The organism is Bradyrhizobium sp. SZCCHNR1017, assembly GCF_032381375.1.
GTDB lineage: Bacteria > Pseudomonadota > Alphaproteobacteria > Rhizobiales > Xanthobacteraceae > Bradyrhizobium.
In genome coordinates this window covers 850,201-907,545 of the sequence record NZ_JAUHIR010000001.1, presented here as the reverse complement: position 1 = coordinate 907,545, position 57,345 = coordinate 850,201, and the positions used below count along the sequence as shown (strand labels likewise).

The 57,345-nt window shown below is 66.2% G+C and carries 49 protein-coding genes (2 of these 49 cut by a window edge); 36 read left to right on the top strand and 13 right to left on the bottom strand.

Going from position 1 to position 57,345, the window contains the following annotated elements; all coding sequences use genetic code 11:
- The 8 genes from QW863_RS04210 to QW863_RS04175 form a co-directional block, all read left to right on the top strand.
- Nucleotides 1-334, top strand: the 3' portion of a protein-coding gene (locus tag QW863_RS04210; protein ID WP_315711574.1) for a copper chaperone PCu(A)C. It extends 185 nt beyond the left edge of the window; only the last 334 of its 519 coding nucleotides appear in the window; its start codon lies off the left edge, out of view; the stop codon is at nt 332-334.
- Between the two features lie 65 nt (nt 335-399).
- Entirely contained in the window at nt 400-840 is a 441-nt protein-coding gene (locus QW863_RS04205) for a DUF2946 family protein (RefSeq protein ID WP_315729327.1), read from the top strand.
- Nucleotides 841-931: 91 nt separating this feature from the next.
- Entirely contained in the window at nt 932-3,319 is a 2,388-nt protein-coding gene (locus tag QW863_RS04200) for a TonB-dependent receptor (RefSeq protein ID WP_315711577.1), read from the top strand.
- An 8-nt stretch (nt 3,320-3,327) separates the two neighbouring features.
- The gene (locus QW863_RS04195; protein ID WP_409977879.1) at nt 3,328-4,554 is read left to right on the top strand and encodes a sialidase family protein; all 1,227 of its coding nucleotides are present in this window, start codon (nt 3,328-3,330) and stop codon (nt 4,552-4,554) included.
- On the top strand, nt 4,551-5,048 hold the full coding sequence (locus QW863_RS04190) for a TlpA disulfide reductase family protein (RefSeq protein WP_315711578.1): 498 nt from the start codon (nt 4,551-4,553) through the stop codon (nt 5,046-5,048). The genes QW863_RS04195 and QW863_RS04190 overlap by 4 nt, the downstream gene beginning before the upstream one ends.
- 207 nt (nt 5,049-5,255) lie before the next feature.
- Nucleotides 5,256-6,590 (top strand): proline--tRNA ligase, encoded by a 1,335-nt coding sequence (proS, locus tag QW863_RS04185; RefSeq protein WP_315711579.1) that lies wholly within the window; start codon nt 5,256-5,258, stop codon nt 6,588-6,590.
- 94 nt (nt 6,591-6,684) lie between these two features.
- Nucleotides 6,685-7,968 (top strand): lipoprotein-releasing ABC transporter permease subunit, encoded by a 1,284-nt coding sequence (locus QW863_RS04180; RefSeq protein ID WP_315711581.1) that lies wholly within the window; start codon nt 6,685-6,687, stop codon nt 7,966-7,968.
- Nucleotides 7,969-7,975: 7 nt separating this feature from the next.
- Nucleotides 7,976-8,677, top strand: coding sequence for an ABC transporter ATP-binding protein (locus QW863_RS04175; protein ID WP_231324716.1), 702 nt, complete (start codon nt 7,976-7,978; stop codon nt 8,675-8,677).
- 12 nt (nt 8,678-8,689) lie between these two features.
- Here the strand turns inward: QW863_RS04175 and QW863_RS04170 are convergent, their stop codons facing one another.
- Nucleotides 8,690-9,769 (bottom strand): alcohol dehydrogenase catalytic domain-containing protein, encoded by a 1,080-nt coding sequence (locus QW863_RS04170; RefSeq protein ID WP_315711584.1) that lies wholly within the window; start codon nt 9,767-9,769, stop codon nt 8,690-8,692.
- 140 nt (nt 9,770-9,909) lie between these two features.
- On the opposite strand from QW863_RS04170, the gene QW863_RS04165 reads away from it, so the two are divergent.
- Both QW863_RS04165 and QW863_RS04160 read left to right on the top strand, forming a co-directional pair.
- Nucleotides 9,910-10,683 (top strand): helix-turn-helix transcriptional regulator, encoded by a 774-nt coding sequence (locus tag QW863_RS04165; RefSeq protein ID WP_315711585.1) that lies wholly within the window; start codon nt 9,910-9,912, stop codon nt 10,681-10,683.
- 442 nt (nt 10,684-11,125) lie between these two features.
- Entirely contained in the window at nt 11,126-11,899 is a 774-nt protein-coding gene (locus tag QW863_RS04160) for an outer membrane protein (RefSeq protein ID WP_315711586.1), read from the top strand.
- Nucleotides 11,900-12,005: 106 nt separating this feature from the next.
- Here QW863_RS04160 and QW863_RS04155 read toward each other — a convergent pair whose 3' ends face one another.
- The gene (locus tag QW863_RS04155; RefSeq protein WP_315711587.1) at nt 12,006-12,341 is read right to left on the bottom strand and encodes a DUF3551 domain-containing protein; all 336 of its coding nucleotides are present in this window, start codon (nt 12,339-12,341) and stop codon (nt 12,006-12,008) included.
- A 269-nt stretch (nt 12,342-12,610) separates the two neighbouring features.
- On the opposite strand from QW863_RS04155, the gene QW863_RS04150 reads away from it, so the two are divergent.
- The 20 genes from QW863_RS04150 (at nt 12,611) to lpxB (ending at nt 37,906) form a co-directional block, all read left to right on the top strand.
- On the top strand, nt 12,611-13,324 hold the full coding sequence (locus tag QW863_RS04150) for an outer membrane protein (protein WP_315711588.1): 714 nt from the start codon (nt 12,611-12,613) through the stop codon (nt 13,322-13,324).
- A 463-nt stretch (nt 13,325-13,787) separates the two neighbouring features.
- Nucleotides 13,788-17,318 carry a DNA polymerase III subunit alpha gene (dnaE, locus tag QW863_RS04145; protein ID WP_315711589.1) on the top strand — a complete coding sequence of 1,177 codons (3,531 nt, stop codon included), beginning with the start codon at nt 13,788-13,790 and terminating at the stop codon, nt 17,316-17,318.
- Between the two features lie 170 nt (nt 17,319-17,488).
- Nucleotides 17,489-19,792 carry a caspase family protein gene (locus QW863_RS04140; protein WP_315711590.1) on the top strand — a complete coding sequence of 768 codons (2,304 nt, stop codon included), beginning with the start codon at nt 17,489-17,491 and terminating at the stop codon, nt 19,790-19,792.
- A 182-nt stretch (nt 19,793-19,974) separates the two neighbouring features.
- Nucleotides 19,975-21,267 (top strand): serine protease, encoded by a 1,293-nt coding sequence (locus QW863_RS04135; protein WP_315711592.1) that lies wholly within the window; start codon nt 19,975-19,977, stop codon nt 21,265-21,267.
- Nucleotides 21,264-22,226: an FHA domain-containing protein gene (locus tag QW863_RS04130; RefSeq protein WP_315711593.1), complete on the top strand. Its 963-nt coding sequence runs from the start codon at nt 21,264-21,266 to the stop codon at nt 22,224-22,226. The genes QW863_RS04135 and QW863_RS04130 overlap by 4 nt, the downstream gene beginning before the upstream one ends.
- Before the next feature lie 90 nt (nt 22,227-22,316).
- A complete protein-coding gene (locus QW863_RS04125; RefSeq protein ID WP_315711595.1) occupies nt 22,317-22,838 on the top strand; it encodes a hypothetical protein in 522 nt (173 codons plus the stop codon).
- 154 nt (nt 22,839-22,992) lie between these two features.
- Entirely contained in the window at nt 22,993-23,982 is a 990-nt protein-coding gene (locus tag QW863_RS04120; protein ID WP_315711596.1) for a 30S ribosomal protein S2, read from the top strand.
- A gap of 129 nt (nt 23,983-24,111) precedes the next feature.
- Nucleotides 24,112-25,035: a translation elongation factor Ts gene (gene tsf / locus QW863_RS04115; protein WP_315711597.1), complete on the top strand. Its 924-nt coding sequence runs from the start codon at nt 24,112-24,114 to the stop codon at nt 25,033-25,035.
- Nucleotides 25,036-25,109: 74 nt separating this feature from the next.
- Nucleotides 25,110-25,826 (top strand): UMP kinase, encoded by a 717-nt coding sequence (gene pyrH, locus QW863_RS04110; protein ID WP_315711598.1) that lies wholly within the window; start codon nt 25,110-25,112, stop codon nt 25,824-25,826.
- A gap of 162 nt (nt 25,827-25,988) precedes the next feature.
- Nucleotides 25,989-26,552, top strand: a complete 564-nt coding sequence (frr, locus tag QW863_RS04105) for a ribosome recycling factor (RefSeq protein ID WP_315711599.1) — start codon at nt 25,989-25,991, stop codon at nt 26,550-26,552.
- Between the two features lie 12 nt (nt 26,553-26,564).
- Entirely contained in the window at nt 26,565-27,323 is a 759-nt protein-coding gene (locus QW863_RS04100; RefSeq protein WP_315711600.1) for an isoprenyl transferase, read from the top strand.
- Nucleotides 27,320-28,207 carry a phosphatidate cytidylyltransferase gene (locus QW863_RS04095; protein ID WP_315711601.1) on the top strand — a complete coding sequence of 296 codons (888 nt, stop codon included), beginning with the start codon at nt 27,320-27,322 and terminating at the stop codon, nt 28,205-28,207. Before QW863_RS04100 ends, QW863_RS04095 begins: the two co-directional genes overlap by 4 nt.
- Before the next feature lie 41 nt (nt 28,208-28,248).
- Nucleotides 28,249-29,472 (top strand): 1-deoxy-D-xylulose-5-phosphate reductoisomerase, encoded by a 1,224-nt coding sequence (gene dxr / locus QW863_RS04090; protein ID WP_315711602.1) that lies wholly within the window; start codon nt 28,249-28,251, stop codon nt 29,470-29,472.
- 39 nt (nt 29,473-29,511) lie between these two features.
- The gene (rseP, locus tag QW863_RS04085; RefSeq protein ID WP_315711603.1) at nt 29,512-30,663 is read left to right on the top strand and encodes an RIP metalloprotease RseP; all 1,152 of its coding nucleotides are present in this window, start codon (nt 29,512-29,514) and stop codon (nt 30,661-30,663) included.
- Nucleotides 30,664-30,837: 174 nt separating this feature from the next.
- Nucleotides 30,838-33,378 carry an outer membrane protein assembly factor BamA gene (gene bamA, locus QW863_RS04080; RefSeq protein WP_315711604.1) on the top strand — a complete coding sequence of 847 codons (2,541 nt, stop codon included), beginning with the start codon at nt 30,838-30,840 and terminating at the stop codon, nt 33,376-33,378.
- 117 nt (nt 33,379-33,495) lie between these two features.
- The gene (gene lpxD / locus QW863_RS04075; protein WP_315711605.1) at nt 33,496-34,563 is read left to right on the top strand and encodes a UDP-3-O-(3-hydroxymyristoyl)glucosamine N-acyltransferase; all 1,068 of its coding nucleotides are present in this window, start codon (nt 33,496-33,498) and stop codon (nt 34,561-34,563) included.
- Nucleotides 34,563-35,021, top strand: coding sequence for a 3-hydroxyacyl-ACP dehydratase FabZ (gene fabZ, locus QW863_RS04070; RefSeq protein WP_284418776.1), 459 nt, complete (start codon nt 34,563-34,565; stop codon nt 35,019-35,021). The genes lpxD and fabZ overlap by 1 nt, the downstream gene beginning before the upstream one ends.
- 29 nt (nt 35,022-35,050) lie before the next feature.
- Nucleotides 35,051-35,860: an acyl-ACP--UDP-N-acetylglucosamine O-acyltransferase gene (lpxA, locus tag QW863_RS04065; protein ID WP_315711606.1), complete on the top strand. Its 810-nt coding sequence runs from the start codon at nt 35,051-35,053 to the stop codon at nt 35,858-35,860.
- A 4-nt stretch (nt 35,861-35,864) separates the two neighbouring features.
- Nucleotides 35,865-36,722, top strand: coding sequence for an LpxI family protein (locus QW863_RS04060; RefSeq protein WP_315711607.1), 858 nt, complete (start codon nt 35,865-35,867; stop codon nt 36,720-36,722).
- Between the two features lie 26 nt (nt 36,723-36,748).
- Nucleotides 36,749-37,906, top strand: a complete 1,158-nt coding sequence (gene lpxB / locus QW863_RS04055) for a lipid-A-disaccharide synthase (protein ID WP_315711608.1) — start codon at nt 36,749-36,751, stop codon at nt 37,904-37,906.
- Here the strand turns inward: lpxB and QW863_RS04050 are convergent, their stop codons facing one another.
- Nucleotides 37,907-39,145 (bottom strand): GAF domain-containing sensor histidine kinase, encoded by a 1,239-nt coding sequence (locus QW863_RS04050; RefSeq protein WP_315711609.1) that lies wholly within the window; start codon nt 39,143-39,145, stop codon nt 37,907-37,909.
- A gap of 136 nt (nt 39,146-39,281) precedes the next feature.
- Here QW863_RS04050 and QW863_RS04045 point away from each other — a divergent pair, with 136 nt between their 5' ends.
- On the top strand, nt 39,282-39,647 hold the full coding sequence (locus QW863_RS04045; RefSeq protein WP_315711610.1) for a response regulator: 366 nt from the start codon (nt 39,282-39,284) through the stop codon (nt 39,645-39,647).
- Nucleotides 39,648-39,749: 102 nt separating this feature from the next.
- Here QW863_RS04045 and gltA read toward each other — a convergent pair whose 3' ends face one another.
- On the bottom strand, nt 39,750-41,054 hold the full coding sequence (gltA, locus tag QW863_RS04040; protein ID WP_315711611.1) for a citrate synthase: 1,305 nt from the start codon (nt 41,052-41,054) through the stop codon (nt 39,750-39,752).
- Between the two features lie 271 nt (nt 41,055-41,325).
- Nucleotides 41,326-42,750 (bottom strand): glutamate--tRNA ligase, encoded by a 1,425-nt coding sequence (gene gltX, locus QW863_RS04035; protein WP_315711612.1) that lies wholly within the window; start codon nt 42,748-42,750, stop codon nt 41,326-41,328.
- A gap of 136 nt (nt 42,751-42,886) precedes the next feature.
- On the opposite strand from gltX, the gene QW863_RS04030 reads away from it, so the two are divergent.
- Nucleotides 42,887-44,575, top strand: coding sequence for a glutamine--tRNA ligase/YqeY domain fusion protein (locus QW863_RS04030; RefSeq protein WP_315711613.1), 1,689 nt, complete (start codon nt 42,887-42,889; stop codon nt 44,573-44,575).
- A gap of 30 nt (nt 44,576-44,605) precedes the next feature.
- Here the strand turns inward: QW863_RS04030 and QW863_RS04025 are convergent, their stop codons facing one another.
- Nucleotides 44,606-44,818, bottom strand: a complete 213-nt coding sequence (locus tag QW863_RS04025) for a hypothetical protein (protein ID WP_315711615.1) — start codon at nt 44,816-44,818, stop codon at nt 44,606-44,608.
- Nucleotides 44,819-44,960: 142 nt separating this feature from the next.
- Here QW863_RS04025 and QW863_RS04020 point away from each other — a divergent pair, with 142 nt between their 5' ends.
- Nucleotides 44,961-47,252: a ComEC/Rec2 family competence protein gene (locus QW863_RS04020; protein ID WP_315711617.1), complete on the top strand. Its 2,292-nt coding sequence runs from the start codon at nt 44,961-44,963 to the stop codon at nt 47,250-47,252.
- A 393-nt stretch (nt 47,253-47,645) separates the two neighbouring features.
- On the opposite strand, the gene QW863_RS04015 is transcribed toward QW863_RS04020, so the two are convergent.
- From QW863_RS04015 to QW863_RS03995, 5 genes are all read right to left on the bottom strand, one after another.
- Nucleotides 47,646-48,086 carry a hypothetical protein gene (locus tag QW863_RS04015; RefSeq protein ID WP_315711618.1) on the bottom strand — a complete coding sequence of 147 codons (441 nt, stop codon included), beginning with the start codon at nt 48,084-48,086 and terminating at the stop codon, nt 47,646-47,648.
- Between the two features lie 274 nt (nt 48,087-48,360).
- Nucleotides 48,361-49,059, bottom strand: a complete 699-nt coding sequence (gene lexA / locus QW863_RS04010; protein WP_172109545.1) for a transcriptional repressor LexA — start codon at nt 49,057-49,059, stop codon at nt 48,361-48,363.
- Between the two features lie 205 nt (nt 49,060-49,264).
- Nucleotides 49,265-50,476: a gephyrin-like molybdotransferase Glp gene (glp, locus tag QW863_RS04005; protein ID WP_315711619.1), complete on the bottom strand. Its 1,212-nt coding sequence runs from the start codon at nt 50,474-50,476 to the stop codon at nt 49,265-49,267.
- A 131-nt stretch (nt 50,477-50,607) separates the two neighbouring features.
- On the bottom strand, nt 50,608-51,417 hold the full coding sequence (locus QW863_RS04000; protein ID WP_315711621.1) for an alpha/beta hydrolase: 810 nt from the start codon (nt 51,415-51,417) through the stop codon (nt 50,608-50,610).
- An 8-nt stretch (nt 51,418-51,425) separates the two neighbouring features.
- Nucleotides 51,426-52,379, bottom strand: a complete 954-nt coding sequence (locus QW863_RS03995; RefSeq protein ID WP_315711622.1) for a LysR family transcriptional regulator — start codon at nt 52,377-52,379, stop codon at nt 51,426-51,428.
- Nucleotides 52,380-52,463: 84 nt separating this feature from the next.
- Between QW863_RS03995 and QW863_RS03990 the strand changes: the two genes are divergently transcribed.
- Together QW863_RS03990 and QW863_RS03985 are read left to right on the top strand one after the other, a co-directional pair.
- Nucleotides 52,464-53,396: an MBL fold metallo-hydrolase gene (locus QW863_RS03990; protein WP_315711623.1), complete on the top strand. Its 933-nt coding sequence runs from the start codon at nt 52,464-52,466 to the stop codon at nt 53,394-53,396.
- Nucleotides 53,397-53,408: 12 nt separating this feature from the next.
- Entirely contained in the window at nt 53,409-54,398 is a 990-nt protein-coding gene (locus QW863_RS03985; protein ID WP_315711625.1) for an alpha/beta hydrolase, read from the top strand.
- 584 nt (nt 54,399-54,982) lie between these two features.
- On the opposite strand, the gene QW863_RS03980 is transcribed toward QW863_RS03985, so the two are convergent.
- Nucleotides 54,983-55,612 carry an HAD family phosphatase gene (locus QW863_RS03980; protein ID WP_315711626.1) on the bottom strand — a complete coding sequence of 210 codons (630 nt, stop codon included), beginning with the start codon at nt 55,610-55,612 and terminating at the stop codon, nt 54,983-54,985.
- Nucleotides 55,613-55,657: 45 nt separating this feature from the next.
- Nucleotides 55,658-56,794: an alpha-hydroxy acid oxidase gene (locus QW863_RS03975; protein ID WP_315711627.1), complete on the bottom strand. Its 1,137-nt coding sequence runs from the start codon at nt 56,792-56,794 to the stop codon at nt 55,658-55,660.
- Nucleotides 56,795-57,214: 420 nt separating this feature from the next.
- Between QW863_RS03975 and QW863_RS03970 the strand changes: the two genes are divergently transcribed.
- On the top strand, nt 57,215-57,345 hold the beginning of the coding sequence (locus QW863_RS03970; protein ID WP_315711628.1) for a S41 family peptidase. Its footprint extends 1,204 nt past the window's final position; only the first 131 of its 1,335 coding nucleotides appear in the window; it begins with the start codon at nt 57,215-57,217; its stop codon lies beyond the right edge, outside the window.

Here is a 57,345-nt window from a genome sequence, read left to right as displayed (position 1 = left end):
CCGCCTCGTCGCGGTGACCGGCGCTGTCGCCGGGCGAGTCGAGATTCACGAGATGGCCGTCACCAACGGTGTGATGACCATGCGTCCGCTCGACAAGGGAGTCACGATTGAGCCGGGCAAGACCGTCGCGCTGGCGCCGGGCGGCTATCACCTGATGCTGATGGATCTGAAGAGCCCGCTGAAGCAGGGCGACAAGCTGCCGGTCACGCTGGAGTTCGAGAAGGCCGGCAAGGTGTCCGTGACGCTTGAGGTGCAGGCGGTCGGCGCCAAGGGGCCGGGGGGCGAGGGCGGCAGCATGATGAAGCAGCACGATCATTCCGGCATGAAGATGTAGGCCGGGCGCCTCGCGACTCCGACGGAGGGCCGGCCTCGATGAACCAACGGGTGTTAAACGCCGCCATGACAGCCGGTTCGCGCGCGAGCCGGCTGGTGGCGGCTGACCGCGCCCGACGTCCTGCCAATGTCCGTCAGAAGCTCGGCCGATATCTGCCGGTCGCGCTGCTAGCAATGCTGTTGCAGGTGCTGGCGCCAGTGGCGGCGTCCGCCCTGAGCGCCGCGACGATCGCGACGGCCGATCCGTTCGGCGGGATGGCGATCTGTCATGCCGAGACGGATGCGGCGCCCCCTGGTGGCGATACCGACCGCACCGCCTGCGGCCTTGACTGCGTCATGTGCTGCGTGCTGCACGCCGCCGCGGCGCTCGATGCGCCGCCCGCGCCGTTCGATGCGGCTCCGCTGCGTCTGACGGCGTCCATCGTCTGGACGGCGCGCGAGCTCCGCCTCGTTCATCTGCTTGCCCGGGCACAGGCGCAACCAAGAGGACCTCCCTCCCTCTCCTGAGGACAGAAATCGTCATCGGCCGCAGCCGCGCGCCGATCCGTTTTGAATCAGGAAGACCGGCCGTGCAGAGCCGGCATCGGGGAAGTCAAACATGTTCCGTCGTCATGCCCTGGGTGGTGTGAGCGTGCTCACCCTGCAGCTCTTGCTGCTGCAATCGGCCACGATCGCGCGCGCCGAGACCGAGAAGGAATTGCCGTCCGTCACCGTCGACGCGCCGCGTGCCGCACCACAACGGGCCGTGCGCAAGCCGGTCACGCAGGCAACGTCCGTCCGCACGCGCGCGCCAAAGCCGGCTGCCGCATCCGTGGCCAGCAACTCCGGACAGGGAGGAGCGGTGTCCGACCCAGCCTCGGGTGCCGGCGCCGCCCGCAACCAGCTCAGCCAGTCGCCGACCGGCCAGACCGCGACCACGATCGACCGCAGCCGCTACGATGACCGGCCTGCGTTTTCCGTCGGCGACATCCTGCGCGAAAGCCCCGGCGTCTCGCTCAAACAGGGCAACGGACCGCGCGACCTTGGCATCTCGATCCGCGGCTCCAATGCCCGCAACGGCTTCGGCATCCGCAACATCGTGCTGTTCGAGGACGGATTTCCAGTCACCCAGCCGGACGGGCTGTCGCGCAGCGACCTGATCGATCCCCACGCCTATGGCGCGGTCGACGTGATCCGCGGACCCTCCTCGGCGCTCTACGGCAACTATGCGACCGGAGGCGCGATCAATTTCCGCACCCGCCCGGGCGGCAGCATCGACGGTGCCGAGATCGGCAGCGAAGGCGGCAGCTTCGGCTATCTCAGCAACTACATGACGTTCGGCAAGAAGGTCGGCAACTTCGAGGGCTCGTTGTTCACCAGCGACGTCCGCGGCGACGGCTATCTCGGCAACAGCTGGTTCAACACCCAGACCGTCAACTTCCTCGGCACCTACAAGGCGACGCCCGACGACCGCTTCACCGTCAAGATCATCAACAACGACCTGTTCACGCGGCTGCCGATCCGGTCGTCGCTGAATCAGTACTATCAGAATCCCTATCAGCAGGGCTGCGCGACATGGACGACAGCTGCCGCGGGCTGCGGCAGCGTCACGTTGTTCAACAACGGGTTCAACAACTCGGCTGGAACGGACAAAGAGACGGCGCTGCAGGCCGGGCTCGGCCGCAACGACCGCCGCACCATCGTCGGCGGGCGCTGGGAGCACGATTTCGACAACGACACGACCTGGCGCAATCAGTTCGTGTTCGATGACCGCAACATCAGCCAGCCGACCGGGTCGACCAGCGCGGTCGGCGACTATCCGTCCTACAACTACATGAGCGACATCACCCGGCGGGGCGAGATCTTCGGCCTGGAATCGACCAGCTTCTTCGGCGCCTTCTACAATACGCTCACCGCGTCCGGAGACACGTTCAACGTCATGCCGGGCGGCAACGGCACGCTCGGCCGCTTGTCGACCAACCTTCTGAGCGAGACGACGAATTTCGGCGTGCGGGCGCGCGAGGAGCTCAAGCTGACGTCGGCCTTGACCGCGGTGGCCGGTCTCGGCTGGGAGCGCACCCACCTTCGCGGCGTGAACACGGCAGGGGGGACCGGGACGACGCTCACGACCGCGGACCGGCAGTTCGACAATCTCGCGCCCGAGTTTGCGCTGCTCTACAAGGTGAACAGCGACTGGCTGGTGCGGGCGCGCGTCGCATCGGGATATGGCACGCCGCAGGTCTCGAACCTGTTTGTGCTCCCGAGCGGCACAGCCGGAAACAACACCAATCTCGCCTCGCAAAGCAATCTCGGCTACGATTTGGGCTTTGACTGGACTCCCAACAAGTCGGTCACCCTGAGCGCAACCGGCTTCTACGAATTCTTCCGCAACGAGATCGTCAACCAGGCAACGCCGGTTGTCGGCGTGACCTATGCGTTCAATGCCCCGCGCTCGGAGCATCGCGGCGTCGAGCTGGCCGCCGACTGGAAATTCCTGCCCGGCTGGCGCTTCACGGCCGCCTACACCTATCTCGACGAGATCTACACCGACTATACGGAGAACCTGACAAACGGCACGGTCTTCCGCTTCAACCGCGCCGGCAACAAGATTCCAGGGATTTCCCCGAACGAGCTGACGGCCCGGCTGGGGTATGATCACGCCAGCGGAAGGCTTGCAGGGCTGGGTGCCTTCGTCGAGGTCCAATGGAAGGATTCCTTCTATATGGACAACGCGAACCTGCTCAGGGCGCCCGGCTACGAGCTGGTCAACCTGAACGTCCATTACAGGACCGAGCTTGCGTCCGAGGCCTTCAAGTCGCTCAACGTCTTCTTCGAGGTCAGGAACGTGTTCGACCGCACCTATATTGCGTCGGCCAACAATATCGCGAACTCGGTCACGTCTGCAGGCGTTCAAAATCCCGCCAGCGTTCTGGCCAATACCACTGGCTCGATCTATGCCGGCTCACCGCGCGCCTTCGTCGCTGGCATGAAGGTGGCATTCCGATGAGGCACAGCATGACAAGGACGCCATCGCTTCGAGGCTGCGTCGTCGGACTCGCCATGGCCCTGATGTGGCCGCTGTCCGTACAGGCCCAGATGGCACATCAGCACGGATCGGACGCGGCATGCGAGGGCACCGAGCTCCGATGCGCCACCAAAGTGACGCCGTTCTTCGCTGAAGACGGCAAGCTCTGGCTCGTCTGGATGGCCGGAGGCCGGGTGTCGGTGGCGAGCTCGACCGACGGCGGGAAAACGTATTACGCCGCCGTACCGGTCACCGAGCAGCAGCTCAATCTCGACTGGGGGCCCGATGCCCGTCCGAAGCTGGTGGTCGACGGCAAAGGCGTCATAGCGGTGGCGTTCTCGATCTTCCGCGACCAGGCGTTCAACGGGCAGGTGCTGTACTCCCGGTCGGAGGATGGCGGCAAAAGCTTCGCGGCACTCCGTCCCATCACGCCGAACAACGAAAGCCAGCGCTTCGAGGCGCTGGCGCTGGACCAGGACGGCACCGTCTTCGTGGCGTGGCTCGACAAGCGCAACCGGGTGCCGGCGAAGGCCGCCGGGCGCGCCTACGAGGGCGCGGGATTGTTCTTCTCATCATCGCGCGATGGCGGCGCCACCTATGCCGAAGCGACGCTGGCCCAGGACAACACCTGCGAATGTTGCCGGCTCGGCGTTGCCTTCGCGGGGCCGGGACGTCCGGTGGTGATGTTCCGCAACATCTTCGAAGGCAGCGTGCGCGACCATGCGGTGGTCACGTTCAGCGACCTCGGCACCCCCGGCGAGGTCCACCGGGTCAGCACCGATGATTGGCAGATCAAGGCCTGCCCGCATCAGGGGCCGAGCCTGACCGTGTCGCCGGCGGGCACGTATCATGTCGCCTGGTTCACAAGCGGCAAGGTTCGCAAAGGGCTGTTCTACGCGCATTCGCGCGACGGTGGCCGGACGTTCTCGGAACCCATGGCGATCGGCCAAGCCGACCGCAATCCGACGCGGCCCTATGTGCTCGCGACCCAGGACAGCACGACGCTGGTGTGGAAGGAGTTCGACGGCGAGCGCACCACGGTGATGGGAATGCAATCGCGGGACGATGGCGAGACGTGGTCGAAGCCGCGCGCCCTTGCCAGCACGGACAATGCGTCGGATCACCCGCTGCTGGTCGCCCATGGCAGGCAGATCTTCCTGTCCTGGATGACCAAGTCGGATGGCTATCGGTTGCAGCCGATCGGAGATGAGTCATGAAACGCCCATTCGCCGCCCTTGCGATCTTTGGCCTCGTCGCCTTGACGGCGTCGAGCACCGCAGCACCGCCATCGCTCAAGCCGTTCGAGCGCGGCACCTGGCGCGAGGTGCTGCGGGCCCATGCGGGTCGTCCGACGCTGATCCATTTCTGGGGCGTCACCTGCGGCCCCTGCAAGATCGAGCTGCCGCAGCTCGGCAAGTTCATGTCCGATCATCCCGAGATCGACGTGGTCACCGTCAGCGCCGATTTGGTGCCGAACCTGAACGCTGCGACCCAGGCCATGCTGGACAAGGCCGGACTCACCACGGCGGAGAACTTCATCTTCAACGACGGATATGTCGAGCGTCTCCGGTTCGAGATCGATCCGTCCTGGCAGGGTGATATCCCGCGCACGATACTCGTGACCCGCGAGGGCGCGGTCTCGACCATCGAAGGCAGCGCCGAGATCGGCGATCTCGACAAATGGTCCTCGGAGCAGGGGCGGGGGCACTAAGACGGCCGGGGCGCGGGGATCTTGCTCGGTCGCCCTGCGCGAGCCTCATCACGGCGACGTGCGCCGTTCATCCTCCACTTCAGCGGAACCGGTAAATTGATTGGGAATCCGGCGGCTTAGCCGCCTTTTTTCAAACCCAGCCTTGTGTTTTGCCGCCTGATCCGGTTTGACTGCGCCAGCCCGAACCGAATCTCGAAGGCCTCGCCCATGCGTCTGTCGCGGTTTTTCCTGCCCATTCTGAAAGAAAATCCGAAGGAAGCCGAGATCGTCTCGCACCGGTTGATGCTGCGCGCCGGCATGCTGCGGCAGGAGGCGGCCGGCATCTATGCCTGGCTGCCGCTGGGCTTCAAGGTGCTGAAGAAGATCGAGCAGATCGTGCGCGAGGAGCAGAACCGCGCCGGTGCGCTGGAGCTGTTGATGCCGACCCTGCAGCTCGCCGACCTCTGGCGCGAGAGCGGCCGCTACGATGCCTATGGCCCGGAGATGCTGCGTATCAGCGACCGCCACAAGCGTGAGTTGCTGTACGGGCCGACCAACGAGGAAATGATCACGGAGATCTTCCGTGCCTATGTGAAGTCCTACCGCAACCTGCCGCTCAATCTCTATCATATCCAATGGAAATTCCGCGACGAGCAGCGTCCCCGCTTCGGCGTGATGCGCGGCCGCGAATTCCTGATGAAGGACGCCTATTCGTTCGATCTCGACGAAGCTGGCGCGCGGCGTGCCTACAACAAGATGTTCGTCGCCTACTTGCGCACCTTCGCGCGCATGGGCCTGAAGGGCATCCCGATGCGCGCCGAGACCGGTCCGATCGGCGGCGATCTCAGCCACGAATTCATCGTGCTCGCGGAGACCGGTGAATCCGGCGTCTACTGCGACCGCGACGTGCTCGATCTGCCGATCCCGCCGGCGTCCGTCGACTATGACGGCGACCTGACCCCGATCATCAAGCAATGGACGTCGCTCTACGCGGCGACCGAGGACGTCCATGACGCGGCCCGGTTCGAGGCCGAGGTGCCGGCCGAGCGGCGGGTCCATACCCGCGGCATCGAGGTCGGCCAGATCTTCTATTTCGGCACCAAATATTCCGAGCCGATGAAGGCGCTGGTCGCCGGCCCCGATGGGGCGGAGGTCACCATCCATGGCGGCTCCTATGGCGTCGGCGTGTCGCGGCTGGCTGGTGCGATCATCGAGGCCTGTCACGACGAGGCCGGCATCAAATGGCCGGAGGAGGTCGCCCCGTTCCGTGCCGTCATCCTCAACCTGAAGCAGGGCGGTTCCGACACCGATGTCGCCTGCGAGCAGCTCTACCGCGATCTCCTCGCCAAGGGGGTCGACGTGCTTTACGACGACACCGAGCAGCGCGCCGGCGGCAAGTTCGCCACGGCGGACCTCATCGGCATCCCCTGGCAGATCATGGTCGGCCCCAAGAGCCTCGCCGAAGGCAAGGTCGAGGTGAAGACCCGCAGCGACGGCGCCCGCCAGATGATGTCCCCCTCGGACGTCGTGGCACGGCTCGGCGGCGGGACATTGGCTGGCTGAGACGCGCGTTCGATCATCGGATTATCCACCGGGGCTGCCCGTCCCTTCAGGCCAATCCGGCCACATTCGGCCCGAATCATGGGATGATCGCACAATGGATGACGCCATGACCGAACCGGTGCAGACCACCACCCCCTTCGCTCCCTTCGAGTGGATGCTGTCGGGGCGCTATTTGCGTGCGCGCCGCCGGGAGGGGTTCATCTCCGTCATCGCGGGGTTCTCCTTCCTCGGCATCATGCTCGGCGTTGCCACCCTGATCATCGTGATGGCGGTGATGAATGGCTTCCGCAAGGAGCTGCTCGACAAGATCCTCGGTCTGAACGGGCATCTGCTGGTGCAGCCGCTGGAGTCGCCGCTCACCGACTGGAAGGACGTCTCGGAGCGGATCGCGCAGGTGCAGGGCATCCGACTTGCCGCGCCGGTGGTTGACGGACAGGGTCTGGGCTCGTCGCCATTCAATGCGTCAGGCGTGTTCATCCGCGGCATTCGCGCGCAGGACCTCACGAACCTGACGTCGATCGCCAAGAACATCAAGCAGGGCTCGCTGGAAGGTTTCGACGAAGGCCAGGGCGTCGCGATCGGCCGCCGGCTCGCGGACCAATTGTCGCTGCATGCCGGCGACAGCATCACCCTGGTCGCCCCGAAGGGCGCCGTGACGCCGATGGGCACCACGCCGCGCATCAAGCCCTACAAGATCGCGGCGGTGTTCGAGATCGGCATGTCGGAATACGACGCCAGCTTCGTCTTCATGCCGCTGGCCGAGGCGCAGGCCTATTTCAACCGCAACAACGACGTCACTGCGATCGAGATCTTCACCAGCAATCCCGACAAGGTGGAGGAGTTTCGCAAGACGGTCACCGAGGCAGCCGGCCGCCCGATCTTTCTCGTCGACTGGCGCCAGCGTAACTCGACCTTCTTCAATGCGCTGCAGGTCGAGCGTAACGTGATGTTCCTGATCCTGACCTTGATCGTGCTGGTCGCCGCGCTCAACATCGTTTCGGGACTGATCATGCTGGTCAAGGACAAGGGCCAGGACATCGCCGTGCTGCGGACCATGGGGGCTTCGCAGGGGGCGATCATGCGGATATTCCTGATCACCGGCGCCTCGATCGGGGTGGTCGGCACGCTCACCGGATTCGTCGTCGGCCTCCTGATCTCGATGAACATCGATTCGATCAGGAAGTTTTTGTCCTGGCTGACGAGCACCGATCTGTTTCCCAATGAACTCTATTTCCTGTCGAAGCTGCCGGCTGAGATCGATGCCGGCGAGACTGCGGCCGTTCTGATCATGGCCTTGACCCTGTCTTTCCTGGCTACGCTGTATCCATCCTGGCGCGCGGCCCGATTAGACCCGGTCGAAGCGCTTCGCTACGAGTGAGGCGCTGATGGACGAGCAGGGGGCCGAGGATGTGCCGGTCGTTTATCTCCACGAGATCAAGCGGCGGTACATGCAGGGTGAGCAGCAGCTGACCATTCTGGACGGCGCCAAGCTGGCGCTGTGGGCCGGTCAGTCGGTGGCGCTGGTGGCGCCGTCGGGCTCGGGCAAGTCGACATTGCTGCACATCGCGGGTCTCCTGGAGAGTCCCGATGAGGGCGAGGTCTATGTCGGGGGCGTGCCGACGTCGCAGTTGACCGACATCGAGCGCACCCAGATGCGCAGGACCGACATCGGTTTCGTCTACCAGTCGCACCGGCTGCTGCCGGAGTTCACGGCGCTGGAGAACGTGATGCTGCCGCAAATGATTCGCGGCTTGAAACGGTCCGAGACGGTGAAGCGGGCGACCGAGATCCTGGCTTATCTCGGGCTCGGCGAGCGCATCAAGCACCGCCCGGCCGAGCTCTCCGGCGGCGAGCAGCAACGCGTCGCGATCGCGCGTGCGGTCGCCAATGCGCCGCGTGCGCTGCTGGCGGACGAGCCGACCGGCAATCTCGATCCTGGCACCGCCGATCACGTCTTTCACGCGCTGATGCAGCTCGTGAAGGCCACGCGGGTCGCGATGCTGATCGCGACCCACAACATGGAGCTGGCCGGCCGCATGGACCGGCGCGTCTCCATCGTCGGCGGCAAGGTCGTCGAGCTCGACTGAGTCCGGCCGCAGTCAGGGCCTGATCACCGTCATCTTGAACGGCTCGCGATGGGCGGCGGCATGGGCGACCGCGTCGTTGGCATGATCGAGGTCGAAACAGGTCGGCTCGAACTGCGCGAGGTCGAGCAGTCCGGCCCTGATCAGTCCCACCATCTTCACTGTCGCTGTCGGCGGGCACATCCAAACGCCGCGGATGGTGATGCAGTCGCGCATGATCCAGGGATAGGGCAGCTCGAGCCCGGGGCCGCCGAGCATGCCGACTCCGCCCATCAACACCACGCGCCCATAGGGACGTACGGTCATCACGGCGGTCCGCACGACATTGGTCGTGACCGAGGGCGGCATGATGTCGAGCACGCAGTCGATCGGGCCGGGCGCGGCGCGCTTCATGCGCTCGGTGTCCTCGCTTTCATGGCCCGACAGCCTGACTGGATGGATGCGTGCGCCGAACCGGCGCTGGAGCTCGGCCAGCATGGCCTCGTTGCGACCGGGCGCCACGACCGCAGCGGCGCCCATGGCGAGCGCCACCGCGACTGCGGCGCTGCCGAACCTGCCGGTGGCGCCGCTGACCAGCACGGTCTCGCCCGCCTGCAGATTGGCGGCAAGAAAGCCGCCATAGGGCACGAGCAGGGTGCCGAGCGCGCACCACCGCGCCGCGTCGCGGGCATCGATGACACCGATGGGCTTGGCGTTCTCCGTTGGCAGCCGCATGCGCTCGGCGAACGAGCCGTGCCGGAAATGCCGTTGTAGCTTGAGCCCGCCCGGTCCGCGCGCGCTCAGGCCTTGCAGGGTTATGTCGGGGGCGAGCGCATTGTCACGTGAGCGCACCGTCGGATCGCAGAACACCCAGTCGCCAATCGCAAGATGCGTGGCATCGGGGCCGAGCGCGCTGACCCTGCCGATGCCGCTCGTTCCCGGGATGACCGGCAGTTCCAGCAGATATTTGCGTTCTCCGCTGAACACTTCATTCGCATAGGACAGCACGCCGGCTGCGGCGATGTCGACGATCACCTCGCCGGTGCCGAGCACGGGGTCTTCGACATGCTCGATCTCGAGCGGCGATCCAAATCGTTTGAGCACTGCGGCCTTCATGATCTTCTCCATTTTCGCGATGGCGAGGCACCAGTCTGCCGGTCTATCCTACGCGCAAGAAGGCCTGGTATTATCCTAGGATTGAAGAAGCCCAGGCTGGGCGCACCGCCATCGGGGGCGAACCATGAGTGATCTCGGAGATGAGTGATCCAAGACATGCCGAACTCGGAAACTTCCTGCGCTCGCGGCGCGAGAAGCTGACGCCGCAAGCGGTCGGCCTCGCGGCCGGGCGGCGGCGACGGACCGCCGGGCTGCGGCGGGAGGAAGTGGCCGAGCTCGCTGGCATCGGCGTCGACTGGTACATCCGAATCGAGCAGGGCCGTGCGGTGAAGCCGTCCTCATCCACCATCGATGCGCTGGCGCGCGCCCTGCGCCTGAGCCGGACCGAGCATGCTCATCTCAAGGCGCTGGTGCGCGATCCTGCGCGCAAGCCGTTCGTGCGCGAGCAGGTGCCGCCCCGACTGCGCGAACTCGTGCAGAGTCTGAACCAGCCGGCCTACATCTCCGGACGGCGATGGGACGTGCTGGCCTGGAATGCCGCGGCGGACGAGATCTTCGGCTTCTCGCAACTCGCCGACGATGAGCGCAACACGTTGGTGCTGATGCTGTGCAAGCCCGGCGTGCGCCGGCTGTTCGGCGCGCAATGGAAGGAGCTGGCGCAACGCATGGTCGCGCAGTTTCGCGCGACCTATGATCTGTGGGCGGGCGATCCCGCCTTCGTCGATCTGATCGCGCGGCTGCGGCGTGGCAGCCGCGAGTTCGATGGCTTGTGGGCGGCGCACGACGTCAATGCGCTTGCTGCGGGCGAGAAGCTGCTCGAGCATCCGAAGAAGGGCCGCGTGAGGCTGCGATACGCGACCTTCCAGTCCAACGACGATCCCGCGCTGAAGTTGGCGATCTACTACACGTCATGACGATGCCGCCCCGGACGAGCGTGCATTCCGCGTCGGCCGGGAAGCACCACACATTCGTCCGCTTTGCGCATGATGATGCTACGCATTCGCAAGACTCGTCGTGCTGCCCTGAAGAATTCACGACTGAGACGTGACAGGGGTCGTTCCGTGACCGAGAGTTTCCCGATCACGATTTTGCCGTCGCTCGCATTGTGGCCATGGATGGACGCCGGCCACGACTCCTCCTTACATCTTATTAGTTGTTTGTTCATGTTGCGGGCAAAGCCTTGAAAAACAGGCCTTTGCGCCCAATCCCATAAAAGCCGGAAAGAATGGTTCTGATCTGCACATCGGTTGATGTCGGCGGAGCGAATGCGGGTGGCATAGTCGCTTCGTCGCGCTGCATGTTTTTCGCACGGAACCAGGGGGCCTGGGGACTTTGGGACAGAAGCTACGGAGTTCGATGATGAAGACGCTTTTCGGCGCAACGGTGGGGCTCGGCGCAATCGCCGCGGCGACGTCTGCATTCGCAGCTGATCTTCCAATGAAGAAGGGGCCGTACACCAAGGCGCCGCCCGCCGTCGTGGCGACGGTGTATGACTGGAGCGGCTTCTATGTCGGCTTCAACGCCGGCGGAGGTTCCAGCCGGGATTGCTGGAATCTGGTTTCGAACGCCGGTGTGGCGGTGAACCCGGCAGCCAACCGCGAAGGCTGCTCGGGCGGCGGCGGCGCGGCCGTCGGCGGCCAGGTCGGCTACCGCTATCAGATGGCCAACTGGGTGTTCGGCGTCGAGGCGCAGGGCGACTGGGCGAACTTCAAAGGCACGAATCGCAACCTGATTCTTCCCAATGTCAGCGACCGTTCACGCACCAACGGCTTCGGCCTGTTCACCGGCCAGGTCGGCTATGCCTTCGACAACATTCTCGGCTATATCAAAGGCGGTGCCGCGGTCGTCGGCGATCGCTACGACACCTTCACCACGGGCACCAACGTGATGCTCGATCGCGCCAACACGACGCGTTGGGGCGGTACGATCGGTGCCGGCCTCGAATATGGCTTTGCGCCGAACTGGTCGGTCGGCGTCGAGTACGACCACATCTTCCTGGGCAACAAGAACCTGAACTTCGTCGCCGCGGCCGGCGCGCCCGCGATGACTCATCGCATCAAGCAGGATGTCGACATCGGGCTCGTGAAGCTGAACTACAAGTTCGGTCCGGGTTTCGGGATGATGCGCTGACGCAACGTCACCCTCGATTGCTCCGGTTCGTCGAAGCCGCGGCTTCGACGAACCTTCGATGGTATGGCCTGAGACGGCAGCTCGCTGCGTCGAAGGCGGGGACGGGTCAGTCCTCTTCGAACACGAACGGGTTGGGGAACGGCGCGTAGGGATTCGGCGCCGGCGGACGCGGCCTGATCCGCTGCCTGTGCGGATACGGATAGGGTGTCGCGCGCGGGTCATTGCTCACACCGGCGAAATAGGGGTTCGCGATGCAGTTCAGCAGGCGTCCCGACGCCGTCGCCTGGCATTGCGCGTAAGTGTCGAAGGTGCAGTGGCTCAAGCCCGGAAACTCATCACCCTGCAGACAGAACGCATGCCTGACACCGACGGCGTGAGCCGGCGCATGGGTTGCGACCACGAGGCCGGCTGCAGCCAGGGCCGCAAATAAAACCTCACGCATCAACGATCTCCCTTCATCCCTTGATGACCAGAACGCGCGCGCTTCATGGCGAAGCACCGGCGCGACGGCCCTCACGCGTGTGTAGTCGGTCGGCCCTCGATTGCAAGCTGGAAAGTTCCATCAACACACTGTGATTAAAGATTAATTTCCTAACATGTCTCTTGGCCTTTCAGCAGCGAGCTGTGACCGAGCGGCTACAGCAATTGTGGCGCAGATCGGTAAGAGGTGCGGCTGGCCTGGGGGCCAAATGAGACGAGACTGGACCTGTGATGAAGAAACTTCTGTTGACGACGACGGCGCTCGTGGTGCTGGCCTCGCCGGCGCTTGCCGCGGATCTCGCTGCGCGTCCCTACACGAAGGCACCGCCGCCTGTGATGGCTGCGATCTATGACTGGAGCGGCTTCTACATCGGCGTGAACGGTGGCGGCGGCTGGAGCGAGAACACCTGGGATCTGGTCGGCGGCGGCCGCGAGGGTTCGCATGATGCATCCGGCGGCACCGTCGGTGGCCAGGTCGGCTATCGCTGGCAGATGGGCCAGATCGTGTTCGGCGTCGAGGCGCAGGGCAACTGGGCCGACCTCACCGGCGACAATCAGAGCGCGCTGTTCGGAACGCGTAACCGCACCAAGACCGATGCGTTCGGCCTGTTCACCGGCCAGGTCGGCTACGCCATCAACAACGTGCTGCTCTACGCCAAGGGCGGCGCGGCCGTGACCAGCAACAAGTACACGATCACCAATGCGGCGACCGGCGCGTTCCTCGCCTCCAACGACGACACGCGCTGGGGCGGCGTGGTCGGTGCCGGCGTCGAATACGGCTTTGCGCCGAACTGGTCGCTGGGCGTCGAGTACGACCATCTGTTCATGGACCGCCAGACCGTCAGCTTCGGCGCGCTCGGCTCCGACAGCATCAAGCAGGACGTCGATCTGTTCACCGCCCGCCTGAACTACCGCTTCGGCGGCCCGGTCGCGACGCGGTACTGAGTCGATCCTCGCTCGATCGGCGGATTGGAAAGCCCCGGCGTTCGCGCCGGGGCTTTTTGTTTGCGGAGGCGGGTTAACCATTTGCTGTGCCGGCGCGGCGATGAGCCGATCAGCGCGCTTGACCTGAGAACAGAAAAGGAACATTGTTCTTCATATGTTCTGACTCAGGGAGGTCCCGATGCTGAAGGTTTTCGTTCAAGAAGCCGCCGCGCTGGCGTCGATCACGCTGTTCGTCGGCATGATCGCGCTCTGGGCGCAAATCATTCCACAGCTTTAGTTTTCCGAGCGCAGCGGCTGGGGACAAGGCAGGCGAGGGCGCCGGACTCGCCGGAGGTCGTCCGATATGATGCGGAGCGAGTCGGTCGGGGTCGGGGGCATGGCGGTTCATGACTTCGAGCCAAGCCCAAGGCTTGGCCCCGCACCGTGATCTCGGAACAAGCCCCAGGGAAGCTGCAAGGCGAGCATGTCCAGCGCCGGATTCGTCCATCTCCACGTCCATTCCGCCTATTCGCTGCTGAAGGGCTCGATCAAGATCGGCAAGCTCGGCGAACTCGCCAAGGCCGACCGCCAGCCGGCGCTGGCGCTGACCGACACCGACAACATGTTCGGTGCGCTCGAATTCTCCGACAAGATGGCGAGCTATGGCATCCAGCCGATTGCCGGCTGCGAGCTCGCCATCGATTTCGGCGACATGGACCCGAATGCCCGCAATGCCGGCGCGGTCGCGCAGCCCTCGCGAATCGTCCTGCTCGCCGCACGCGAGGAGGGCTACCGCCACCTGATGCGGCTGAACTCGCGCGCCTTCCTGGAGACGCCGACGCACCAGGCGCCGCACATCAAGTTCGAGTGGCTGAACGAGGGTGTCGATGGTCTGATCGCGCTCACGGGCGGGCCCGATGGGCCGATCTCGCTCGCGATCCAGCACGACATGGCGGCACTTGCGACGCAGCGCTGCGAGCGGCTGGCAAGCCTGTTCGGCGACCGCCTCTACATCGAGCTGCAGCGCCACGGCGTCGACCGCGAGCGCCGCGTCGAAGGCGGCCTGATCGATATCGCCTATGGCAAGGGCCTGCCGCTGGTCGCGACCAACGAGCCGTATTTCGCGACCGCCGACGACTACGAGGCGCATGATGCGCTGCTGTGCATCGCCGGCGGCCATCTGATCGCCGACACCGAGCGCGTGCAGCTGACGCCGGATCACCGCTTCAAGACCCGTGCCGAGATGGCGGTGCTGTTCGCCGACCTTCCGGAGGCCTTGGCCTCGACGGTCGAGATCGCCGAGCGCTGTTCGTACCGGCCGCGGACGCGCAAGCCGATCCTGCCGTTCTTCACGGTCGGCGCCGGCACCGGCAGCGATGCCGTGGACGCCGCCAGCGCCGAGGCCGCCGAGCTGAAGCGACAGGCGGAGGAGGGTCTGGAGCGGCGCCTCAAGGTGCACGGCATGGCGCCGGGCATGACCGAGGAGGACTATCAGAAGCGGCTCGCCTTTGAGCTCGACGTCATCATGCGCATGAAGTACGCGGGCTACTTCCTGATCGTGTCGGACTTCATCAAATGGGCCAAGGCGCACGGCATCCCGGTGGGACCGGGGCGCGGCTCCGGTGCAGGCTCGCTGGTCGCCTGGGTCTTGACCATCACCGACCTCGACCCGATGCGGTTCGCGCTGCTGTTCGAGCGCTTCCTCAATCCCGAGCGCGTCTCGATGCCGGACTTCGACATCGACTTCTGCCAGGACCGCCGCGGCGAGGTGATCTCCTACGTGCAGCAGCGCTACGGCCGCGACCAGGTGGCGCAGATCATCACCTTCGGCACGCTGCAGGCGCGCGGCGTGCTGCGCGACGTCGGCCGCGTGCTGCAGATGCCCTACGGGCAGGTCGACAAGCTCACCAAGCTGGTGCCGCAGAATCCGGCCGCGCCGGTGACGCTCGCCGCCGCGATCGAGGGCGAGCCGAAGCTGCAGGCCTTCCGCGACGAGGACCCGGTGGTGGCGCGCGCCTTCGACATCGCGATGCGCCTCGAAGGCCTGACGCGGCATGCCTCGACCCACGCCGCCGGCATCGTCATCGGCGACCGGCCGCTGAGCGAGCTGGTGCCGATGTATCGCGATCCAAAATCGGACATGCCGGTCACCCAGTTCAACATGAAGTGGGTCGAGCCCGCCGGCCTCGTCAAGTTCGACTTCCTCGGCCTGAAGACGCTGACCGTGCTCGACGTCGCCGTGAAGCTTCTGAAGCAGCGCGACGTCCACGTCGATCTCGCGACCCTGCCGATCGACGACGCGCCGAGCTATCAGATGCTGGCGCGGGGCGACGTGGTCGGCGTGTTCCAGGTTGAAAGCCAGGGCATGCGGCGGGCGCTGATCGACATGCGCCCGGACCGCTTCGAGGACATCATCGCGCTGGTGGCGCTGTATCGTCCCGGTCCGATGGCCAACATTCCGACCTACTGCGCCCGCAAGCACGGCGAGGAGGAGCCGGAATATCTGCACCCGATCCTGGAGCCGATCCTGAAGGAGACCTTCGGCGTCATCATCTACCAGGAGCAGGTGATGCAGGTCGCGCAGCAGATGTCCGGCTATTCGCTCGGCGAAGCCGATCTCCTGCGGCGCGCCATGGGCAAGAAGATCCGCGCCGAGATGGACAAGCAGCGCGTCCGCTTCGTCGAAGGCGCCGTCAAGAACGGCGTGCCGAAGGACCAGGCCGACACGATCTTCGACCTGCTCGCCAAATTCGCCGACTACGGCTTCAACAAGTCGCACGCGGCCGCCTATGCGCTGGTGTCCTACCACACCGCCTACATGAAGGCGCATTATCCGGTGGAGTTCATCGCGGCGTCGATGACGCTCGATCTCAACAACACCGACAAGCTCTCGGAATTTCGTGCCGAGGCGCAGCGCCTCGGCATCAAGGTCGAGCCGCCGTCGATCAACCGCTCGGGGCCGACCTTCGAGGTCAGCGGCAACACCATCTTCTACGCGCTCGCGGCGTTGAAGGGCGTCGGCCCGCAGGCGATCGAGATGATCGTCGAGGCCCGCAACAAGGGCGGCCCGTTCACCTCGCTCGCCGACTTCGCCTCTCGCGTCAATCCGCGCGCGATCAACAAGCGCATCATCGAGACGTTGGCGGCGGCCGGTGCGTTCGACGTGCTCGACAAGAACCGCGCGCGGGTGTTCGCCGGCGCGGACGCGATCGTCGCCGCCTGCCAGCGCGCGCACGAGGCCGCCACCTCCGGCCAGAACGACATGTTCGGCAACGCCGCCGATGCGCCCGCGATCATCCTGCCGAACATCGAGAACTGGCTGCCGGCCGAGCGTCTGCGGCGCGAATATGATGCGATCGGCTTCTTCCTGTCGGGCCATCCGCTCGACGACTACGCGGCGGCGCTGAAGCGCCTGCGCGTGCAGAGCTGGGCCGAGTTTTCGCGTGCGGTGAAGACCGGCGCGACCGCGGGCAAGGTTGCCGCCACCGTGGTGTCGCGCATGGAGCGGCGCACCAAGACCGGCAACAAGATGGGCATCATGGGTCTGTCGGATCCGACCGGCCATTTCGAGGCCGTGCTGTTCTCTGAGGGCCTCGCACAATATCGCGACGTGCTCGAGCCGGGCGCGGCGGTGCTGCTGCAGCTCGGCGCCGAGCTGCAGGGCGAGGATGTCCGCGCGCGGGTGCTGCATGCCGAGCCGCTCGATGATGCCGCCGCCAAGACGCAGCGCGGATTGCGCATCTTCCTGCGCGACACCAAGCCGCTCGATTCCATCGTCAAGCGCCTGCAGGGGCCGGAAGGTGCCGCGGTCAATGGCAACGGGGCGATCGCCAAGAGCGCCGCGCCGCCGTTGGCGCCCCGCACCGCAGCAGGCGAAGGCGAGGTGTCGCTGGTCATGATGCTGGACCTCGAAACCGAGGTCGAGATGAAACTGCCGGGGCGCTTCAAGGTTTCGCCACAAATCGCAGGTGCCATCAAGGCGGTGACCGGCGTGGTCGACGTGCAGCAGCTGTAATCGAGGCGATCGTTCCGCTGGAGCGGCTGCGTTCGGCGATCTTGCTGGTCGAACGGGGGGACGAGGAACAAAAAAGCTGCGCGTGGGCTGTACGGACATGCCTCCGTTCAACCGCGGTTCAGCCATTCTCCCGCTGAATCCGCGGCGGGTGCCTCGAAGGGGCTTGAACCATGCGCTTGACCAAGATCACCGCGAAGATCGTCCTGAGTGTCTCGCTCTGCCTGCTCGCCTTGGCGGCCTTGCCGCGGCTTGCCGCAGCGCAGCAGCCCGGCGCCGAAAAGCGTATCGCTCTGGTGATCGGCAACGGGGCCTATGCCAAGGGCCCGCTGGCGACGGCGGCCAACGACGCCGGCCTGATCGCGCAGACGCTGCAGGCCGCGGGCTTCGATGTGGTCGGCGCGCGCGATCTCGATGCCGACACGCTGCGCAAGAGCTTTCGCGATTTCATTCACAAGGCCCAGTCAGCCGACACCAACACCGTCGCGATGGTCTATCTGGCCGGCTACGGCATGCAGCTCGCCGGCGAGAACTATTTTCTTCCCGTCGACGCCAACATCGGCAGCGACGTCGACATTCCGACCGAAGGCCTGCGCCTCAGCGACTACATCCGCCAGCTTGCGGCGACGCCGGTGAAGGCCAGCGTCGTGGTGCTCGATGCCGCCCGCCAGCAGCCCTTCATCGCCAGCGGTCCGGCGATCGCCGGCGGCCTGGCGCTGGTTGAGCCCGATGCCAACATGCTGATCGCCTTCAATGCGGCGCCGGGCACGATCGCGCCGAACGAGACCGGCGCCTACGGCGTCTACGCGCGCTCGCTCGCGGAGATGATCCGCACCGGCGGCCTGTCGCTGCCGGAGGTGTTCGACCGGCTGCGGCTGCGCGTCAACGAGGAGACCAAGGGCGCGCAGGTGCCGTGGGATGCGCAGAAGATCCAGGCCGCCTTCACCTTCTTCGAGCGGGCGCCGGACGCGCCCGCCACGCCGGATTCGCCGGAGCAGACCGCGGCGCTGCGCTCGCGCCCGATCCGCGAGCTGCCGGTGCAGGAGGCCTATGCCGCGGCGCTGGAGCGCGACACGCTGCAGGGCTATGAGGATTTCATCGCCGCCTATCCGAGCGACCCGCTGGCGCGGCGCGTGCGCGCCCTCGTCGCCGCTCGCCGCGAGGCGCTGACCTGGCGACGGACGTTTCGCACCGACAGCCCGGAGGCCTATTGGTCCTACCTGAAGCGCTATCCCTATGGCGCGCATGCCGAGGACGCCCGGCGGCGGCTGGCGATGTTGTCGGCACAGCCGGCGCCGCCGCCGACCTTCGCGATGATCGAATATGACGTGCCGCCGCCGCCGCTCGACGAGGTGATCTATGTCGAACGTCCGGTGCTGCTGTTCTCGGATCCCGAATTCGATTTCGTGCCGCCGCCCCCGCCGCCGGTCTACATCCTGCCGCCGCCTCTGCCGGAGTTCGTGGAGCTGCCGCCGCCGTTCGCTCCGGTCGGCCTGTTCATCCTGCCGCGGCCGGTGTTCGTGCCGATCCCGGTCTATGTCCGGCCGCCGGCTTTCGTTGCCCCGCCGCCGAACAACATCATCTACCAGAACATCCACAACCCGACCGTCATCAACACCGTGATCAATCGTCCGGCGCCGCCGGCCGCGCCGATCACTGCCGGCCCCGCGGCCGTGACGACGCCGGCCGTGGCGGTGGCACCGGCCTTGCCGCCGGCCGTCGCGCAGCGCGCCACGCTGATCCAGCAGGGCAAGGTCCCGCCGCCGGGAGGACCGCTCACCAATCCCACGGTCCGGCCCGGTGCAGCACCGGCCATTCAGGCCAACGCTCCGCCGGGCGGACCCTCGCCGGCCATGACGGGACCCGGGCAGGGGCATGCCAATGTCAATCCGCTGCCGGTGCCCGGTCGCGGTGGTCCGCCGGTGCCACCATCGGTTCAGGCTCCTAGTCTGCGCCAGCCGGCACCGGCATCGCCCTCTGCCGCGCTGCCACCGCCCGCGCGCCAGGATCTGCGCGCGAACCGCACGCCGCCGGGCGCAGTCGTGCCGCAGCCCGCAAGGCCATCGGTGACGCCGTCCCGTCCGGTCATGCCGTCAGCCGTTCCGCGCGGGCCTGAGGTGAGCCCGCGCATTCAGCAGGCGACGCCACCGCAGATCCAGCGCCGCCCGCCGCCACCACCGGCGACGGCGCGTCTGAGCCCGCCACCGGCGCCGCCACGACCGCCGGTTGCACCGATGGTTCGGGCGGCTCCGCCACCTCGGCCGGCGCCACCGCCGCCGCAAGTCATGCGTCCGTCCGCTCCGCCACCGATGGCGCGTCCTGCGCCTCCACCGCAGATGGCGCGTCCCAGTCCGCCGCCGATGGCCGCCGTGGCCCGGCCGGCGCCGCCGCCGATGGCGCGGCCCGCGCCGCCGCCGCCACGTCCGGCGGCCCCGCCGCCGGGCAAGAGATGTCCGCCGAACGTCCCGCATTGCTGAGCCGCGGCGCGTTGGCCTGAGGTCGGCGCGGTTGCAACATCGGCCTGTTTTCGATATGGCCGGACCGCCGGACTGATCGATCGTGGGCGCAGGACGTCGACGGCCGACGACGTGTTGCGGGGGCATCAGTGATATCAGCGTTTGTCGGGACCTTGCGCACGCTGTCTTTGCGAAGCTCAATCATGGCCGCGCTTTGCGGCGTCGGTATCGCCGGCCTGCCATCGCCAAGCGATGCGCAAGCGCTGCCGGGCGCCGAAGCCGTCTATGCCTCGGCGCCGCCGCGCCTGCTCCAGATCCGCACGCTCGTGGCCGATGCCGGCCGCCAGACCTCGACCGGATCCGGCTTTCTGGTCTCCGCCGACGGGCTCGCGGTCACGAACTATCACGTTGTGTCGGATGCAGCACTCGAGCCGAAGACGTACCGGCTCGAATATACGGGAGCCGATGGCACGCAGGGCGGCGTCACGTTGCTCGCTGTCGACCTGCCCAACGATCTCGCGCTCGTTCGCGTCGACAAGCAGAACGCGCCGTTCTTTTCGTTCGACAAGGCCGCGCTCGACGGCAGCCTGCCGAAAGGCGAGCGGCTCTATTCGCTCGGCAACCCGCTCGACCTCGGCTTCACCATCATCGAGGGAACGTATAACGGTCTCGTCGAGCACAGCTACAACGATCACATCCATTTCACCGGCGCGCTCAATCCCGGCATGAGCGGCGGGCCCGCGGTCAATGCGCAAGGCCAGGTGGTCGGCATCAACGTCGCCACGCGCCGCGGCGGCCAGCTCATCAGCTTCCTGGTGCCCGCCCGCTTCGCGGCCGCGCTCCTGGCGCGCGGCCAGGACGCCAGGCCGGCCGCGGCCGATCTGCGCAAGGACGTGATCGCGCAGCTTACGAGCTGGCGTGGAGCGCTCTACAAGTCGCTGGGCGAGGAGGGCTTCCGCGATCGGGTGTTCGGGTCCTATCAGGCGCCGGAGACGCGCGCGGGCTGGTTCGAATGCTGGGCGAGCACCAATGTCAGCGCATCGCCGAAGCCGCGCGCCAGCATCAATTCGACCAGTTGCAAGGCCGAGGCCAGCGTCTATGTCGCCTCCGACCTCAACACCGGCGTGGTGGAGGTCAGCCACTCCTACGCGAAATCGATCGACCTCAATCAATTCCAGTTCGCGACCGTGCTGACGCAGCTGGCGCAGCCGCGACTCACCCAGGGCGGTTCTTTTCGCAAATGGTACACGCCGCAGCATTGCCATGCCGATTTCGTCGGCGTGACGCCGGCGGCCGCTCATCCGTCGCTACGCGTGCTGTGGTGTGCGCAGGGCTATCGCGAGTTCGACGGCCTCTATGACGTCGTGCTGGTCGCGGTGACGCAGGACCATGCCGACGAGGCGCTGGTGTCGCGGCTGAACCTGCAGGCGATCGCCTATGACGACGCCTTGCGCCTCGGCAAGAGCTTCCTCGAACGCCTGCAGGTCGCACGATGATCTGGATCGAGATCCTCTCCAAGCATCGCGACGTCGCCGGCCGCTTCCGCGTCGATGCCGCCGAGATCAGCATCGGCCGCGGCTACGACAATCACGTCATCCTCGACGATCCCTATGTCGCCGCGCGCCATGTGCGAATTTTCCGCGACGGCGAGGGGCGCCTGGTCGCCGAGGATCTCGGCAGCGCCAATGGCCTCTTTCTCGATCGCGGCAAGAGCCGGAAGCCGCAGCTCGTCCTCGACGGCGCCAAGCCGATCCGGATCGGCCAGACGCTGCTTCGGATCCGCGACGCCGGCCATGCCGTCGAGCCGGAGCGGCTCGCGGGCTCCGAACGCGGGGCGCTGCCGATCATCGCCGCGATCGCCCTCGGTGTCGTCCTGCTCGCGATCAACGCGGTGATGACCTGGTTTGCGCAGACCTCCGAGGCGCATCTGTCCGATTATCTTGTGCCGACCGTCACGATGATCGGGGTGGTCGTCGCATGGGTTGGCGTCTGGGCGCTGCTGGCGCGGCTGTTTTCCGGCCGCTCGCATTTTCTGCGCCACCTCCTGATCGCGCAGGCGGGTCTGATTGCGTTCTGGGTCTACAGCGAGTTCGCCCAGATTGCCTCGTTCGCCCTGACCTGGAGCGCTGTCTTCACCTACGGCTACGTCGTTTCGTGGATCGTTCTCGCCGCGACCTGCTTGCTGCATCTGCGTGAGGTCGGACGCACCCATATGCTCGCCAAGGGCCTGGTGGTCGGCCTTTTGCTGGTGGTCGCGATCGCGATCCAGACCGTGCAGCGGTCGGAGGCGTTGGCGAATTCCGGCCGTCCCAATGTCAGCCACGTGCTGATGCCGCCGTCCCTGCGCCTGGTCCCGGTGCAGGACGAGCAGACCTTCTTCGAAGACGCCGCGCGGCTGAGGGCGAAGCTCGATGCCGACCGCGCCGCGCTGGCCCCGGCCGGTGTGGAGCGCTGATCACAGTTCCACTGTCTTTGCTCCCGGAGGTTGAAAGTTCCCTGGTTCCCGTCATAGCCTCGAACCCCGGGTTTCTACGGGGAGGGGGCAATGAACAGGCGAGCGCTGCTGGGATTGGGAGCGGCATTTCTGGTATCAGGATGCCTGACAGGCAAGGAAGGCACCGAATACGCTGTGGTGTCACAGAAGATCGGGGCACCGCGTGCCGGGCAGTCCCGCATCATCATCATGAGCTTGAAGGATGCCTGGCTGGACCGGACCACGTGCGACGCCAAGGTCGACGGCGTCGCGCTGAGTCGCCTGATCCCCGGAACCTATGTCTACGTCGACCGTCCGGCCGGTCCGCACCACCTCGTCGCCACCCAGACCCTGTTCCCAGGCGACTCGGTGCTCGATTTCAACACCGAGCCGGGGCGGACCTATTTCTTCTCGATCAGGCCCAGTGATCGGTCCAGGGCCATGCAGGGCGGCGGCATGGCGTTCGGCCTGCTCGGCATGGGCGTCATGGCCGCGGCCTCGTCGGGCGCTGACAACAAGGGCCCGGTCGACTTCGTTCCGCTGCAGGAGGGGCAGGCCCGGACGGCGATGGTCGAGCTTCTGCAGGCCGAATGAGCCCATTTTCCTTGCGTTGCGCCAAAATCCGGCTATATAGCGCGCCATCTCACACGGAAACTTGGCTCTCCTAGAGGGCGTCCGGTGGCAAGCCGGGCCTTGACGGCCCGTTTTTGCTCACGCGTTTCCGGAGGAATCAACCGGAGAATATCCAATGGCGCTGCCTGAATTCACGATGCGTCAGCTGCTCGAAGCTGGCGTGCACTTTGGTCACCAGTCTCACCGCTGGAATCCGAAAATGGCCGATTTCATTTTCGGAGCCCGCAACAACATCCACATCATCGATCTCGCCCAGACCGTGCCGCTGCTGCACACGGCGCTGCAGGCCGTCAGCGACACCGTCGCCAAGGGCGGCCGCATCCTGTTCGTCGGCACCAAGCGCCAGGCGCAGGACAACGTGGCCGATGCAGCCAAGCGCTGCGCGCAGTATTTCGTCAATTCGCGCTGGCTCGGCGGCACGCTGACCAACTGGAAGACGATCTCGGCCTCGATCAAGCGCCTGCGTCATCTCGACGAGGTGCTGTCCTCGGGCGAAGCCAACTCCTACACCAAGAAGGAGCGGCTGACCCTGCAGCGCGAGCGCGACAAGCTCGACCGCTCGCTCGGCGGCATCAAGGACATGGGCGGTCTGCCCGACATGATCTTCGTGATCGACACCAACAAGGAAGACATCGCGATCCAGGAGGCCCAGCGCCTCAAGATCCCGGTGGCCGCGATTGTCGACACCAATTGCGATCCGAAGGGCATCACCTATGTCGTGCCCGGCAATGACGACGCCGGCCGCGCCATTTCGCTGTACTGCGACCTGATCGCGCGGGCCGCCATCGACGGCATCTCGCGCGCGCAGGGCGAGCTCGGGATCGACGTCGGCGCCTCGGCGGCTCCGCTCGAGGAAGATCTTCCGGCTGCGTCCACTTCGACGTTCCAGGGTCTGCCTGGTCCGCGCGGCACCGCCGATGATCTCAAGAAGCTCACCGGCGTGTCCGGTGCGATCGAGAAGAAGCTCAACGACCTCGGCATCTTCCACTACTGGCAGCTCGCCGAGCTCAACCACGACACCGCGCACCAGATCGGCGAAGAAGTCGGTCTCCCGAGCCGGGCCGATGCCTGGGTCGCGCAGGCCAAGTCGCTCGCCGACGCGTAAGACGACACAACACCATTCTGGCCGGCGTCTCACGCCGGCCATCGCGACTGAGATAGGTTTTTCCTGGCAGCGGGCGGCGACGAGCCATCCGCTGCGTCGCGCTTTGGACAGGCAAAAGGACGTTCAACGATGGCTAATATCACCGCAGCGATGGTGAAGGACCTGCGCGAGTCGACCGGCGCGGGCATGATGGACTGCAAGGCCGCGCTCACCGAGAACGGCGGCGACATGCAGGCCGCGCAGGATTGGCTGCGCAAGAAGGGCCTGTCGAAGGCCGCCAAGAAGGCCGGTCGCGTTGCGGCCGAGGGCCTGATCGGCGCGCTGACCTCCGGCAAGAAGGGCGTGGTCGTCGAGGTCAATTCCGAGACCGACTTCGTCGCCCGCAACGAGCACTTCCAGGGTTTGGTCAAGATGATTGCCCAGGTCGCGCTCGACGTCGGGGCCGACGTGGAGAAGATCAAGGCCGCCAAGGTGGGCAGCATCACGGTCGAGGCCGCGATTGCCGATTCGATCGCCACCATCGGTGAGAACCAGACGCTGCGGCGTGCGGCTTCGCTCGAAGTGAGCCAAGGCGTCGTGTCGAGCTACGTCCATGGCGCCGTCATCGAGGGTGCCGGCAAGCTCGGCGTGATCGTGGCGCTGGAGTCGCCCGGTAAGACCGACGAGCTCGCCGTGCTCGGCCGTCAGCTCGCGATGCACGTCGCCGCGGCCAATCCGCAGGCGATCGATGCGGCGGGTCTCGATCCGGAGCTCGTCAAGCGCGAGAAGGACGTGCTCGCCGACAAGTATCGTCAGCAGGGCAAGCCGGAAAACGTGATCGAGAAGATCGTCGAGTCCGGTCTGAAGACCTACTACAAGGAAGTCACCCTGCTCGAGCAGGCCTTCATCCACGACAGCGGCAAGTCGGTCGCGCAGGCGCTGAAGGAAGCCGAAGGCAAGGTCGGCGGTCCGATCAAGGTTGCCGGTTTCGTCCGCTATGCCCTCGGTGAGGGTATCGAGAAGGAAGAGACCGACTTCGCTGCCGAAGTCGCCGCCGCCAGCGGCAAGAAGTAACGACTGAGCACAGTCACGATCCGGCGCGGCGTTCGCGCCGGATCTCAACGCGCGGGATAGGAGAGCATTGGCACATGGCTGAGCCGGTCTATCGTCGCGTCGTGGTCAAGCTGTCCGGCGAATATCTCGCGGGCCCTCATTCCTTCGGCATCGACCAGCCGACCGTCGACCGCATCGCCGATGACCTCATCGCGGCCCAGAAGCTCGGCGTCGAGATCGCCGTCGTGGTCGGCGGCGGCAACATGGTGCGCGGCGTCGAGGTGTCGTCGCAGGGCGTGTCGCGTCCGACCGGCGACACCATGGGCATGCTCGCCACCGTCATGAACTGCCTGGCGCTGGAAGCCGCCATCCAGCGCAAGGGCACCCCGGCGCAGGCGCTCTCCGCTTTCGTCATGCCGGAGGTGTGCGAGCTGTTCACCCGCGCTGCGGCGCACAAGTCGCTGGCCGAAGGACGCATCGTCGTGCTCGGGGGCGGCACCGGCAATCCCTATTTCACGACCGATACCACAGCGGTCTTGCGGGCGGCCGAGATCGGTGCCCAGGCCGTGCTCAAGGCCACCAATGTCGATGGCGTCTATAGCGCCGATCCCAAGAAGGATCCGGCCGCCAAGCGCTTCGACCGGCTGACCCATTCACAGGCCATCGAGGGCGGCTACAAGGTCATGGACGCGACCGCATTCGCCCTTGCCCGGGAAACGTCGCTGCCTATCATTGTGTTCTCCATTGCCGAACCGGGCTCGATCGGCGCGATGCTGCAGGGCGAAGGGCGCGGCACCATCGTCGCGGGGTGAGCCGCGGCACCGTCGGCCGCCGGTGTTGGACCGATCCCGAGCCTGCGGTAGAAGCGTAAGCGAGACAGGAATTCATCCGGGAGTCGCCCGAGTCCGGCCGCAGGCATTTCAAGGCCTGGCAGAGCCGGCCGCAACGCCCCGGATTGCAGAAAGGAAAGCGTGATGAGCACGGGCAATTTCGACCTCAACGAACTGAAGCGCCGCATGCAGGGCGCGACCCAGGCGCTGAAGCACGAGCTCGGCGGCCTGCGCACCGGCCGCGCCTCGGCATCGATGGTGGAGCCGGTCCAGGTCGAGGCCTATGGCTCGCACATGCCGCTCAACCAGCTCGCGACCGTCTCCGTGCCCGAGCCGCGCCTGCTCTCGGTGCAGGTCTGGGACCGCTCCATGGTCAAGGCCGTCGAGAAGGCGATCGTCGATTCCAACCTCGGCCTGTCGCCGGCGACCGAAGGCCAGGTGATCCGTCTGCGCATTCCCGAGCTCAACCAGGAGCGGCGCAAGGAGCTGGTCAAGGTCGCGCATAAATATGCGGAAGCTGCCCGTGTCGCCGTCCGCCATGTCCGCCGCGACGGTCTCGATACCCTCAAGAAGCTCGAGAAGAATCACGAGATGTCCGAGGACGATCAGGAGCGTCTCGCTGCCGACGTGCAGAAGGCGACCGACAGCGTGATCTCGGAGATCGACCAGCTGCTGGCGGCGAAGGAAAAGGAAATCCTCACCGTCTGAAGGATGCGCTTGATGTCCAATGCCGCGGCCCCGATGACGGAGGCGCCGGACCGGTCCGACGGACCGGCCCATGTTGCCATCATCATGGATGGCAACGGCCGCTGGGCTGCGGCCCGCGGGCTGCCGCGCGCGGAAGGGCATCGCCGTGGCGTCGAGGCGTTGCGCCGCGTGGTGCGCGCCTCGCATGAGCTCGGCATTCGCTATCTCACCATCTTCTCGTTCTCGTCCGAGAACTGGTCGCGTCCGGCAAGCGAGATCGGCGACCTGTTTGGGCTGCTGCGCCGCTTCATCCGCAACGATCTCGCAACGCTGCATCGCGACGGCGTGCGTGTCAGGGTGATCGGCGAGCGCGACGGGCTCGAGCCCGACATCTGCGCGCTCCTCAGCGAGGCCGAGGATCTGACCCGGGGCAACACCAAGCTCACGCTCGTGGTCGCCTTCAACTACGGCTCGCGCCAGGAGATCGCGCGCGCGGCGCAGCATCTGGCCCGCGAGGTCGCCGAGGGCCGGCGCGATCCGGCTTCGATCGATGCCGATGCGATCGGCGCTCATCTCGATGCGCCCGATATTCCCGATCCCGATCTCATCATCCGCACCAGCGGCGAGCAGCGGCTGTCCAACTTCCTGATGTGGCAGGCGGCCTATAGCGAGCTGGTGTTCGTGCCCATCCATTGGCCCGACTTCGACAAGGCCGCGCTGGAGGGCGCGATCGCCGAGTTCGGCCGGCGTGAACGCCGCTTCGGCGGTCTCGTGGCGAAAACCGCCTCGTGACCAAACCGGATACCGCAGCCGTGAGAGACGCCGCCAACGCCGCGCAGCGCAATGATCCCGCGCCGCCGAAAAAGGCTGCAACCAGCAATCTGGTGATGCGGGTTGCGGCGGCGCTGGTGCTGGTGCCGCTGGCGCTCGGCGCCGCCTATGCCGGCGGCGTATTCTGGACCGCACTGGTCACGGTGGTCGCGGTCGGCCTGTATCTCGAATGGCTGATGGTGGTGGGCGAGGTTCGCACGGCCAGCGTCGGCACGGCCGGCGCACTGGCCGTCGGCGTTGCCGGCCTTTGCTGCGCTTATGGCCTGATCGACTTCGCCGTCGTCGTGCTTGGGCTCGGCCTCGTCGCGGTCACTGCGCTCGCTGCGGGACGTCGCGCCTGGGTGGCCGCCGGCTTCGTCTATGCTTCGGCCGCCGAGCTCGGCTCGGTGCTGGTGCGCCTTGATGCCGCCGAGGGATGGCATGCGCTGGTGCTGGTGTTTCTGGTCGTATGGGCCAGCGACATCGGCGGCTACGTGGCGGGCCGCAGCATCGGCGGGCCGAAGCTCGCGCCGCGGATCAGCCCGAACAAGACCTGGGCCGGCGCCGTCGGCGGCTTCGCCGCCAGCCTCGTCGCCGCGGCCGCCTGGTCGATGGCCGGCGCCGGCGGCCTGATGGCGATGCTCATGCTCGCCGCGGCGCTGTCGGTGGTCTCGCAGCTCGGCGACCTGCTCGAATCTGCGGTGAAGCGGCAGTTCGGGGTCAAGGACTCCAGTCACATCATTCCCGGCCATGGCGGCCTGTTGGATCGCCTGGACGGCTATGTCGCGGCGATCGTCGTCGCTGCGTTGCTCGGTTTGCTGCGCGGCGGCCTCGATGGCGTCGGCCGCGGTCTTCTGGTTTGGTGACCGGCAGCGCGGCTGGCCGGTCGAGATTGTTTGGTGAGAACATGAGCGCAGTGCCATTGCGGAACAACAAGGCCGGTCTCGCGGAGGTGCGCAGCGTCACCGTGCTCGGCGCCACCGGCTCGATCGGCGATTCGACCATGGACCTCGTGCGCGGCGCGCCGGAGCGCTACCGCGTCGAGGCGCTGACCGGCAACAGCAACGTCCAGGGCCTGGTGAAGCTGGCCCGGGAGTTCAACCCGCGCTTCGTGGCGGTGGCCGATCCGGCCGGCCTCGACGAGCTGCGCGACGCGCTGGCGGGCACCGGGATCGAATGCGGAGCAGGGGAGAGCGCCATCATCGAGGCGGCAGCCCGTCCCGCCGACTGGGTCATGGCCGCCGTCTCCGGTGCCGCCGGCCTCAAGCCGGCGCTCGCCGCGGTGGACCGCGGCGCGACCGTGGCGCTCGCCAACAAGGAATGCCTGGTCTGTGCCGGCGATTTCTTCATGGAGCGGGCCGCGCGGGCTGGCGCCTGCATCCTGCCGGCCGATTCGGAGCACAACGCGCTGTTCCAGGCGCTGTCCTCGGGCAATCGCGAGGAACTGGTGCGGGTGATCATCACCGCCTCCGGTGGCCCGTTCCGCACCTGGGCGCCGGCCGATATCGAGCAGGCGACCTTGGCCCAGGCGCTGAAACATCCGAACTGGAGCATGGGCCAGAAGATCACGATCGATTCGGCGTCGATGATGAACAAGGGCCTCGAGGTGATCGAGGCGTCCTACCTGTTCGCGCTGTCGCCCGACGAGATCGACGTCCTGGTGCACCCGCAGTCCATCGTCCACGGCATGGTCGAGTTCTCCGACCGTTCGGTGGTGGCGCAGCTCGGCGCGCCGGACATGCGGATTCCGATCGCCCACTGCCTCGGCTGGCCGGAGCGCATCAAGGGTCCGTCGGCCCGACTCGATCTCGCCAAGATCGGCACGCTGACCTTCGAGGCCCCGGACTTCGAGCGGTTCCCCGGTCTGCGGCTGGCGTACGATTCGCTGCGCACCGGGCGCGGCGCGACGACGGTGTTCAACGCGGCCAACGAGGTCGCCGTCGCGGCCTTCATCGCTGGTCACATCCGGTTCGGTGCGATCGCCCGGCTGGTCGAGGCGACCCTCGAGGACTGGACGCGTTCGGGTAATCTGGCACCGTTGACCTCGGCGGACGACGCCATCGCCATTGACCATGACGCGCGAAAAAGGGCCTCCGGCCTCTTGCCTCAAATCGCCGCAAAAGCATCTTAAAGGGTTGGACGGGCCACTGGCCCATCGGGAAGGTCATCGATGTCGGAATTTTTCCACCATATCTTCAATACGTTGAGTCACGGCCTTCTCGGCTACATCGTCCCGTTCCTGTTCGTGCTGACGATCGTGGTGTTCTTCCACGAACTCGGCCATTTCCTGATCGCGCGCTGGGCCGGCGTGAAGGTGTTGACGTTTTCGCTCGGATTTGGCCCAGAACTGATCGGTTTCAACGACCGCCACGACACCCGCTGGAAGATCTCGGCGATCCCGCTCGGCGGCTACGTGAAGTTCTTCGGCGACGAATCCGAGGCATCGACGCCGTCGGCCGAGGCGCTCGCCAAGATGACGGCCGAGGAGCGGGCCGACAGCTTCCACCACAAGACCGTCGGTCAGCGCGCTGCGATCGTCGCGGCCGGCCCGATCGCCAATTTCATCCTCGCGGTCATCATCTTCGCCGGCATGGCGCTGTATTTCGGCAAGCCGAACACGACCCCGCGGGTCGATGCCGTCCAGCCGGACAGCGTCGCGGCCCAGGCCGGCTTCAAGGACGGTGACGTCGTCGCCGCCATCGACGGCCGGGCGATCGAGACCTTCGCCGACATGCAGCGCGTCGTCTCGGTCAGCGCCGGCACCGAATTGTCCTTCCTGATCAAGCGGGACGGGGCGGAACTCACCCTGAAGGCGACGCCGGCGCTCAAGGAGGTCAAGGACCTGTTCGGCAACAGCCACCGGATCGGCGTGCTCGGCATCCAGTACAACGCCAAGCCGGACGAATCGCGGTCGATCCCGGTCGGGTTCCTCGAGTCGATCAAGATCGGTTTCGAGCAGGTCTGGTTCATCATCTCCACGACCTTCAAGTTCATCGCCTCGCTGTTCGCGGGCGCCGGGAGCGCCGGCGACGTCGGCGGTCCGATCCGAATCGCACAACTCTCGGGACAGGCAGCCAGCCTCGGCTTCCAGTTCGTTGTGCAACTGTGCGCGACGCTGTCGGTCTCGATCGGGCTCCTGAACCTGTTCCCGGTTCCGCTGCTCGATGGCGGACACCTGTTGTTCTATGGGGTCGAGGCCGTCCGCGGCCGGCCGCTGTCGGAGCGGGCGCAGGAGATGGGGTTCCGAATCGGCCTCGGGCTGGTCCTCATGCTCATGGTCTTTGCAACCTATAACGATATCCTTCACCTCGCCGGGTCCTGAGCGCGGCTTTTTTACGACGTGGCCGTTGGGCAACGTTTTGAAACGAATTTGAAAATTCAGAGAGATCCGGCGTTTGCCGCCGGGTCCAAATTGGCTACAAGCGAACGACAAATGGGAATCTGTCGGGTTCGTAGGGGTACGGAACCGGCAACGGAATATAAGGGCGCGTAGCGCATGAAGTTCGGATTGCGGGTGCGGGGGGGCTTGGCGGCCGCCTTTATCATGTTCGCCGGCCCGGTGGCTTTGCCGCTGGCGAGCGTGGTTCTTTCGTCGCCAGCTGCGGCTCAGACGGTCAACTCGATCGAAGTGGTCGGTAACCGCCGCGTCGAGCTGGAGACCATCCGATCGTACTTCAAGCCGGGCCCCGGCGGGACGCTCGACGCCGGCCGGGTCGATGACGGCCTCAAGGCGCTGATCGAGACCGGCCTGTTCTCCGACGTGAAGATCAACCGCCAGGGCGGGCGCCTGATCGTCACGGTCGTCGAGAACCCGGTGATCGGCCGCGTCGCGTTCGAGGGCAACAAGAAGGTCAAGGACGAGCAGCTCCAGGCGGAAGTGCAGTCGAAGCCGCGCGGCACGCTGTCGCGCCCGATGGTGCAGTCCGACGCCCAGCGCATCGCGGAGATCTATCGCCGCTCGGGCCGTTACGACGTGCGCGTCACGCCGGAAATGATCGAGCAGCCGAACAACCGCGTCGACCTGATCTTCACGATCGAGGAAGGCGCGAAGACCGGCGTGAAGTCGATCGAGTTCGTCGGCAACAACGCCTTCTCGTCCTATCGCCTCAAGGACGTCATCAAGACCCGCGAGACCAACCTCCTGAGCTTCCTCGGCTCGGGCGACGTCTACGATCCGGACCGTGTCGAGGCCGACCGCGACCTGATTCGCCGCTTCTACCTGAAGAACGGCTATGCCGACGTGCAGGTCGTGGCTGCGCTCAGCGAGTACGATCCGGAGCGCAAGGGCTTCCTCGTGACCTTCAAGATCGAGGAAGGCCAGCAGTACCGGGTCGGTTCGGTCGACTTCCAGTCGTCGATCGCGACGCTCGACGCCACCACGCTGCGCGGATATTCGCGCGTCAGCGTCGGCTCGCTCTACAACGTCGAGAACATCGAGAAGTCGGTCGAGGAGATGCAGATCGAGGCCTCGCGGCGCGGCTACGCGTTCGCGGTGGTCCGTCCGCGCGGCGATCGCAACTTCGAGGCTCATACGGTGTCGGTCGTGTTCGCCATCGACGAGGGCCCGCGCACCTATATCGAGCGCATCAACATCCGCGGCAACACCCGCACCCGTGACTACGTCATTCGCCGCGAGTTCGACATCTCCGAGGGCGACGCCTACAACCGCGCCCTGGTGGACCGTGCCGAGCGCCGCCTGAAGAACCTCGACTTCTTCAAGGACGTGAAGATCGTCACCGAGCCGGGCTCTTCGAGCGACCGCGTGGTCCTGAACGTCAACCTGGAAGAGAAGTCGACCGGTGACTTCTCGATCTCCGGCGGTTATTCGACCACGGACGGTGCGCTCGCCGAGGTCTCGATCTCCGAGCGCAACTTCCTCGGCCGCGGCCTGTTCGCCAAGGCGTCGGTGACCTACGGACAGTTCGCCCGCGGCTACTCGCTGTCGTTCGTCGAGCCCTATCTGCTCGACTACCGGGTCGCGCTGGGCCTCGACCTGTACCAGCGCCAGCAGCTCGCCAACAACTTCATCTCCTACGGCACCAAGACGCTCGGCTTCAGCCCGCGCCTCGGCTTCCAGTTGCGGGAAGACCTGTCGCTGCAGCTGCGCTACTCGATCTATCGCCAGGAGATCTCGCTGCCGGCGACGCTGTCGGACTGTAACAACGTCGCGGCCGGCACCCTGATCGGCAACCGCTTCGTGCCGTTCAATCCGACGCCGGCGTTCATCAATGCGAATGGTCTCGCCGATCCGAACGGCGGTCTCGGCTGCTTTGCCAATGGCGAGGCCTCGCTGCCGGTCCGCCAGGAGCTGGCGAACGGCGCGACGCTGACCTCGGCACTCGGCTACACGCTGAACTACAACACGCTCGACAACAACAAGAACCCGACCGACGGCCTGCTGGTCGACTTCAAGCAGGACTTCGCGGGTGTCGGCGGCGATGTGTCGTACCTGAAGACCGCGTTCGATGCGAAGTACTTCACCCCGCTGGTGTCGGACATCGTCAGCATCGTCCACCTCCAGGGCGGCATCCTGAACAAGATCGGCAATACGCAGCTGCGCATGCTCGATCACTTCCAGATGGGTCCGAACCTGGTTCGCGGCTTCGCTCCGAACGGCATTGGTCCGCGCGATATCAATCCATTCGGCACGCAGGACGCGCTGGGCGGCACCAAGTACTGGGGCGCTTCGCTCGAACTGCAGATGCCGTTCTGGTTCCTGCCCAAGGAGACGGGCCTGAAGGGTGCCGTTTACGCCGACGCTGGCGGCCTGTGGGGCTATCAGGGTCCGACGTCCTGGGCTGCGACGGGCGAGGTTAATACCCCCGGCTGTATCAAGCCGACGCGCAACCCGAACAACGCCGGCACCTGCCTTGGTCTGCAGTTCGATGACCAGAACAAGGTCCGGACCTCGGTCGGCGTGGGTCTGGTGTGGGCGTCGCCGTTCGGTCCGCTGCGCTTCGACTACGCGATCCCGCTCACCAAGGGTCAGTTCGACCGGACGCAGGAATTCCGGTTCGGCGGCGGTACATCGTTCTGAGCCTGGGCCGATCGAATCCGGGTTGGCATCGACCAACCTCGCCGGTGTAAGAAATGGGAGCTCGGTTCCGGGACACCGGAGCCGGGCTCTGACTTTTTGTCTTGAGAGTACGACGGAATGGCCCAGCCGACCTTCTTCCAATCGCCGCCGCCCACGACCCTGGCAGCGATCGCCGCCGCCGCCAAGGCCACCCTGGTCGACCCATCCCGCGGCGAGCAGGTCGTCAAGGGACTGGCGTCGCTCGACGAGGCCGGCCCGATGCATCTGGCGTTCTTCGACAACCTCAGATACGCAGGCCAGCTCGCCGGGACCAAAGCGGGCGCCTGCCTGGTCAGTCCGCGATTCGAGGCGCGCGTGCCGTCCCACGTCGCAGTGCTTCGCGCCAATCAGCCGTTCCGCGCCTTCGTGCAGCTCGCGCGCGAGTTCCATGCCGACGCACTGCGGCCGCAGCCCTGGTTCGGCGACGATGGAATCTCGCCTCAAGCCATCATCGATCCCACCGCGCGGCTGGAGGACGGCGTCATCGTCGAGCCGCTGGCGGTGATCGGCGCCCATGTCGAGATCGGCTCGGGGACGATCGTTGGTGCGGGTGCCGTGATCGGTCCCCACGTCAAGATCGGTCGCGACTGCAATGTCGGCGCCCGCACCGTCATCCAGTGCGCGCTGATCGGCAACGACGTCCTGATCCATCCTGGCTGCAGCATCGGCCAGGATGGCTACGGCTTCATCTTCTTCGGCGCGGATGGGCACACCAAGGTGCCGCAGACCGGGCGGGTGCTGATCCAGAACCATGTCGAGGTCGGCGCCGGCACGACGATCGACCGTGGCAGCCTGCGCGACACGGTGATCGGCGAGGGCACCAAGATCGACAACCAGGTGCAGATTGGCCACAATGTCACAATCGGGCGGCATTGCCTGCTGGCGGCCCAGATCGGGCTGGCAGGAAGTCTCACGATCGGCGACAACGTCGCGCTCGGGGCGAAGGTTGGTATCAACAATCACCTGACGATCGGTGATGGTGCGCAGGTGACGGCGATGAGCGGCGTCAAGGACGACATTCCGCCGAACGGCCGGTGGGGCGGTTTCTTCGCCAAGCCGACCAAGCAGTGGTTCCGCGAGATCGTTGCGGTGGAACGGCTGGTGCGAGATTCGACCGCGACGAACAGGGACGAGGGACGGGAGTGATGGAGGAGTCACCCATCAGGTTTGCGGACGTCGACATCAACGAGATTCTCAAGACGCTGCCGCACCGTTATCCATTTCTCCTGATCGACCGCGTGAAGAACATCCGGGCCGACTACAGCGGCATCGGCGTCAAGAACGTCTCGATCGGCGAGCCCTGCTTCCAGGGGCACTTTCCGGAGCGGCCGGTCTATCCGGGCGTGCTGATGATCGAGGGCATGGCCCAGACCGCCGGCGTGATCGGCATCAAGTCGGTCGAGGGCACGGAAAAGCCGCGCGCGGTGTATTTCCTCACCATCGACAAGTGCAAGTTCCGCAAGCCGGTGCTGCCCGGCCAGACCATCGAGTATCACATGCGCTCGATCGGCCGGCGCAAGACGATGTGGTGGTTCCACGGCGATGCCAAGGTCGACGGCGTCGTCGTCGCCGAGGCCGATGTCGGCGCGATGCTGACCGACTGACGGGCTGGTAGAAAGTTGATTGCGTCGAAATGAGCAAGATTGATCCCACCGCACGCGTCGAGGATGGCGCCGTCATCGGTGAGGGGACCGTGATCGGTCCTTACTGCATCGTCGGCCCCAACGTCGTGATCGGGGCCAACTGCAAGCTGATCAGCCACGTCCAGATCATGGGCCACACCACGCTCGGCGATGACAACGTGATCTCGCCCTTCGTCGTGCTCGGCGGCGCGCCGCAGGATCTCAGCTATCGCGGCGAGCCGCATCGGCTCGAGATCGGCTCCGGCTGCACCTTCCGCGAAGGCGTGACGATGAACATCGGCACCACGAAAGGCGGCGGCCTGACCAAGGTCGGCAATGCCGGGTTCTTCATGAACAATGCCCATGTCGCCCACGATTGCGTTGTCGGCGACAACGTGATCTTCGCGACCTCGGCGACACTTGGCGGCCATGTCGAGGTCGGTGATTCCGTCTACATCGGCGGCCTGTCCGCGGTGCATCAGTTCACCCGCATCGGCCATGGCGTGATGGTCGGCGGCGTCTGCGGCGTACGCGGCGATATCATTCCGTATGGCCTCGCCAACGGCCAGTATGCCGCGCTCGAAGGTCTCAACGTCATTGGCATGAAGCGCCGCAAGTTCACACGCGAGCGCCTCGCCACGGTGCGTGCCTTCTATCAAAAGCTTTTCCACGGCCCCGGCGTGTTCGCCGATCGCCTCGCGGCGGTGCGACCGCTGGCCGGCGAGGATCCCGCCATTGCCGAGATCCTCGCCTTCATCGATGGCGGCCGACATCGCGCCTTGTGCCTGCCCGAGATCGGCAGGCCGGCCATCGAGCCGTAGCGCCATGGCGACGCCGGCCGTCGAGACCTCTCCGCCGATCGGCATGATCGCCGCGGGCGGGGTGCTGCCTTTCGCGGTCGCCGATGCCATCGTCGCGCGCGGCCAGACGCCGGTGCTGTTCGCCCTGAAGGGCATCTGCGATCCAAAGCCGCTGGCGCGCTTTCGTCATCACTGGATCGGCCTCGGCCAACTCGGCAATGCCCTGAAGCTATTGAAGGCCGAGGGCGTTCGCGATCTCATGTTCATCGGCAATCTCGTTCGTCCGGCCGTGTCGGAGATCCGCTTCGACTGGGGCACGCTGCGCGAGCTGCCCTACATCTGGTCGGCCTTTCGCGGCGGTGACGATCATCTGCTGTCCGGCGTCGGCCGCATCTTCGAGCGTCACGGCTTTCACATGATCGGCGTCAAGGACGTCGCCCCCAATCTGCTCGTGCCCGAAGGGCGGCTGACGCGGAGCGGGCCCAACGATCTGGTGACCGGCGACATCGCCAAAGGAATGTCCGTGCTCCGCGCCATGGCGCCGTTCGATGTCGGGCAGGCCGTGGTCGTGATCGACGGCCACGTCGTTGCGCTCGAGGACATCGAGGGCACCGACGGGCTGCTGGCCCGCGTGGCGCGGCTGCGCGCCGATCGCCGCATTCGTGCTGCTGCCGGGCGCGGCGTGCTGGTGAAGGCGCCCAAGGCCGGCCAGGACCTCCGCTACGACCTGCCGACCATCGGTCCGCGCACCGTCGAGGGGCTTTCGGCCGCGGGTCTCGCCGGAGTCGCCGTCGCTGCCGCCTATACTCTGCTCGCCGATCCCCAGGAGACAGTGGCTGCCGCCGATCGGGCAGGCGTGTTCATCACGGGTGTCACGGCGTGACGCCCCGGCCTCCGGCAGGCCCGGCCATGCGCAGGATCTGCCTGGTCGCGACCGAAGAGTCCGGTGATCGCCTCGGCGCCAGCCTGATGAAGGTGCTGCGCCAGCGGCTCGGCGACGGCGTCGAATTCTCCGGCGTCGGTGGCCGCGGCATGACACGCGAGGGACTCGCCTCGCTGTTTCCGATCGAGGAGCTCTCGATCGTCGGCTTCGCGGCGGTGCTGAAGCAGTTGCCCAAGATCCTCCGTCTGATCCGCGGCACCGTCGATGCGATCGTTGCGGACCAGCCCGACGTGCTCGTCATCATCGACAGTCCCGATTTCACCCAGCGCGTGGCGAAGCGGGTTCACGCGCGCGATCCCGAGATTCCGATCGTGAACTACGTGGCACCGACCGTATGGGCGTGGCGCCCGGGCCGGGCGCGCGCGATGCGCGGCTACGTCGATCACGTGCTGGGCTTGCTGCCGTTCGAGCCGGAGGCGTTCCGAAGGCTCAATGGTCCGCCCTGCACCTATGTCGGCCATCCCCTGATCGAACAGCTCGCCAACCTGCGCCCCAATGCGGCAGAGCAGGCGCGCCGAGATGCCGACCCTCCCGTTCTGCTGGTGCTTCCTGGCAGCCGGCGCAGCGAGGTCGCTCGCCACATCGCCGTGTTCGGCGAGACATTGGCGCGGCTGCGCGCCCAAAACCTGGCCTTCGAAGCCGTGCTGCCCACCACGCCGCATCTCGAAGCCGCGGTGCGGGCTGGAGTCGCAAACTGGCCGCTCGTTCCGGAGATCATCACGGGCGAGGCCGAGAAGCGGGCAGCCTTCAGGCGCGCGCGCGCCGCGCTCGCCAAGTCCGGCACGGTGACCTTGGAGCTCGCGCTGTCCGGCGTGCCGATGGTGACGGCGTATCGCGTCGGCGAGATCGAGGCGTTCATTCTCCGGCGAGTCGTCAACGTGCAATCGGTCATTCTCGCCAATCTCGTGATCGGCGAGAACGTCATTCCGGAATTCCTTCAGGAAGCCTGCACCGCCGACAATCTCGCGCCCGTTCTCGCCGATCTCCTGGGCGACGGTCCGATACGTTCGCGCCAGGTCGAGGCATTCCATCGCCTCGACGCGATCATGTCCACGGGCGCGGCCTCGCCGAGCGTGCGCGCGGCCGACATCGTGCTGGCGACGATGCGCAGCGGGCGGCGCTGATCAGGCCTGAAGCGGCATCTTGAATTCGAAGGTCGCTCTGTCGCCGGTCGACGTGGCCTGGAGCGTGCCGCCATGCGCTCGCGCAATCTCGGAGGCGATGTAGAGTCCGAGCCCGAGACCATGCTGGCTCGGACGCTCGCCACGCATGTAGGGCTTGAACAGATTCTGCATCGCCTTGTCCGAGATCGGCGGTCCCTGATTGGTGACGGCGAGCACGAAACAGCCTTCGCTCGTTGTTGCGGAGACCTGGATCGGCTTGTCCTTGTCGCCGTAGGAGATGGCGTTGCCGAGCAGGTTCGAGAACAATTGTCCGATCTTGCTGCGGTCGCATTTGACCGGCTCCGCGATGTTGATCCGGGACTCGATCTCGTGATCGGGCCAGGCCAGACGGATCTCGGAGATGACCTGCTCGATCACCGGCGCCAGCGGTTGCCGCGCGTCGGGCTTGATCGTCAGGCCGCCGCCGAGGCGCCCCCGGGCGAAATCCATGATGTTGTCGACCAGTCCGGCCATGCGCATGACTGATTTCTGAATCATGGAAATGATCTCAGGCGCTCTGGCGCCGTCCTGGTTGCGCAGCAGCACGCGCATTCCGGCGTCGATCGAGGCCAGCGGATTGCGGAGGTCATGGCCGAGAACGCCGATGAATTGCTCTCTCAGCTCGGCGGTCCGGCGCTCGTCGAGCAGGTCAGCCTGGGTGATCTTCAGCCGTTCCTCGGTCGAAAACCTGCGCTTCTCGCTGAGGCCGAGGCTGGCCTGGCTGAGCGCGAAGCGCTGATGAAGCTCCAGCTGGGCCGCGATCAACTCCCCGAACAGCTGAAAGGTGCTGACGATCTCGGGCCGGTCCAGCTCGCGCGGCGCTGGATCGATCGCACACAGGGTGCCCCAGATGGTCCCGTCGGACAGGGTGATCGGAGCGGAGATATAGCTGCGAAAGCCGTAGAGCTTTGGCGTCGGGTGATCGCGAAACATGCGATCCGTCTCGACGTCACAGATGACGACAGCTTTGCCTCGCTCCCGGACCTCGCTGCAGATCGTCGTCTTGACGCGCAGCTCGCCGCCCTCTTTCAGGCCGAAATTGATGTCGTCGCGAACCGCACAACAGACCCATCGATCCGAGGTCACGCGCGCGACCGCAACGAATCCCATCCCGGTGATCCTGCTCACCGAGTCCAGAATTTTGGGAACGGCGTCGAGCTGCTGGACAGCGTCGACGTCCGGGTTGGGATTGGTCGTCATCGTATGCTCGAGCTGGTCCCCGATCCAGGATGCAAGTCGTGTCTTCGATTTGCACCGTTCAACGCATTCAGCCCCGGAACGTTCGCCGGAACAAAATGATCGTCGTGCGATTGAATGAGATTGGACAGGAGACAGAGTGTCCCGCGTTCGGCTCACAAGAAAAACAGTTCTGGTCGTTGAGGACGAGGGGCTGATCCGCGCCAACGCTGTCGACATGATCAGAGACCTCGGTTTCGAAGTCATCGAGGCAGCTGACGCCGATCAGGCCATTTCGCTTCTCGAACGATGTGACCGCATATCGGTGGTCTTCACGGACGTCCAAATGCCGGGGTCGATGGATGGCCTGCGGCTGGTCGCCGTCATCAGGGACCGCTGGCCTCCGGTCGCGCTCCTGGTGACGTCAGGTCAGGTGACCCCTTCGGAATTGCCGTCCGGCGCGCGCTTCCTTGCCAAGCCATACGGGGCCGAGCAGCTCAGGTCTCATCTCGAGGCGCTGGCCTGATGCACTCCCGGCCGATGCCGCGAGTCAGAAAGGTGCGACCTCACAAACGAAACGGCGCCGTCGGGATCGACGGCGCCGTTCGAAAGCGGAGTTGCGCTGCGCTCAGCCGCGCTTGTCCATCTCGACATAGTCGCGCGTCGCGACGCCGGTGTAGAGCTGGCGCGGACGGCCGATCTTCTGTTGCGGATCCTCGATCATCTCGCTCCACTGGCTGATCCAGCCGACGGTGCGGGCGACGGCGAACAGCACGGTGAACATCGACACCGGGAAGCCCATCGCCTTCAGGGTGATGCCCGAGTAGAAGTCGACGTTCGGATAGAGCTTGCGCTCGATGAAGTACTGATCGCTGAGCGCGATCTTCTCGAGCTCCATCGCGACCTTGAGCATCTGATCGTCGGCGTGGCCCGTCTCCTTGAGCACCGCGTGACACATCTTCTGCATGATCTTGGCGCGCGGGTCGTAGTTCTTGTAGACGCGATGGCCGAAGCCCATCAGGCGCACGTCGCTGTTCTTGTCCTTCACCTTGGCGATGAAGTCCGGAATCTTGTCGACGGTGCCGATCTCGGCCAGCATGTTCAGTGCCGCCTCGTTGGCGCCGCCATGCGCCGGACCCCACAGGCAGGCGATGCCGGCGGCGATGCACGCGAACGGGTTGGCGCCCGAGGAGCCGGCGATGCGCACCGTCGAGGTCGAGGCGTTCTGCTCGTGATCGGCGTGCAGGATGAAGATCTTGTCGAGCGCGTCGGCGAGAACCGGGTTCGGCTTGTACTCCTCGCACGGCACCGCGAAGCACATGTGCAGGAAGTTCTCGGCGAACGAGAGCGAGTTCTTCGGATAAACGAAAGGCTGGCCGATGGTGTATTTGTAGGCCATCGCCGCCAGGGTCGGAATCTTCGCGATCATCCGCATCGACGCGATCATGCGCTGCTTCGGATCGTTGATGTCGGTGGAGTCGTGGTAGAACGCGGCGAGCGCGCCGACCGAAGCGACCATGACCGCCATCGGATGCGCGTCGCGGCGGAAGCCGTGGAAGAAGCGCGACATCTGCTCGTGCACCATCGTGTGGTGGGTCACGCGATAGTCGAAATCCTGCTTCTGGGCCTTGGTGGGAAGCTCCCCGTACAGCAGCAGATAGCAGGTCTCCAGGAAGTCGCCCTTCTCGGCGAGCTGCTCGATCGGATATCCGCGGTATTCCAGGACGCCGGCATCGCCGTCGATATAGGTGATCTTGGACTGGCAGCTGCCGGTCGAGGTGAAGCCGGGGTCATAGGTGAACATCCCGGTCTGGGCGTAGAGCTTGCCGATGTCGATGACGTCGGGACCCACGGTGCCGCTCAGGATCGGAAGATCGAAATTCTTGTTGCCGACGGTGAGGGTCGCGGTCTTGCTTGCGGATTTTGCGTCCATCGTTTGTCCCCGATGAGATCGTTAGGCTTGGCCCTTGTTCTTTTTGAGAGATGGCAGGGCGGGTGGACTTTATCTAGTGCGGTGGCTTTGACATTCGGTCAAATCCGAAACCGTACTGGAATCTTATACTTACTAGTGTCCTTCGGCCCTAACATCCGTCAACGAGCCCGCCGCAACGTGTGAAGGATGTTCGAGCCGGGAAAACCAGTGGGTGCCGCGCAAATGCGTATCGTATTGCCCTGTGCGCTGCAAGATGGGGGGCCATGAGACCTTATGAGGTGGTCTGGTCCTCCAGACGGCCCAAGGATTCATCACGCCCCAGGATCGCCAGAACGTCGAAAATACCGGGTGAGGTGGTTCGGCCGGTGAGCGCCGCGCGGAGCGGCTGCGCCACCGCGCCCAGCTTGAGATTGTTGGCTTCAGCAAACGCACGCAGCGCGGCTTCTGTGGCCGGTCCGCTCCAGGACGCGACAGCGGCCAGCGCGTCACGCAGCCGGCCGATCAGGGCGCGGCTGTCCGGCGTCAGCAGGGCCGCGGCCTTGGCGTCGATCGGAAGCGGCCGGTCGGCAAAGATGAAGGCGGCGCCGTCGATCAGCTCCAAAAGCGTCTTGGCGCGCTCCTTCAGGCTCGGCATCGCCAGAGTGAGCTGCGCGCGCGTGGCGTCGTTGAGCTTGGCCTTGAGAGCCGCGCCGTTCGGCACGTAATTCAGCACGTCCTCGAACTGGCGCACCAGCGCCGCATCGTCGCTGTGGCGGATGTAGTGGCCGTTGAGATTTTCCAGCTTGGCAAAGTCGAACCGCGCCGCCGAGCGGCCGATCGCCGGCAGGTCGAACGCCTTGATCATCTCCTCGGTCGAGAAGATCTCCTGGTCGCCATGGCTCCAGCCGAGCCGCACCAGATAATTGCGCAGTGCCGACGGCAGATATCCCATCGCACGGTAGGCGTCGACGCCGAGCGCGCCGTGGCGCTTCGACAGCTTCGAGCCGTCGGGCCCGTGAATCAGCGGGATGTGCGACATCGACGGCACCGTCCAGCCGAGCGCATCGTAGATCTGCTTCTGGCGCGCGGCGTTGATCAGATGGTCGTCGCCGCGGATGACGTGGGTGACGCCCATGTCGTGGTCGTCGACGACGACCGCCAGCATGTAGGTCGGATTGCCATCGCCTCGCAGCAGCACGAGGTCGTCGAGGTTCTCGTTCTGCCAGACCACGCGGCCCTGGACCTGATCCTCGATCACGGTCTCGCCGGTCAGCGGCGCGCGCAGCCGGATCGTCGGCTTGACGCCTTCGGGCGCCTCCTTGGGATCGCGGTCGCGCCACATGCCGTCGTAGAGCCGGGTGCGGCCTTCCGCGCGCGCCTTCTCGCGCATCGCGGCCAGCTCCTCGGCGGTGGCATAGCAGCGATACGCCATGCCGCTGGCGAGCATTTGCTCGGCGACCTCGCGATGGCGCGCGGCGCGGCTATATTGGTAGATGACCTCGCCGTCCCAATCGAGCTCGAGCCATTTCAGGCCGTCGAGGATGGCATCGATCGCCGCACTGGTCGAGCGCTCGCGGTCGGTGTCCTCGATCCTGAGCAGCATCTTGCCGCCGCGGCCGCGCGCATACAGCCAGTTGAACAGGGCCGTCCGGGCGCCTCCGATGTGGAGAAAGCCGGTCGGGGAGGGGGCAAAGCGCGTGACGATCGGGGTGGTCATGGGCGGCAGCACGAAATCCAGGCAGGGGCTCAAGAGGGCGGGGGGTGTATAGCAGGCCTATCGCATAACTAAAGCCTTCCTTGGGGGAAGCGGATTTGGCAGATAGGCTGCCAAATTCCGGAGCAGGATATTCTTGATGACCACGACGACAGACACGGCGGCGACGGCAGAGGCAGGGCGCGACTTCATCCGCGACATCGTCCAGGCCGATCTCGACAGCGGCAGGCACAAGACGGTCGTCACCCGGTTCCCGCCGGAGCCGAACGGCTACCTGCATATCGGCCATGCCAAGTCGATCGGCCTCAACTTCGGCATTGCCCAGGAATTCGGCGGTCGCTGCAATCTGCGCTTCGACGACACCAATCCGACCAAGGAAGAGCAGGAATATATCGATTCCATCCAGGCCGACGTGCGCTGGCTCGGCTATGACTGGGGCGACAACCTGTTCTTCGCCTCGGATTACTTCGAACGCCTCTACGACTGGGCCGAGGGCCTGATCAAGGCCGGCTTGGCCTATGTCGACGACCAGTCTCAGGAAGACATTCGGCTGTCGCGCGGCACGCTCACCGAGCCCGGCAGGAACAGCCCGTTCCGCGACCGTTCGGTCGAGGAGAATCTCGACCTGTTCCGGCGCATGAAGGCCGGCGAATTCCCGAACGGCGCGCGCGTGCTGCGCGCCAAGATCGACATGGCCGCCGGCAACATCAACCTGCGCGACCCCGTGCTGTACCGGATCCTGCACGCCCACCACCCGCGCACCGGCGACGCCTGGAAGATCTATCCGAGCTATGACTACGCGCACGGGCAGTCCGACGCGATCGAGGGCGTGACGCACTCGATCTGCACGCTCGAGTTCGAGGATCACCGTCCCCTCTACGACTGGTTCCTGGACAAGCTGCCGGTGCCGTCGCATCCGCACCAGTACGAGTTCGCGCGCCTCAATCTCACCTATACTCTGCTATCCAAGCGCGTGCTGACGCGGCTGGTGCAGGACGGCCATGTCGCCGGCTGGAACGATCCACGCATGCCGACCATCGCCGGCCTGAAGCGGCGCGGCGTGCCGCCGGCGGCGGTGCGCGAGTTCATCAAGCGCATCGGCATCGCCAAGGCGAACAGCATCGTCGACGTCGGCATGCTCGAATTCTGCATCCGCGAGGAGCTGAATCGCACGGCGCTGCGCCGGATGGCGGTGCTGCGGCCGCTGAAGGTGGTGATCGAGAACTATCCGGAAGGCCAGGTCGAGGAGCTCGAGGCGATCAACCATCCCGACGATCCCGCAGCCGGCACGCGCAGGATCGCGTTCGGCCGCGAGCTGTATATCGAGCAGGACGACTTCATGGAGAACCCGCCGAAGAAGTTCTTCCGGCTGTCGCCGGGCAACGAGGTGCGGCTGCGCTACGCCTATTTCATCAAGTGCCGCGACGTCATCAAGAACGACGCCGGCGAGATCGTCGAGCTGCGCTGTACCTATGATCCGGCGACCAAGGGCGGCAACGCGCCGGATGGACGCAAGGTCAAGGCGACGATGCACTGGCTGCCCGCTGCACAGTCGCTGACAGCCGAGATCCGCCTCTACAACCAGCTGTTCGCCAATCCGAGCCCCAATGCGGCCGACTTCACTGCCGATCTCAATCCCAGCTCGCTCGAGGTCCTGACCGACGCGCGCATCGAGCCGGCGATCGCCGCGAGCAATTCCGACGCGCCGATGCAGTTCGAGCGCCAGGGCTACTTCGTGCGCGATCCGGATTCGACGCCCGACAAGCTCGTGTTCAACCGCACCATCGGCCTGCGCGACACCTTCGCCAAGGAAGTCGCGAAGGGGTGAGGCAAGCGGGGACCGCGGGACGCGTGTGGCTCAGCTGATCGCGTCCTGCCCGGCCTCGGTCAGCGTCGGCACGCCATCGGTGAGTTCGACGAGGCCGCGCTCGGTGAGCAGCGAAAGATCTTCGTCGGCGACAGGGGACAGCGTCAGCCGGTGGGCCTTGATGTCCCGGAGAGTCCAGCGCAGGTGGATCGCCTTCTCGAGCGCGAGGTCGGCGAAGGGGTCTTCAGGGTCGTGGGCGTCCATCCCCTGAAAAGCACGTGCGGCGCAAAAAGTTCCCCCGCAGCGGCCGTGCAGATTTCCAGGATTCCCGTTCCGTTCTGCTAGGCGCGCTCGCGCAGCTTCCGGTAGCCTTTCCGCCCGTCGGGTAACGGGTGGTGTGGGGGCAATGGCGGAGCCGGTCAGGCCGCCGGGAGGGCGTCGCGGGATCGCGGGCGTGATGGCCGATGTCTGGCCGCCGCGCGGCGCGCTGGCCGGCGGCTGGCCCGCGATCGGGTCCGGTGCGTCGTCGGCGTTCGCCGCCCGCCTGAAGAGCTGGGCGGCCGAGGAGGCCGGGGCGGGCCGGCTGCTACCCTGGGTGCCGGTGGCGTTCGGGGTCGGCATCGCGCTGTACTTCACCGCCGATCACGAGCCCGTGCTCTGGATTGCCGCCACCACCGCGGCGCTGCTCGGCATCGTCGCCATCATGATGCGGCGGCATCGGCTGTTTCCGGTTGCCGTGATGATCGTGGCGGCGGCGTGCGGCTTCGCCGCGGCGACCGTCAAGACCGCGCGCGTCGCGCATCCGGTGCTGGCGCGGCCGTTGTATTCGGTGGCGCTGTCCGGCTTCGTCGAGGCGCGCGACATCCGCGAGCGCAGCGACCGCATCGTGCTGCGGGTGACGTCGATGGAGAGCCCGCGCAACGCCGTCACCATCGCGCGTGTCAGGCTCGCGGTGCGCAAGGGCGCGGCGCCCGAGGTCGGCAGCTTCGTGCAGCTCAAGGCGCGGCTGCTGCCGCCGATGGCCCCGGTGCGGCCGGGATCCTACGACTTCGCGCGCGACATGTTCTTCCAGGGCATCGGCGCCTCCGGCTTCGTGATGGGCGCGATCACGACGGCGACGCCGCCGCAGGCCGCCGGCTTCGGCCTGGGCTATGCGGCGGCCATGCAGGGTCTGCGCGATGCGATCGACGCACGCATCCGCGGCCGCCTGTCGGGCGACGAGCGCGCCATCGCCACCGCGCTGCTGACCGGCCGGCGCGACGCCATCACGCCCGATGTCAACGACGCGATGTTCGTCTCCGGTCTCGGCCATGTGCTGTCGATCTCCGGCTATCACATGGCGGTCGTCGCCGGCGTCGTGTTCTTCGCCGTGCGCGCGCTGCTGGCGCTGATCCCCGGCCTCACCATCAGCCATCCGATCAAGAAATGGGCGGCGGCCGCGGCGCTGGTCGCGGCGGCGTTCTATCTGTTGCTCTCAGGCGCGGAGGTCGCGACCCAAAGGTCGTTCTTCATGACGGCCGTCGTGCTGATCGCGGTCATGGTCGACCGCCGCGCCGTCACCTTCCGCACGCTCGCGGTCGCGGCGATGATCGTGCTGGTGGCGGCCCCGGAAGCGCTCGTGCATCCGAGCTTCCAGATGTCGTTCGCGGCAACGCTCGGCCTGGTCGCGCTGGTGCAGTTCGGCCTGCCCAGACTGTTCGCGACGCCGGACAGCTCGGCCACCCAGCGCATCGCGCTGTGGGGCGGCCGCGAGCTTGCGATGCTGTTGCTGGCCTCGCTGATCGCGGGGCTCGCCACCACGCCCTATGCCGCCTTCCATTTCCATCGCGTCACGCCCTATGGCGTGCTCGCCAATCTCGCAGCGATGCCGGTCGTCTCGGCGCTGGTGATGCCGGCCGGCCTGATGGGCCTCGTGGCGGCGCCGTTCGGGCTCGACGGTCCCTGGTGGACGCTGATGGGCCTCGGCATCGACTGGATGATCGCGGTGACGCGCTGGGTGGCGGCGCTGCCCGGCGCGGTCGGGCGCATCCCGGCCTTCGGCATCGGTCCACTGATCCTGGCCAGCCTCGGTGTCATCCTGATCGGCCTGCTGCGCACACCGCTGCGCTGGTCGGGCGCCGTGGGGCTCGTGGTGGCCACCGTGTGGGCCGCCGCGACGCCGCTGCCCGACGTGCTGATCGCCGGCGATGGGCGCGCGGTGGCGGTGCGCGGCCGTGACGGGCGTCTGCATGCGATGCGCATCGGCAAGGACGTGTTCGCCACCAAGGAGTGGCTCGCGGCCGACGCCGATGCCCGGCTGCCGGCGGATTCATCGCTCACCGATGGCGTCTCCTGCGACGAGGCGGGCTGCGTGGTCGCAATGGCCGACGGCCGATTCGCCGCCCTGACCCTGCGCGCCGAGGCGCTCGCCGATGATTGCGCCCGTGCCGCGCTCATCGTCACCGCGCGCGCCGCGCCGTCATCCTGCGCGGCGGCCGTCATCGATCGCGAGCGGTTGCGGCAGCAGGGCGCCTTGATGCTGGTGCGGCAGGGCAGGAGCTTCGCCGTCACGCCGGCGCGCGCCGGCGGCACTGACCGCCCATGGTGGCCGGCGCCCGCCGAGGCCGGCGAGTTCGACACGACGCTGACGCCGCGCGCGCCGGCCGTGCGGCCTCAGGACGCGACGCCGCCGGAGACGGAGCAGGGCGAAGAAGACTGAGTGCCGGGCAGCTCGAACGTGCCGAGATGATACTCGGTGTCGCCAGGTCCATGTTGCCAAGTCCATCGAACAGCGAGGGGCTTTCGGCCAGCGTGAACGCAGCGCGCGGATAGCGTTGCCAGATGGCGATGTCGTCAGCCGTGACCGCCAGCCATCCGAACTCAAGCATGTAGCAGTCGGGCTCGGTGATCCGGCCGGCCTTGTTCCAATCGATCTTGTTGACCACGGCGGCAGGCTCCCCCGGCACATCATGCCGGCCGAGGGATGTCGTTCCTATCCGATGCGATGCCGGGGCGTGAGGTTCGCCCGAGAGGACTTTGCGCTTGCAGAACCCAAATCTCCCACGGTCGAAAGCTCGCTCACGACCGAGAGAAATGCCGATGCGGAGACCCCTCAGGTGATGCTGATGCGGCGAATCGGTGTGGCCTGCGAAGGCGGCACGTCCTCGGCGATGTCCGGGCGTCGCTCCGCCGGCTGCTTGCTGACCGGCAATTGCAGCACGGTGACGCGCTGGCCCTCGCAGAGCTGGGTCACCAGCACGTGGCGGCCATCGGCGAATTCGATCGCGTCGTGATGGCGATCGGGAATGTGAGTCTCGATGCTGTTGAACTTTGCGACGCGCTCGCGGATCGTCCGGGTCCAGAGCCAGCGGCTGTCGTAGCGGACGTCCTCGGCGAAGGCCAACTCGGTGCCGGGCAGCATGCAGACTGCGACGGTCGGCTCGCTCTCCAGCGCGAAGCCGCGGGTGGCGGTGCCACGGAAGGTCATCGAGATCAACGTCTCGCCGACCTTGGCGGGACGGGACGCAACCGCATGGAGGCTGTAGTCACACATCGGATCGCTCCTCGTTGAGAGATAGCCGACCCACGCTCCCCCCGGACAGGCGCAGGCCTCTATCAGAGTGGACATCGATGGTGATGTTAGCGCGCGCTTCGCGGCAATTCTGCGCTGATCTGCATCGCGTGTGCCCGCGGCCGATCACAAGCGTTTGAGCATGCCGCGCTGCACATCATGAGGTGCATTCGCGCGTGACGTATTTTGCTGGGCAGCCTCCGATCGGCGGCGAAAGCGCGTGCGCCCGCCGCCCATCGACCGATCCCATTCGCGATCAGTACTTGCGGTACAGCCCGACCAGCTTGCCTTGGATCTTCACCCGGTTCGGCGGCAGGATGCGTACCTCGTAGGCGGTGTTGGCCGGCTCCAGCGCGATCGATGCGCCGCGTCGGCGGAAGCGCTTCAACGTCGCTTCCTCATCGTCGATCAGCGCCACCACGATGTCGCCGGTGTCGGCGGTCTCGTTGCGCTGGATCAGCGCCATGTCGCCGTCGAGGATGCCGGCATCGACCATGGAGTCGCCGCGCACCTCGAGTGCGTAGTGATCGCCGTTGCCGAGCATGTCGGCAGGCACGCTGATGGTGTGGCTGCGCGTCTGTAGCGCCTCGATCGGAGTACCGGCGGCGATGCGGCCCATCACCGGCACTGCGACCGGGCGCTCGCCATCGTCCAGCGCGGGAGTGCTGGTGCGCACCTTGCCGAGATTGCCCTCGATCACCGACGGGGTGAAGCCGCGGCGGTTGTTGGCGGCCTGTGACAGCTCGGGCAGCTTGATCACCTCGATCGCGCGGGCGCGGTTCGGCAGCCGGCGGATGAAGCCGCGCTCCTCGAGCGCCGTGATCAGGCGATGAATGCCGGACTTCGAGCGCAGATCGAGCGCATCCTTCATCTCGTCGAAGGACGGCGGCACGCCGGCTTCCTTGAGCCGCTCGTTGATGAACCGCAGAAGTTCGTACTGTTTGCGCGTCAGCATCTCGACCTGGTCCCCGGTTTGTTGTCGTCCGAGTCCAGGAGCTGCGCCTCGCGCACAAACCGGCTGAGAGCGCCCTGGAGTCGGACCGTCATCGCGTCGCCCGCAACATACTAAAAACAAATCATGAACGGACACTATATGTTCGATGTGTGTTCCGCAATCCTAAAAATATGATGAACAGACCGGGCTTTACCGGGGAAGCGGCTCAGTTCGGCAGGCGCAGGATCTCGCACGGGCTGCCCGCAGGCGCCTTCGGCGCAAACGCCGGCCGGATCACCACCGCCTGCGAGAGCGCGAGATTGCCGAGCAGCGACGAATCCTGCTGGCTCACCGGGGTGGCGACCAGCGTGCCGTCGGCGCGCTCTTCGAGCCGCGCCCGCAGATAGTCCTCGCGCGAATCGTTCGGCCCGAGCTCGCGGCCGAGCAGGGCGGTCTCGCGCGGCATCACGGCCTCGTCGCGGCCGAGCAGCCGCCGAATCAGCGGCACCAGGAACAGGATGGCGCAGACATAGGACGACACCGGATTGCCGGGCAGTCCGATCACCCTCATGCCGCCGAGCCGTCCGTGCATCATCGGCTTGCCCGGCCGCATCGCGATCTTCCAGAACGCCATCTCGACGCCCTCGGCTTCGAGCGCCTGCTTGACCAGGTCGTGATCGCCGACCGAGGCGCCGCCGGTCGTGATCAAGATGTCGGCCTTGGCCTCGCGGGCCCGGCGGATGCCGGCGATCGTCGCCTCCATCGTATCCGCGGCGATGCCCAGATCGATCGGGGTCCCGCCCTCGTTGCGCACCAGCGCCCGCAAGGCGTAGCCGTTGGAATAGACGATCTGGCCCGGGCCGGGCGTCGAGCCCGGCATCACCAGCTCGTCGCCGGTGGCGAGCAGCGCCACCTTCGGCCGGCGCCGCACCGGCAGCGCCGGATGATTCATGCTGGCCGCCAGCGACAGGTCGCGGTCGCTGAGCCGGCGCCCGGACTTCAGCAGCACCATGCCCTGGTGAAAGTCGACGCCCGCCGGCCGGATATGCCGGCCCTTGATCGCGGCCTCGGTGATCACGACGTGGCCGTCTTCGGCGATCGTGTCCTCCTGGATCACCACCGCGTCCGCGCCCTCCGGAACAACGCCACCGGTGAAGATCCGCGCCGCCTCGCCGGGTCCAACCACGCGATCGAACGGCCGCCCTGCCGCAACCTCGCCGATGACCTTCAGCCGCGCCTTGGCCTGGGCGGCGTCCGCCGCGCGCACGGCATAGCCGTCCATTGCCGACATCGCCTCGGGCGGCTGCGTCCGCAGCGCCGCGATGTCCCGCGCCAGGATGCGGTGAAACGCCTCGTCCAGCCCGACCTGCTCCTCGGCCAGCGGCTCGGCGCCGGCGAGCACCGCGGACAACGCATCAGACACCGGCATCAGGGCCATGAGAGTTCCTTCGGACGGAGACGGCAGATCGAATGAATCGCCTTCTAACCGAACGCGCACGGCGCGGCCAAGGGCCTAGGCCGCTCCCTGCGTTCTGACCGTCTGCTGTGGGCCGTTTCCGGGCCGCTGCCTCACGATCGCGCGAGAAAGTCTGCAATCAACCGCATGACCTCCTGCGGACGTTCCAGGCTCGGCAGGTGCGCCGTTCCGGCCAGCTCATGTCCTGACCCGTTCGGCATTGTTGCGGCGAGCAGCCTGCTTCGCTGCTGGATGTGAGGAAAGTCCAAGTCCCCCCAGATGACGAGCGATGGCGCGACGATCTCCGCGAGGCGCGGGAAGGCTGGTGCCATATCGAGAGTCGCGCCGGTTGGCGGCGCGCGGAGTGCGGCGGCGTTCTTCTTCAGGAACGTCTCGCGCGGCTCGCCGGAGATGCGTCCCTCGCGCTGCAAGGGACCGTCGACCCACAGATGCGCCTTGATAGCGCTGACCCGATCCCAATCCTGTGCGGCCTCGGCAGCGGCCAACGACGCCGTTAGCGCCTTGATCTCCGGTGGATAGACCGGCTCCGGCGCGCCGCTGATCGAAGGTGCGATCAGCACCAGCGATGCCATACGTGACGGATGGCGAAGCGCGAAGTCGAGCGCGATGCGGCCTCCTTGCGAGCAGGCAATCAGCGTCGCCGGCCGCCCCGGCGCGAACGCGTCGACGACGGCGAGCAGGTCCTCGACCGGAGAATGAGCTTCCTCATAGGCGACCGTCTCACCAAATCCGCGCCGGTCATAGGCGATCGCCATATGCGTTGCCGCGACGCCCTCGATCTGCGCGCGCCACATGGAGCGGTCGAACACTGCGGCGTGCAGGAAGACGACAGGGTCTCCCTGGCCGGCAACCTCGGCGGCGAGCCGCGCGCGGCCGGAGCAGACGTGATGCAGAGAGTTCATTTTGAATGCTATCCCGCAGCCGCGCGACAGGCGGCGCGCTCGGTCGTGTGCAGGATGTCCGCCACCATGTTCCGCAGCCAGACCGATGCTGCATCACGATCGAGCTGCAGCGGCCAGACCATCGAGACGGCCGGCAGCCGCAGCTTCAACGGCGCGGGACAGAGCGCCAGCCCAAACCGCGGCCCGTAGAGCTTCGCCATCCTGGTCGGTATCGTCGTGATCACCGGTGATGCGGCGACCGTCGCCAGCACGCTGAGGAATTCCGAGGAGGCCGAGACCACGTTGAGCTCGGTGCCGATCTCATCCAGCGCCGCCTCCAGGCAGCCCTGCAGGCTGTTGGTCAGCGTCACCAGCGCGTGCGGAAGCGACAGATAGTCGGCGAGGCTGATCGGCGTTTTCATCGCGATGCGCTTTGGATTGTAGACGCAGCTCAGAGCCTGCTCGAACAGGAATTGCGATCTGTGCCGCTGTGCCACGGCCTCGAAGCAGCCGACCGCAACATCCAAGGCGCCATCGTCGAGCAGCCGATGCACCTCGTTTCGCTCGGTCGGCCGGCTGAGCAGCCGCACGCCGGGCGCGGTTCGACGGAGCTGCGCCGCAAGTTCGGGGATCAGCAGCAGCTCCACCTCGCTCGAAAATCCCAAGCGGATGGTGCGCTGCTCGGTCGCCGGGTCGAACTCCGGTGCGGCGTGCAGCGCAGCCTGCATCTGCCCCAGCGCCGCCCGAACCGGCCCGGCGAGCGCCGCCGCCCGCGGCGTCGGTTGCATGATCGTGCCGACGCGGACGAACAGCTCATCCTGCAGCAGCACGCGAAGCGTCGACAGCGAATGGCTCATTGCCGGCTGCCCCACCTTGAGGCGCGCCGCCGCGCGCGTCACGCTGCGCTCCTGCATCAGCGCGTCGAATGCGACCAGCAGATTGAGGTCGAAGGAGCGAAGATCGAAGTGATCGATGGACTGCATGAGCTGGATCGATTTGAGGAATGTATGACCTAGTCCTAGATCTCGGCCCAGACAAGACCACCGTTCGGATCGAGGCCGCCAGACATGCAGGACATCACGACCTATCGCGTCGGAGACGCCACCATCACGAGGATCTTCGAGATCGGCCTCGATGCGGTCGAGGGGGAGTTTCTGTTTCCTGGTGTGGACGCCGCCAGCATTGCCCGGGAACGCGGCCGGTTCGGGCCGGGATCAGTCGATCCGCGCACGGGATCGTTGCGCCTGAGCATCCATAGCTGGCTGGTGCGGACGCCGGAGCGGGTGGTTCTGATCGACACCGCCACCGGCAATGACAAGGAGCGACCCGACGCGGCCGTCCTGCATCGCCTGAACGAGCCGTTTCTGGACCGGCTGCGGGCAGCCGGCGTCACCCCCGACGATGTCGACCTCGTCCTGATGACGCATCTGCACGCCGATCACGTGGGCTGGAATACGCAGCTTGTCGATGGCCGTTGGACGCCGGTGTTTCCCAACGCCCAGCACGTCTTCTCAGGCCGCGAGCGCGCCTATGTCGCCGCACTCTCGGCCGGCAACGGCTCGGACGCCGCAATCAGGGACGCAGCTGGGCTTGGCCCCATGCTGCATCCACCGATGCCAGGGGTCTACGAAGACAGCGTGCTGCCGATCGTCGAGGCCGGCCTCGCGCGCGAGATCGCGGTGGATGGCAGCGAGGTCGCCGACGGCTTCCGTTTTCTGCCGAGCCCCGGTCACAGCATCGATCACGCCTGCATCAGCTTCAGCTCACGTGGCGAGCGCGCGCTGTTCTGGGGCGACGTGATGCATCATCCGCTGCAGGTCGCGCGTCCGGACTGGAACTCGGTCTATTGCGAATTCCCGGATGCGGCGCGGACCTCACGCCGATGGGCGATGAACCATGCCGCCGAGATCGGCTCCCTCGTGTTCACGACCCACTTCGCCGAGTCCTCGGCCGGGCGGATCAGCCGCGACGGCGACCGGTTCGCGTGGCACTTCGCCTGATCCGAGGTGACCATGACCGAGAACGCAACGTCCTCCTCGCGCATCGTTTCCCAGCACCGCCTGATCGAAGGGCCGGTGTCCGATGTCCAGCTTCAGCTCATCAACAAGCGCCGGCATGACGTGCAACGGTTCTCGGCCGACCGTACGCTGGTGATGATGCACGGCGCCACCTTTTCATCCGCCAGCCTGTTCGACGTCGCGGTCGGCGGCGCCTCCTTCATGGATGTCCTGGCGCAGGCCGGCTACGACGTCTGGGCCGTCGATGCGCGCGGCTATGGCGGCTCCAGCCGGCCGCCAGAGATGTCGCGGGCGGCCGAGGAGGGATCTCCATTGGTCAATGCGCGGACCGCCGTGGACGATTTCGGCGCGGCAGTGGACTTCATCTGCCGGCATCGCGACGTCCCGCGGGCCAACGTGCTCGGCATGTCCTGGGGCGCCACGGTCGCGGGCATGTTCGCGAGCGCGGCGAGCGCGAAGCTCGAGAAGCTGATCCTGGTGACGCCGCTCTGGCTGTCCAGCGAGCCGCTGCGCATCGACGCCGGCGGACCGCTCGGCGCCTATCGGATCGTCAGCCCGCGCGCGTTCGAGGCTGTGTGGCGCGGCGCCGCTCCGGAGCAGGCGCGGGACAAGCTGATTCCGGACGGCTGGTTCGAGTCCTGGGCGGAGGCGACGCTCGCGACCGATCCGGACTCGCCGTACCCCGGCGCGATCCGCGCGCCTTCGGGCGCGGTGCAGGACGTGCGCGAGCATTGGACCGTGGACCAGCCGATCTACGATCCCAGCACGATCGACTGCCCGGTTCTCGTGCTCGCGGCGGAATGGGATGTGGATGTCCGCTTCGCGATGGCGCACGACCTGTTCGTTCGCCTGGTGAGCGCGCCATACAAGCGCCTGGTCGAGATCGGGCAGGGCACGCACATGATCCTGATGGAGCGGAATCGACGGCAGGCGTTCGACGCGGTGATCGGATTTCTGGACGAGCGCGTCGTGCCGGCGCGTTGATCGTCGCGGGAGACGGGCCGGATGGTGCCGTTGCCGGCCGTCGCATTTAGGATTCGCTTTTTCGGAAAAAGCTGCTATGCTGATTTGGTCCCGTGCTCGACAGGAGGGGCGCTTCGCGATCGTCACGGACGTGGAGCGCGGGATGCGGTGGCCGCGACGTGTCGCAGCGTGCTCTGATGGCGCGCGGACGAACGGCATGGCGCGGACGTGAAGTCGCGTGGTCCTGGCATCCCGACGCTGATGCCAAGCCGGCGGGTACTGATGATCCCGTCGGCGACGGTGGCCAACAAGCCGAGCACCGGGGAGATCGCGTATAAGCGTGAAGACCATCGCGCAGGGAATGCCGGATGTCGGCTGGACCTGTGGTGACTGCCGCCTGCTTTTTTTCTGCAGGCGGGCCATGGGTTGCGGCCTGCAGCCCGGCATTCCCTGCGCCCTCCGATTGGAGGAGGGTGAAATGAGAGCAGCAAAGCTCGGGCACATCGTGCCGCGAGAACAATTTTGCAGGAGTGGGCACCGTCATTGCGAGCGCAGCCCTTCAGAACGTCACGCCGCTGGCCATGACGCACCCTTGCGCGACGCGATCAGATCCCGAGCGCCTCCAGCGCCGCGGCGATGTCGGCCGTCGAGCGCACCAGCACCGCCTGCAGCCCGCTCGTCCGCGCGCCGTCGATGTTTTCAGCGAGATCGTCGAAGAAAACGATCCGCTCGGCCGGCACGCCGATCGCCTGCACGACGTGATCATACGCCTCGGCATCCGGCTTTCGCAGGCCGATCGACGACGACAGGAAGATCTCGCGAAAGTGACCGAGCAAGTCGGCATAGCGCGGCGAGAAGTGATCGATGTGCGGCTGGTTGGTGTTGGAGAAGGCATAGAGCGGCAGTCTCGAAGCCGCGCGTGCGAGCAGCGGGGCGATGCCCGGCATCGGGCCGACGAAGATCGCGTTCCAGCCCTCGAGAAACTGCGCGTCGGTGATGTCGATGCCGAGCTGCCGGCGCAGGTTGGCGAAGAACGCGGCATCGGAGACGGTGCCGCGCTCGTGCCCGTGATAGATCTCGTCGCGCACGAAGCGCGCGGCGATGCGCTCCGGCGGACAGCCGGCATGCGCTGCCCAGCGCGAGACCACCTGGACGAAATCGATGTCGATGACGACGCGGCCGAGGTCGAACAGCAGCGCGTCGGCGACGCCGGGGCGGAGAGCGGAGGCGGGCATGGGGCGGGTCGACGATGCCTTGCGTGGGACGGAAGCGGCGCCTCCTCAATAACGGTAGGGCTCGATGTCGACCAGCGGAAACGCGCTGACCACGCTGGGCAGGTTGGTGGCGGCCGCCGGATGCAGATAGGACGCGTTCAGCTCCGCGAACGAGGTGACGCCGAGCAGGCCGAGCGTGCGGATCACCTCGTCCTCCAGCAGCTCGAGCATGCGCAGGATGCCGTCCTCGCCTGCGGCCGCCAGCGCCCAGCATTGCAGCCGGCCAATGCCGACGAGATCGGCGCCGGCCGCAATCGCCTTGACGATGTCGGTGCCGCGGCAGAAGCCGCCGTCGACCATGATCCTGGCCCGGCCCTTCACCGCCGCGACGATCTCCGGCAGCACGTGCATCGCGCCGCGGCCATGATCGAGCTGGCGGCCGCCATGGTTCGAGACGTAGATCCAGTCGACGCCGTGATCGACGGCGATCTGTGCGTCCTCGGCGGTCGCGATGCCCTTGATGATCAGCGGCAGCTTGAACTTGTCCTTGATCAGCTTGACGGTATGCCAGCTCAGCGCCTTCTGATGATCGCCGCCGGTCGCGCGCAGCCGGCTTTCGCGCACGTAGCGCTTGGCGATGTCGCGCTCGCGCCGGCTGTAATGGGCGGTGTCGACGGTGAGGCAGAACGCCGTGTATGTGTTGGCGATGGCGCGGCTCACATAGTCCTCGACGAAGGCGTCGTCACCGCGGACATAGAGCTGGAAGATGCGCAGCGCGTCGGGAGCGGCCTGGGCGGTCTTCTCCAGCCCGGGCTCGGACACCGAGCTCAGCATGTGCGCGACCCCGAACCGGCCCGCTCCACGGGCCACGCTGGCGGCGCCTGCCGGATCGAAGATTTCGAGCGCACCGACCGGGGCCATGACCACCGGCAGGCGGAGCCTGCGGCCGAAAGTTTCGACCGAGGCATCGACCCTGGAGACGTCGCGCAGCACGCGCGGACGGAATGCGATCTCGTCGAGCGCCATCCGGTTCCGGCGCAGCGTCGTCTCGGTCTCGGCCCCGCCGATGATGTAGTCCCAGGCATTCTGGTTGAGCTGGGCTCGCGCCTTGCGGATGAACTCGTGAAGGTTCTGGAACTTCTCGTCGCTCGAACCGAGCTCGACGTTCCTCCACCCGGCCTCGATCGGGGTCCGTTGGTTCATGGTTGCCTCCCAGCGACTGTCCTGTTTGCGGTTTTGCCGCGGAGCATTGCCCATCGAGCGGTCCGGGTGCAAGGCATTCCGAACTGGAGTTCGCCGCCGCGCGCGGGGGCGCCGCCGCAGGCGCAGGCCATCAATCGCGTCGCTGCACACGGCTCGTCGAATTGTGATGACAGGTGCCGTGAAAGACCGGATATGTGCAGCCGGGCCCTGGAGGACGACAGGCGCAGCCCTGATCTTGATTTCAGCCTGCGAACGTCCATTTCGGATACGGCGCCGGCGGTCGGGCTCCGGTACGGCGGCGCAATATCGGCCTTGAAGAAACCGGAAATGTGGTGTGAGTTCGCAACACAAATCGCGCCGGCGATGCGTGCGGACCCTTTAGATCGGCCGGCCATCCAACAAACGCTCGGGAAGCAAACAATGCGGAAAAACTGGCTGTTCTTGGCGGGCACGATGACCGGCGTCGGTCTGACCCTGATGGTGACGGGTCCCGACGGCGCGCAACTCGTGGCCAAGGCCAAGGCCGCGGCCGGCATGGCCGACACCTATTC

What these genes read in the sequence shown, in the direction of transcription:
- QW863_RS03980 (WP_315711626.1), bottom strand. Translation starts at nt 55,612, where the DNA reads ATGCCCGCCTCCGCTCTCCGCCCCGGCGTCGCCGACGCGCTGCTGTTC.
- bamA (WP_315711604.1), top strand. Translation starts at nt 30,838, where the DNA reads ATGAAGTTCGGATTGCGGGTGCGGGGGGGCTTGGCGGCCGCCTTTATC.
- lpxA (WP_315711606.1), top strand. Translation starts at nt 35,051, where the DNA reads ATGAGCAAGATTGATCCCACCGCACGCGTCGAGGATGGCGCCGTCATC.
- QW863_RS04205 (WP_315729327.1), top strand. Translation starts at nt 400, where the DNA reads ATGACAGCCGGTTCGCGCGCGAGCCGGCTGGTGGCGGCTGACCGCGCC.
- QW863_RS03990 (WP_315711623.1), top strand. Translation starts at nt 52,464, where the DNA reads ATGCAGGACATCACGACCTATCGCGTCGGAGACGCCACCATCACGAGG.
- QW863_RS04160 (WP_315711586.1), top strand. Translation starts at nt 11,126, where the DNA reads ATGATGAAGACGCTTTTCGGCGCAACGGTGGGGCTCGGCGCAATCGCC.
- QW863_RS04155 (WP_315711587.1), bottom strand. Translation starts at nt 12,341, where the DNA reads ATGCGTGAGGTTTTATTTGCGGCCCTGGCTGCAGCCGGCCTCGTGGTC.
- frr (WP_315711599.1), top strand. Translation starts at nt 25,989, where the DNA reads ATGAGCACGGGCAATTTCGACCTCAACGAACTGAAGCGCCGCATGCAG.
- QW863_RS04180 (WP_315711581.1), top strand. Translation starts at nt 6,685, where the DNA reads ATGGATGACGCCATGACCGAACCGGTGCAGACCACCACCCCCTTCGCT.
- QW863_RS04175 (WP_231324716.1), top strand. Translation starts at nt 7,976, where the DNA reads ATGGACGAGCAGGGGGCCGAGGATGTGCCGGTCGTTTATCTCCACGAG.
- QW863_RS04125 (WP_315711595.1), top strand. Translation starts at nt 22,317, where the DNA reads ATGAACAGGCGAGCGCTGCTGGGATTGGGAGCGGCATTTCTGGTATCA.
- fabZ (WP_284418776.1), top strand. Translation starts at nt 34,563, where the DNA reads ATGGAGGAGTCACCCATCAGGTTTGCGGACGTCGACATCAACGAGATT.
- QW863_RS03975 (WP_315711627.1), bottom strand. Translation starts at nt 56,794, where the DNA reads ATGAACCAACGGACCCCGATCGAGGCCGGGTGGAGGAACGTCGAGCTC.
- QW863_RS04130 (WP_315711593.1), top strand. Translation starts at nt 21,264, where the DNA reads ATGATCTGGATCGAGATCCTCTCCAAGCATCGCGACGTCGCCGGCCGC.
- QW863_RS04140 (WP_315711590.1), top strand. Translation starts at nt 17,489, where the DNA reads ATGCGCTTGACCAAGATCACCGCGAAGATCGTCCTGAGTGTCTCGCTC.
- lpxD (WP_315711605.1), top strand. Translation starts at nt 33,496, where the DNA reads ATGGCCCAGCCGACCTTCTTCCAATCGCCGCCGCCCACGACCCTGGCA.
- QW863_RS04000 (WP_315711621.1), bottom strand. Translation starts at nt 51,417, where the DNA reads ATGAACTCTCTGCATCACGTCTGCTCCGGCCGCGCGCGGCTCGCCGCC.
- QW863_RS03985 (WP_315711625.1), top strand. Translation starts at nt 53,409, where the DNA reads ATGACCGAGAACGCAACGTCCTCCTCGCGCATCGTTTCCCAGCACCGC.
- gltX (WP_315711612.1), bottom strand. Translation starts at nt 42,750, where the DNA reads ATGACCACCCCGATCGTCACGCGCTTTGCCCCCTCCCCGACCGGCTTT.
- lexA (WP_172109545.1), bottom strand. Translation starts at nt 49,059, where the DNA reads ATGCTGACGCGCAAACAGTACGAACTTCTGCGGTTCATCAACGAGCGG.
- QW863_RS04165 (WP_315711585.1), top strand. Translation starts at nt 9,910, where the DNA reads ATGAGTGATCCAAGACATGCCGAACTCGGAAACTTCCTGCGCTCGCGG.
- glp (WP_315711619.1), bottom strand. Translation starts at nt 50,476, where the DNA reads ATGGCCCTGATGCCGGTGTCTGATGCGTTGTCCGCGGTGCTCGCCGGC.
- rseP (WP_315711603.1), top strand. Translation starts at nt 29,512, where the DNA reads ATGTCGGAATTTTTCCACCATATCTTCAATACGTTGAGTCACGGCCTT.
- tsf (WP_315711597.1), top strand. Translation starts at nt 24,112, where the DNA reads ATGGCTAATATCACCGCAGCGATGGTGAAGGACCTGCGCGAGTCGACC.
- QW863_RS04100 (WP_315711600.1), top strand. Translation starts at nt 26,565, where the DNA reads ATGTCCAATGCCGCGGCCCCGATGACGGAGGCGCCGGACCGGTCCGAC.
- QW863_RS04150 (WP_315711588.1), top strand. Translation starts at nt 12,611, where the DNA reads ATGAAGAAACTTCTGTTGACGACGACGGCGCTCGTGGTGCTGGCCTCG.
- QW863_RS04060 (WP_315711607.1), top strand. Translation starts at nt 35,865, where the DNA reads ATGGCGACGCCGGCCGTCGAGACCTCTCCGCCGATCGGCATGATCGCC.
- QW863_RS04030 (WP_315711613.1), top strand. Translation starts at nt 42,887, where the DNA reads ATGACCACGACGACAGACACGGCGGCGACGGCAGAGGCAGGGCGCGAC.
- dxr (WP_315711602.1), top strand. Translation starts at nt 28,249, where the DNA reads ATGAGCGCAGTGCCATTGCGGAACAACAAGGCCGGTCTCGCGGAGGTG.
- QW863_RS04170 (WP_315711584.1), bottom strand. Translation starts at nt 9,769, where the DNA reads ATGAAGGCCGCAGTGCTCAAACGATTTGGATCGCCGCTCGAGATCGAG.
- QW863_RS04190 (WP_315711578.1), top strand. Translation starts at nt 4,551, where the DNA reads ATGAAACGCCCATTCGCCGCCCTTGCGATCTTTGGCCTCGTCGCCTTG.
- proS (WP_315711579.1), top strand. Translation starts at nt 5,256, where the DNA reads ATGCGTCTGTCGCGGTTTTTCCTGCCCATTCTGAAAGAAAATCCGAAG.
- QW863_RS04025 (WP_315711615.1), bottom strand. Translation starts at nt 44,818, where the DNA reads ATGGACGCCCACGACCCTGAAGACCCCTTCGCCGACCTCGCGCTCGAG.
- gltA (WP_315711611.1), bottom strand. Translation starts at nt 41,054, where the DNA reads ATGGACGCAAAATCCGCAAGCAAGACCGCGACCCTCACCGTCGGCAAC.
- lpxB (WP_315711608.1), top strand. Translation starts at nt 36,749, where the DNA reads ATGCGCAGGATCTGCCTGGTCGCGACCGAAGAGTCCGGTGATCGCCTC.
- QW863_RS04200 (WP_315711577.1), top strand. Translation starts at nt 932, where the DNA reads ATGTTCCGTCGTCATGCCCTGGGTGGTGTGAGCGTGCTCACCCTGCAG.
- dnaE (WP_315711589.1), top strand. Translation starts at nt 13,788, where the DNA reads ATGTCCAGCGCCGGATTCGTCCATCTCCACGTCCATTCCGCCTATTCG.
- QW863_RS04120 (WP_315711596.1), top strand. Translation starts at nt 22,993, where the DNA reads ATGGCGCTGCCTGAATTCACGATGCGTCAGCTGCTCGAAGCTGGCGTG.
- QW863_RS04015 (WP_315711618.1), bottom strand. Translation starts at nt 48,086, where the DNA reads ATGTGTGACTACAGCCTCCATGCGGTTGCGTCCCGTCCCGCCAAGGTC.
- QW863_RS04135 (WP_315711592.1), top strand. Translation starts at nt 19,975, where the DNA reads ATGGCCGCGCTTTGCGGCGTCGGTATCGCCGGCCTGCCATCGCCAAGC.
- QW863_RS04050 (WP_315711609.1), bottom strand. Translation starts at nt 39,145, where the DNA reads ATGACGACCAATCCCAACCCGGACGTCGACGCTGTCCAGCAGCTCGAC.
- pyrH (WP_315711598.1), top strand. Translation starts at nt 25,110, where the DNA reads ATGGCTGAGCCGGTCTATCGTCGCGTCGTGGTCAAGCTGTCCGGCGAA.
- QW863_RS03995 (WP_315711622.1), bottom strand. Translation starts at nt 52,379, where the DNA reads ATGCAGTCCATCGATCACTTCGATCTTCGCTCCTTCGACCTCAATCTG.
- QW863_RS04020 (WP_315711617.1), top strand. Translation starts at nt 44,961, where the DNA reads ATGGCGGAGCCGGTCAGGCCGCCGGGAGGGCGTCGCGGGATCGCGGGC.
- QW863_RS04195 (WP_409977879.1), top strand. Translation starts at nt 3,328, where the DNA reads ATGACAAGGACGCCATCGCTTCGAGGCTGCGTCGTCGGACTCGCCATG.